The organism is Antarctobacter heliothermus (assembly GCF_900188425.1).
Classification (GTDB): domain Bacteria; phylum Pseudomonadota; class Alphaproteobacteria; order Rhodobacterales; family Rhodobacteraceae; genus Antarctobacter; species Antarctobacter heliothermus.
The window spans coordinates 1-56,043 of the sequence record NZ_FZON01000008.1 but is presented as its reverse complement, the minus strand read 5'-3'; the positions used below and the strand labels follow the sequence as shown (position 1 = coordinate 56,043).

Here is a 56,043-nt window from a genome sequence, read left to right as displayed (position 1 = left end):
CGGGCGCTTTAGCCGTGAAGGCGGTCGATGATGCGCCGGATCAGCGCCATGTCGTCGAACACGCCATGCAGTTCCTCGGCGATGGCGTCGACCGGCTCATTGATCTTGGCCATTTCCAGAAACGGCTTGGTCCGCGACAGCGCCAGCCAGAAATCCGTGCCCTCGAACGCGGCGACCATGCCGGATGTGCCGCCTTCGGACTCTGCCTTGCCGATGGCGGTCAGGTTGTCCAGAAACGCGGGCGGCAGGTAGTTCAACACGCCTTCGGGGGATTGGGCGTGCAGCTCAAAGTCCTTTTCGAACTCGGTGTGTCCGGTCTCGACACGGGGCATGCCACGGGTCTTGTCGGACGAAAAGAAGCCCGCCAGCTTGTTCAGGGTGCGGCCGAAATTGCGCGCGATCAGGATGCGGGTCGGTGCCGGGTGCGGCAGGGTGATCCGGAACAGCAGGCCCTGAAAAACCGTGTTTTCATTGGAAGAGCTGTTGCTGTTGCTCTTGCTCCGGGTGGTCAGCTTGGCCTCGACCATCTCAAAGCCGGTGCCGCGCCATGTGCCGGTCATGTGATCCTCCAGCTTGGCGTGGTCAAAGCCGCGAACCAGCCCCATCTCCTTGGCCTGCGTGGCAGAAAAGCTGTTGGCGGCCTTGCGATCGTACTGCACGTCGCCCAGAAAATCGCAGACGGCAGGCATTACCTTTTCCGCCACTTCGCCGGACCACTTCTTGGACTGGCTGCTGCGGATCGCAAAGGCGGGAATGAGAAAGAACACCACGACGATGATGCCGATGACCAAATCGCTCCAGATGGCCAGCGCGCCGCCGATCACTGCGCCGACGGCCATTGTGATGCCGAAATTGCGCCAGCCCGCCTTGAGCAATTCGGCGCGCTTGGCCTCCAGCGCGTCCAGTTCCGGGGCGACCCGTTGTGCAAAGACCTCGGCAAAACCGGTCTCGATGGGGGATTTTTCTATGAATTGCATGGCGTTCCCAATGGCTGTTGTCTGAAAATCCTGTCAGACTAAGGCTTGAGGACACCATGCTGGCAGGTCCGTAGTGCCCGACACGGGGCGGACCGAAGAACGCGGAGACCCAATGGCAGATAACACACTTTTAGCCGTGCTGATCGATGCGGACAACACTTCTCCGAAATACACCAAGGCGATCTTTGATGAGATCGCGACCCTTGGAGAGGCAAGTGTAAGGCGTTGCTACGGCGATTTTTCCAGCCAACAGATGGCGGGCTGGAACAAGGTACAGGCCGAATTCGGCATCGTGCCGCATCACTCGCCCGCCAATACCGTTGGCAAGAACTCCAGCGACATTGCGTTGGTGATCGACGCGATGGACCTGATGCATACCGGACGGTTTGACGGATTTGTGCTGGTCAGTTCGGACAGCGATTTCACTCGGCTGGCCAGTCGCATCCGCGAACAGGGGCTGCAGGCCTATGGCATGGGGATGCAAAAGACGCCGGATGCCTTCCGCAAAGCCTGCAAGCGCTTCATCTTTCTCGAAAACCTCGACTCCGCACCGGAGAAGACCTCTGGGTCGAAGCCCAGCAAAGTGTATGATCTGACGGCGGCGCGGGATCTGATCTTCAAGGCGATGGAGTCGATTGACCAGGACGATGAATGGTATCGTCTGGGCGATATCGGACAGGTGATCACCGCCGCAAACCCCGATTTCGACACGCGTAGCTATGGAAAGCGCAAGCTGTCGGACCTGGTGACAGAGTTGAAGGTGTTCGAAACCCAGCGCAGCGCAAGCGGCAATCAATTGTTGTTGCGGCGGGTCGACTAGGCGGGGCACGGCAAACCGCCGACGTGTCGCGCGGCGGTGTCAGTCGATCCAGCCGGTGACCGTGGCAATCACTGCGCTGACGGTCAGGATGCTGACGGCGGTGGAAATCAGGATTGCCGCCGACACCCGTTGTGGTGCGATGCCGTAGTGCTGTGCCAGGATGAACACGTTGCCCGCCACGGGCAGCGCAGCGGCGGACACGGCGACGGCGGCGCGGTAGGCGTCGACCGGGAAAAAGACGTAGACCCCCAGCCCGACAAACAGCGGATGCAGGATCAGTTTGGCAAAGCTCAGCCAGACGGCGATCTGGACCCGCTCGGCGGATTTTGAGGCCAATGAGGCACCGATGGCGAACAGCGCGCCGGGTGTGGCAGCATTGCCCAGCGTGGTGAGAAAGCTGTTGGCGGCCTCTGGCACGCCCAACCCGCTGGCCGACACCATGAGGCCCAGACCGATGGAGACAATCATCGGGTTCTTGAGCAGCCCGGCCAGCAGTTTGCGCAGAATGCCAAGGTGCATGCGACCCTCGCGTGCGCCGGTCACCATCAGTGTCAGGAGCGAGGAAAACACGATCAGGTCGATGGACAGGATCAGGATGATCGGGCCGACCGCCTCTTGTCCCAGCAACAAGGCCAGCATCGGAACACCCAGAAAGCCGGTGTTGCCGATAGCGGCGCATTGCGCCTCGATCGAGGCAGTGGACAGGTCCAGCCCGCGCAGAAACGCGACCGCCATGCCCAGCCCCCAGGTAAAGGCGGTGCCCCAGAGATAGGCGGCGGCAAGACGCGGCTCGAATATTTCGTCAAAGCGCAAATTGGCGGAAAAGCGGAACAGCATTGCCGAGAGGGCAAAGTAGAAGACGAATTTGGTCAGACTGGCGCTGGCCTCTTCGGTAAAGAAACGCGACTTTGCCGCACCGTATCCCAGCGCGATCAGGCAGAAAAAGGGAACGGTCTTCAGGAAGATATCCAGCATGGCCTTGTCGTAGCATGGGGGGCGGCGGCGTCAACGGCGCGGGGCGTTGACAGCGGGGGCAAAGGGGCCGGATCATGGGCACATGACACCGGGAACGACCTTTTTGACCCGCGACGAGATTCGCAGCCTGTCGGCCCGCTCTGACCTGTGGGGGGCGGCGCTGGTCGCGCATTGCTGGCTGGTCATTCTGGCAGCGGCGGCGCTGTTTGTGTGGTGGCCGAATGTGGCGACCTTTCTGCTGGCGCTCATGGTGATCGGGTCGCGCCAGCTGGGGCTGGCGATCCTGATGCACGAGGCGGCGCATAATGCGCTGTTCCGCACACCTTGGCTGAATGCGTTTGCGGGCAACTGGCTGTGCGGCGCGCCGATCCTCGCCGACCTGGCGGCGTATCGGCACTACCACCTGATGCACCATCGCCATACGCAGACTGACAGAGATCCGGATTTGCGGCTGTCGAAACCCTTTCCGACCACGCGCGCGTCGTTGCGGCGCAAGCTGTTCCGCGACATCACCGGCCAGACCGGGATCAAGCAGCGCGCGGCGCAGATCCTGTTCGCCTTTCGTCTGGTGGGCGAGACAGAGAGCGTGTCCAGTCAGGATCTGGCGCAGGCCTTTGGCGGGCCGGTCCTGACCCGTGCGCTGATCGCCAACGCGGTGCTGTTCGCGGTGTTCTGGACCTTTGGCGGCTGGTGGCTGTGGCCTGCGCTGTGGCTGTTGCCGCTTCTGACGTGGTTTCAACTGGTGCTGCGGATTCGCAATATTGCCGAACATGGCGCGGTCGCGTTCTGTGATGACCCGTTGCGCAATACCCGCACCACGCTGGCCGGACCTTTGGCGCGCGCATTCCTTGCGCCTTACTGGGTGAATTTTCACCTGGAGCATCACCTAGTGATGCATGTGCCCGCACATAACCTGCCACGGCTGCACGCGCTGCTGCGCCAAAAGGGCGTGGCAGCGCGAATGACGCTGGCGCAGGGGTATGGTCAGGTGCTGCGCGAGGCCTCGGCCCGTCCCGATCGTCCCGCTGCATGACCGGCCCGATATGAACGGCCCGATGCGCTACAGGCGTCACCAGATGATGACGGCCCCTGCCGAGCCGCGCTCCGAACTGTGGCGCCTGGCGCTGGGACTGGTGCTGTGCATCGTGATCTGGTTCGGGCTGGCGCGCGGGGTGATCTCTGTGTTGGGCAGTGTCATGCAGGGTGATGCCTATCTGACCCTGCTGGAGCGATTGCAGACCGGCACGACACCGCAAAGCCTGTTGTTGGTGCTGCTGCTGACCGGCGCGCTGGGCGTGGGGGTGATGATGGTGGCCGAGATGCTACATCATCGGCGCGGTGTGAGCCTGCTGGGCCCCTGGCGGCTGTTCCGGTGGGATTTTCTGCGGGTTACCGGGGCGCTGGTGGTGCTGAACGCTGCTGTTCTGGTGCTGCCGCCCTGGGATTTCCTGACTGCGACGCGGCCGGGGCTGCCGTTGGGTACATGGCTGTTGTGTCTGCCGGCAACGCTGGTGGTGATCTTCATTCAGACCGGCGCTGAAGAAGTGTTCTTTCGTGGATACTTTCAGTCCCAACTGGCGGCGCGGTTGCGGCATCCGGTGATTTGGCTGGGGCTGCCCTCACTGGCCTTTGGTCTGGGGCATTATATGCCCGACGTTTACGGCGACAACGCATTGATGGTGGCTGGATGGAGCGCGTTGTTCGGACTGGCCGCCGCCGATCTGACAGCGCGGTCCGGCAGTCTGGGTCCGGCGGTGGCGCTGCATTTCGTGAACAACGTCATGGTGTTTGCCGGGATTTCCATGGGCGGAGAGATGTCGGGACTGGCACTGCGGCAATGGCCGTTCGGGCCGGAAGACACCGCAGCCGTCGCCGCCCTGTTGCCGCTGGATCTGGTGATGATCGGGGTGAGTTGGTTGACCGCACGGGTGGCACTCCGGTTGTGAGCGGGGAGGGACGTCCTGCCAGAGGCATGCTTGCCGCATGTCCCCCGGCTCCCTTTGGTCGCCTCCCCCGGGATATTTTCGGACAGAAGAAGCCGGGGGGATCGCGTGCCCATGGTTGATTGCATTTCTGCTGCGGCTTGCCTATTTCTCGGCCATCTTGGAACTTGCGCAGGTCGCCCATGAACTGGATCACCAATTACGTCCGTCCGCGGATCAACTCGATCTTCTCACGCCGCGAGGTGCCGGAGAACCTGTGGTCCAAGTGCGACGATTGCGGCACCATGCTGTTTCATCGTGAGATCAGCGACAATCTGAATGTCTGTACCAATTGCGGGCATCACATGCACATCACGCCGCGCGACAGGTTTCTGGCACTTTTCGATGGTGGCGTGTTCAATGAGTTGGCAGTGCCCGAGCCGCTGGCCGACCCGCTGCATTTTCGCGATCAAAAGCGGTATCCGGATCGGATGAAGGCAGCGCAAAAAGCCTCGCACGAGAAAGAGGCGATGCTGGTCGCCGCCGGTGAAATCGGCCGCACGCCGATTGTGGCGGCGGCGCAAGACTTCAGCTTTATGGGCGGGTCGATGGGGATGTATGTCGGCAATGCGATCATTGCCGCTGCGCAAGAGGCCGTGAAACTGGGCCGCCCATTGGTGCTGTTTTCGGCCGCCGGGGGCGCGCGGATGCAGGAGGGCATTCTAAGCCTGATGCAGATGCCGCGCACGACCGTGGCAGTTCAGATGCTGAAAGAGGCCGGGCTGCCCTATATCGTGGTGCTGACCCATCCGACAACCGGTGGTGTGACGGCGTCTTATGCGATGCTGGGCGACGTGCAGATTGCCGAGCCGAATGCGCTGATCTGTTTCGCCGGACCGCGCGTGATCGAGCAGACCATCCGCGAAAAGCTGCCCGAGGGGTTTCAGCGCGCAGAATACCTGCTGGAGCACGGGATGCTGGACCGGGTCACCGACCGGCGCAAGATGCGCGAAGAGTTAATTGTGATCACCCGCATGCTGATGGGGATGTCGCCCGCGACATGGGGTGATTTGCCGCCGCCGGGGCCGGAGGATCTGAAACCGGAGCCCAACGCGGCGCTGGACGACACTGCAAAGTGATCTTCGTCATGACAGAGGGTTTCGGAGCATGAGCGCAGCGGCGCGTGGGTCTGACCTGTTGTTGCAACGCATGATGGCGTTGCATCCCAAGATCATAGATCTCACGCTGGATCGGATCTGGCGTCTGTTGGAGGCACTGGATCATCCAGAACGCAAGCTGCCGCCGGTGATCCATCTGGCCGGGACCAATGGCAAGGGCTCGACCCAAGCCATGATCCGGGCGGGGATCGAGGCGGCGGGGCTGACCTGCCACGCCTATACCTCGCCGCATTTGGCGCGGTTTCATGAACGGATTCGGTTGGCGGGCGCGCTGATTTCGGAACCGGCGCTGGAGGCGGTTCTGGACGAGTGCGTTGTCGCCAATGGTGCCGAGTCCATAACCTATTTCGAGATCACGACCTGTGCCGCATTGCTGGCGATGAGCAGGGTGCCCGCAGATTATGTGCTGCTGGAAACGGGGCTGGGCGGGCGGCTGGATGCGACCAATGTCATCGAACGACCTGCGGCCACGGTGATTACCCCGATTTCGATGGATCACGAGCTGTATCTTGGCGACACGCTGGCGCTGATTGCGGGGGAAAAGGCGGGTATCCTGAAGCGGGGCGTTCCCTGTGTGGTCGGCCCGCAACCGGAGGCCGCGCTGGAGGTGATCGAGGCGCGGGCGGCGGCGCTGTGCGCGCCGTTGCTGGCGCATGGTCAGCAGTGGCACGTCTGGCAAGAGAATGGGCGGCTGGTGTTTCAGGATGAGACCGGGTTGTTGGATCTGCCCTTGCCGGTATTGCCCGGGGCGCATCAGGTCCAGAACGCCGGTGCTGCGTTGGCAGTGTTGCGGCATTTGGATATGCCAGAGGCGGCGTTTGAGGGGGCGATGACCGGGGCAGCATGGCCTGCGCGTCTGCAACGGCTGCGGTCTGGTCCTCTGGTTGCAGTGGCCCCTGCGATCGAGTTGTGGCTGGACGGCGGTCACAACCCGGCCGCGGGAGAGGCTTTGGCAGTGCATCTGGCGGGGCTGCCGAAGCGGCCTACGCACCTGATCTGCGGAATGCTGAACACCAAGGATGCGCGCGGCTTTTTGCGGCCTCTGGCTGCGGTTTGCGACAGTCTGACGGCCCTGTCCATTCCCGATGAGGTCAACACGCTGCCGGCGTCAGAGACGGCGCGGCTGGCGCGTGAGGTCGGGCATTCTGTCCATGAGGCCGAGGATCTGCACGCAGCGTTGGCCGGGATTGCGGCACAGCAGCCAGAGGCGCGGGTGTTGATCTGCGGGTCACTTTATCTGGCCGGGCATGTGCTGCGCGGGATGGCGTGACCGCCTGCGCGCCTTGGGCGCATCCCTTTGCACGTTGTTTGCGCTTGACCTTATTGACTGATTCGCCGCGTCTGCCCTATATTTCGTGGCAACTATAAGAGGCGAACGCCAGATCGACGCCCGGAGGACGAGCAGATGTGGAAAGGTCTTGTTTGGGCCCTATGCTTTACCATGGCGACTCTTGCCGTGCGGCCTGCCTTTGCGCAAACCAGCCAGATTACCGAAGATCGACCCGGTTTCTCTCTCACCCTCAACGGGCAAACGCTCAGGATTGACCGATCCGGCCCAGCCTGTCCGCCGCGGTGTGTGCAGCCGATGATGGCGGCCCCCGGAGTGGGGACGGTCGGAGAGCTCGAAGTGCTGGAGTTTCTGGAGATCTTTGTCGGAGGCGGCCAGGGATTGCTTGTCGATGCGCGCCTGCCCGCTGCCTATGCGGCGGCCACCTTGCCCGGGGCGGTCAACCTTCCGGCCCAGACGCTGCGGGCCGACAATCCGTATCGCGACGATCTGTTGACCGCGCTGGGGGTTCGGAACGGCGATCATGCCGGGGCGTTCGATCTGGTGTTTTTCGGAACTGGTGCAGATGACCAGGACGCGCCAAATGCGCTGCGTCGGCTGCTGGAGACCGGGTATCCGGCGACGAAGTTGAAGTACTATCGCGGCGGGCTGGACAGCTGGCGCGCGCTTGGGCTGACCGTTGCCGGCAAGTCGTAACGATAGGGTGGTGTGATGATCAGGATGGTCCTTCTGGCTTTGGGCTTTGCGGTGGTGACCGTAGCGCTGCTGGTCGCGCAACCGGGGGCCTTTGGCCGGTCGGCAGAGCGATCCGCGCCAGAGCCTGTTACCCGCGCCGAACCAGCGGCGATTGTCGTGCCAGTCCAGCCTGTGAAGACCTCGGTGGTGGCGGATCGGGGGCTGGGGTATCCGGCAGGTTTCGCAGTCGCGACCGAGGATGCGCGGCCGGTGCCGGGACGAACCGTCGCTGACCCCGCTGGTCTGGCGGATGCCGATATGCGCCGGATGACTTGGGATGCGCTGTCCAACCTCAATATCGCCACCGGGCGCGACAATGCGCCGGGTCAGCCGGGCAGTCTGCTGCATACGATTGTTCAGCGGTCTCTGGGCGGTGCGCCCGCCGCACCTGTTGTCAGATCGCCGGTCCCTGAGATCTATGTTGTTCAGCAGGGCGACAGTCTGGTGTCCATTGCAGAGCGGGTTTATGGCGACGTCAATATGACCGGACCGTTGTTTGCCGCAAACCAGTCAGTGCTGCGGCGTCCGGACGATCTGCGCCCCGGTCAAAACCTGATCTTGCCACAAAACTGAACCTGCAATTGTTGTGGGTGTTGCAGTCCGTGTTTCATACAGCTTGACGTTGCCACCACATGTTGACGCACTAGCGGTGATTCGCCTATAGTCAAGGAAGGAGCGCGCATCTGCCGACTTGTGACGCGACTCCTTGGGGGACAGACAGCGTGACATTCTTGTGCGACGCCAATCGACGGGCGTGCATCCCTGCGACGTGCAGGGGGTTTGCATGATCCGGCTAACGCTCTTGATCGTTGGTTTTGCCGTGTCCACCGGCGCGCTGCTCTGGTCCGTCGGAGAGCCACTGGAAACAGAGCGCAGGGATCAGGTCAGCCGCGCGGGGCCTGACACGTTTAGCCTGCAACCGGCCATGACGCGTCCTGCTGCGCTCCCTGTCGCCACTCCGCCAATATCGCCCGTTTCGGGGCAGCCGGTTGTGGCGGCTCTGGTGCCTGTCACGCGGTCGTTGCGGCCTCAGGCGCGCCCCGGGCATTTGACCGCTGGTGTGCCGACAGAGCCACCGCTTGCGGATGATGACGACGTGATGACGATTTTGCGGGCCATGAGCTACGGGATTGTCGAAGAAATGAAGAAACCGGCCCCCATTGCGGCGTCGCCGGTTGTGGTCTCCAAGGCGACACCGGTCCCGGCGCCGCTGATCGCCGCTGCCGGACGCAGCTATACGGTGCAACCAGGCGACAGCCTGCCCGGCGTCGCCTTTCGGTTTTACGGCACCACGGTCGCCTACCTTGACATACTGAAGGCCAACCAAGGTCTTTTGAACGATCCATCGGACCTGCGCGCGGGCATGACGTTGCGCATTCCGGACCTGAATTAACACGGGCAGCAAAGCCTTAACGAGCAGCAGCATCTGAGGGTCCTTCGGGACCCTCCTTTTTTTGTCTGGTGCCCCGGTGTCAGCCCGCCTCGACCGCCCAGTCGGCGGCCTGCATTTCGCGCAGCCGAGAGGCGGTACGTTCAAATTCGAAACTGCCCTCACCCTCGACATACAGCATTTCCGGTTGGGCGGCGGCAGAGGCGATCAGTTTGACCCGCGCCTCATACAGCGTGTCGATCAAGGTGACAAAGCGGCGGGCTTCGTTGAAATTCCGGCGTGACAACTGCGGGATGTTTTCAAGGATCAGAACCCGGACACTTTCTGCCAGCTTCAGGTAGTCGGCCGGGCCCAGCATCCGTCCGCAGAGGTCAAAGAAATCCGCGCGCGCCACACCGTTATGATAGCGCGGCAGTTCCACCTTGCGGCCTTTGACGTGCAGGGTCAGCGGTTCTTCCAATCCGTGGGTCAATTCCTCCCACAGCGCGTCAATCTGCGCGCGGGCCTCTGCATTGGCGGGGGAAAAGAACACCTGCGCCCCGGCAAGTCGGTCTTGCCGGTGATCCCGTTCCGAGGCCAGTTCACGCACCACCATGCGGTCCTTCAACAGGCCGATGAAGGGTAGGAACAATTGTCGGTTCAACCCGTCCTTGTACAGGTCGTCCGGCACCCGATTTGACGTGGTGACAACCGTGGTGCCGCCCTCAAACAGCGCCTCGAACAGGCGGCCGACAATCATGGCGTCGGCGATGTCGGTGATCTGCATCTCGTCAAAGGCCAGCAGGCGCACTGCATCGCTGATGTCTTTGGCGACGGGTTTGATCGGATCCTCTGCGCCCTCGCCGCGCAGGGTGTGAATGCGGCCCTGCACCTCTTGCATGAAGGAGTGGAAATGCACCCGGCGGGCGGGCACATCCAGCGTTTCGACAAACAGATCCATCAGCATGGATTTGCCGCGCCCGACACCCCCCCAAAGGTACAGACCTTTGGGGGCTTCCACGCTGCGCCGGAAAAAGCCGCGTTTGACCGGCTGGGCAAGATCGGCGCGCAGGCGCTCGAATTCGGGCAGGACGGTGGTTTGCGCCTCATCCGGCTTGATCTTGCCAGAGGCAACGCGCGAGTCGTACAGGTCAATGACACTTGGCATGCCTTCGCATACTCAATGCGCGCGGCATTGTGTAGAGGCGGCGTGACAGGCGTGCTTGTGCCGTCCGGGTCGCCGTGTCACCTTGCGGATCGGACAACAGGAGCGGGCGCATGGCGCAGGGCGACAACGAGGCGGCGCTGGACTCAGAGGTCCGCGAAATGATCCTGTCGGTCAAGATGAACCGGCGCGACGGCATGTCCTTTCTCTATTTGGAAAGCAGTGCGCCGATGCGCCAACTGCCTGCACAGATCGGGCGTCTGGACTGGATGGTCTGGCTGGATCTGGAGGGCACGCAGGTGTCCGATCTGAGCCCGCTGAGCCCGCTGACGCGGCTGGAAAAGCTGGACTTGCGCAGCACACCGGTCAGCGATCTGTCGCCTCTTGTGGGGATGACGGCGCTGCGGCATCTGTTTCTGGAAGGGTCAGGCGTAGCGGATTTGTCCGCCTTGTCCGGCATGACGCGGCTGCGGGAACTCTGGCTGGATCATACCGGCGTCACGGATCTGTCGCCGCTCAAGGATTGCATCGGCCTGCGTCAGCTGTCCTTGCGCGGCACAGAGGTCGGTGATCTGTCGCCGCTGGCTGGATTGCCGGACCTTGCAGTGTTGGATATCACCGGGACGCAGGTGGGTGATCTGACGCCGCTCTTGCGCCTGCCCGCCTTTTGCGAGGGCGACGGCGAGGTGGGGATTTCCTTTGAAAACACACCCGCGGCGGCCCGCAGCAAGGCGCTGGCCCGGATCGCCACGGATGAAGAAGATCCCGGCCTGCGGGCCGAGGATCTGGTCGATCACCTGACCGGCGGCGCGCGCGAGGCGGGGTGGCGCGGCGATGCATAAGCAAAACTGAACTGACCCATCAACCATTCCCGTTTGACGCTTCGGGCAGGGCGCGGCAAAGCTGCGCGACCCAGTTCCGGAGTCTTTGCCATGTCGACCCGCGCCCCGCTGTTTACACCTGTCCTGATCGTCGGGTGCTTTATCATCATGGTGAGCTTTGCCGTCCGGGCCAGCTTTGGCGTGTTTCAGATCCCGATTGCAGAGGAATTTGGCTGGGCGCGGGCCGAGTTCAGCCTTGCCATCGCGATCCAGAACTTGGCCTGGGGCATTGGACAACCCCTGTTCGGGGCCTTTGCCGAGAAACTTGGTGACCGGATGGCGATTGTTCTGGGCGCGGTCCTATACGCCGTTGGCCTGGTGATGTCGGGTCTGTCGGCGGATCCGTTTTCCATGCAGGCTTGGGAAGTTCTGGTGGGGTTCGGTATCGCAGGGACAGGATTCGGCGTGATCCTGGCGGTGGTCGGGCGCGCCTCCAGCGCCGAAAACCGCTCCATGTCGCTGGCCATCGCCACGGCGGCGGGCAGCGCGGGGCAGGTGATCGGTGCTCCGATCGCCGAAGCGCTGCTATCGGTGATGAACTGGCAATCTGTCTTTTTCATTTTTGCGGGCGCTGTCCTTGCCATGCTGATCACCTTGCCGTTGATGCGCGCGCCGGTTGCAACAAAGATAGAGATCGAGGAAAGCATGGGGGTGATCCTTGGCCGCGCCTTTCGCGACCCTTCGTTTTCGCTCATCTTTATCGGATTCTTTTCCTGCGGCTATCAGCTGGCCTTCATCACCGCGCATTTTCCGGCCTTCGTGACAGAGATGTGCGGTCCCATCGCGGCGGGTGGAGTCCTGCATTCGATGGGCGTGACGACCACCTCGGCCCTGGGGGCGGTGTCCATTGCGTTGATCGGGCTGTTCAACATTGCGGGCACGCTGACGGCGGGCTGGCTGGGCGCGCGGTTCACCCGAAAATACCTGCTGGCGCTGATCTATACGGCGCGGACGCTGACGGCGGCGGCGTTCATCCTGCTGCCGATCACGCCGACCAGCGTGCTGGTGTTTTCGGCGGTCATGGGGTCACTCTGGCTGGCGACGGTGCCGTTGACCTCGGGGCTGGTCGCGCATTTGTATGGCTTGCGGTACATGGGAACGCTGTATGGCGTGGTGTTCCTGAGCCACCAGATCGGCGGATTTCTCGGCGTGTGGCTGGGCGGACGGCTGTATGACGTAACCGGGGATTACGCGATGGTCTGGTGGATTGGTGTGGGCGTTGGCGCGCTGAGTGCGGTGGTGCATCTGCCGATCCGTGAGACCCGACCTGTACCGATGCCAGCGGCGGCGTAAGAGGGGGCGCTGCCCCCGTCGCCTTTGGCGCCTCCCCCGGGATATTTCTGGACAGAAGAAACCTGGGGTGCGGTCAGGACGTCAGGGATTGCGCGCCGATTGTTGTATGAGAGCGGCGACTTCGGTGGCCTCATACCGGGATGGTCTTGTGGTGCCGGCCCCGGCGCGGTCGGGCGATCTTTCGGCCGCAAAGCGGCGGTGTTTCCGACAGGCGGGCGGCGATCCCTAGAGCAGCTGGATCAAAGGGGTGACCTGCTGGCGGCGTGCCAGGCGTCGAGGATGTAGCGCGCGCACATCAGGTCCAGGTGCGCACCCCCGCCGTTCTTGAACAGGGTGATCTGGTCGTCGCTGGTGCGGCGCATGGCATCGGGCGTGTAGTAGTCGGCCTGTATGTCGGCCTTCGTGATGGTGCCATTGGCGAGCGGGATCTTTAGCTCACCGATGTGATCCAGCGTTGTGTCATGGCTGTCAACAAAAACGGTTGCGCGTTTGAGTGCGGTATCGTCGGCCTCGCGCATGTCGGGGCGATAGGCGCCGATCAGGTCGATATGTTGTCCCGGCTGGAACCATGCGCCTTGCAGGATCGGATCGGTCGACATGGTGGCCGAGGTGATGATATCCGCAGCGGGCACGGCGGTTTCGAGATCCTCGGCCCAGTCGATGCCATGGGTCTCGGCAAAGGCGCGGGCCTTTTCGGGAGTGCGGTTCCAGACGGTGAATTTTGCATCGGGGAAGCCTGCCGAATAGGCCGCGTGCAGCGCGGTGCCGACGGTGCCCGCGCCGACGATCAGGATATGCTTGCTGTCTGGGCGGGCAAGTTTCAGCGCGGCGCACAGGCTGTCTCCGGCGGTTTTCCATTTGGTCACAAGGTGGAAATCCACCACCGCCGTCAGGCTGCCGTCCGTATCGTCAAACAGGTTCACTGCGCCGCCGACCATCGGCTTGCCCTTGCCTGGGTTGCCGGGAAAGACCGTGGCCGCCTTGACCGCCAGCCCCAGTCCGTCGATCCACGCAGAACGGTTCAGCAGCGTGTCCTTGCCGCGGTAGAGAAAGACATCGGCAATCTCGGCCTTGGGCCGTTGGTGGCCTGCGTCAATGGCGCGGCACAACGCCAGCCAGTCGAGGTTTTTCTCACCTTCGTCGAATGGAATGATGGTGGTCATTGCGCCTGCTCCTGTGTCAGTAGCCCCTCATCCACCAAGCGCTGTGCCCAGCGGTCCGGTCCGGTGAAGTGATGGGTGTGCCAGCCGCGCGCCTTGGCCGCGTCGATGTTGTCGGCGCGGTCGTCGGTGAAGATCAGCGCCTCACCCGGCAAGTTCAGCTTATCTTCGACCATCTCGTAGATGCGCTGTTCAGGCTTGATGACGCCCATGTGGCCGCTGACAAAGACGTGGTCGAATTCGTTGAGGAAATCATAGGCCGGGGTGGCGATGGCCCATGTGCCGATGCCAAAGTTGGTCAACGCATGGACCGGAATGCCCTGCGCCCGCAGCGCGCGCAGCAGGCGGACAGATCGGGGGATGGCGGGTTTTGCCATCTCCAGCCAGTCGTCGTGCCAGAGGCGGATTTCATCGGCCCATTCGGGCGTCTTGTCGGCCCAGTCATAGATCGTTTGCCGGAAGTCGCCGCCCCGGTCGACGATGTCGTTCATGCCGTGCAGGTCAAGCTGGGCAAACATGGCGCGGCGACGATCCTCACCCACCTTGGCGTCATAGTAGCGTTCCGGTTGCCATTCGATCAGCACATTGCCGATGTCGAAGATCACCGCCTTGATGGTCATACTGTCTTTCCTGCCTGTCTGAGGGTCCGCTCCAGCGCGTCGAGGAAACGGCTGCGGTCGGCCTTTGTAAACCCCTTGCCAGAGCCTTGGCGAAAGGGATCGGCGGCGCGCAGATCGGTCATGAGATCGCGCATGGCCAGTTGCTGGCCGATGTTGGCCTCTGTCAGGGCGCTGCCGTCGTGTCGCAGTACCAGCGCCCCCGCCGCCACGCATTTTGCGGCCAGCGGAATGTCAGCGGTGATGACCACGTCGCCCTTGCCCGCGCGTTCTGCAATCCACATGTCGGCCACATCGGGGCCGTCCGGCACGATTTGCAATGACACAAGAGGGTTGCGCGGTGGCCGCAGGCCGCCGTTGGCCACAAGGATCATCGGCACCTTGTGACGAGTGGCGACGGTTTCGGCCTCTGCCTTGACCGGGCAGGCGTCCGCATCGACATAGAGGGTCATTGCGGCACGCGTCCCGGGCCTGACCGGCCTCTTGTCATGAGATCCCGGGTCGGGCCCGGGGCGGGATTACGCATGGAGCGCTTCGGCATGAAAACCAACATGGTCCTCCATGAAGGTTGAGACAAAGAAATAGCTGTGGTCATAGCCCTTTTGCATCCGAAAGCTGCCGTCCTGACGGCGGGCGGCCATGGCCTCTGCCAGCGCCTCGGGCTTCAGCAGGTCAAGGAACTGATCGTTGGCGCCCTGGTCGATCAGGACCGGTCCGTCAAAGCCTTTGTCGCGCATCAACAGTGTGGAATCATGTGGCTGCCATGTGGAGACGTCATCCCCCAGATAGGCCCCAAGCTGCTTGCGTCCCCAATCGCTGTCGGTCGGATGGGCGATGGGCGCAAAAGCGGAGGCGGACACAAAACGTCCCGACAGGCCCATCGCCAGAGTCAGCGCACCGTGCCCCCCCATGGAGTGCCCTGTGATCGCCTGCCGGTCCATGTCGAGCGCGAAATGCTCGGCCACCAGCGCGGGCAGTTCGTCGGCGATATAGTCCCACATGCGGAAATGCGGTTTCCAAGGGTCTTGAGTGGCGTTGACGTAAAACCCTGCGCCCTTGCCCAGATCATAGGCCTCATCATCGGCCACATCTTCGCCACGGGGCGAGGTATCGGGGAAAATCAGCGCGATGCCCTGTTCGGCCGCCCAGCCCTGTGCGCCGGCCTTGACCACGGCATTCTCATGCGTGCAGGTCAGGCCTGACAGATACCACAACACCGGGACCGGGCCATATGTCGCCTCTTCGGGCAGGAACAGGCCAAAGGTCATGTCGCAGACGCAGGTTTCGGACGTGTGCGTGTACACGCCTTGCACACCGCCAAAACAGGTATTCTCGGAAACGGTCTTCATCAGTTCTCCCCGGCGCGCCCGCCGGGGCGCATGTCACACCCCGTAACGTGCCATGAAGGTGTCGACAGCACCATCCACTACCCGCGCGATTTCTGCCTCGGTCACGGTCGTCTGGATGCCAAACAGCAATTTTGGCCACAGATCAGCCTTGCACAGTTCGGCGAACTGGTCGGCAGCAAGGTCGATGTCGTCGACCTGCAATTCGTTCCGGTCGCGGGCGGCGGACAGGTAGTCCCCCATCACCCGGCGCATGATCATCGGACCGCTTTGATAGAACTGGCGTCCGAGATCGGGAAAGCGTTCGGATTCCGACAGGCAGATCTTGAAGATACGCTGCCCCATCTCGGAGTAGAGAAAGCTCAGGAACTTGCGCCCGGCCTGTGACAGGACTTCGCGCGGGGGGCGCGACATGTTGATCGACAGCACGGCCTCATCCGCCTGCCGCCCGCATTGCGCGCTGGCCACCTCGATGAACAGCAGGCGCTTGTCGGGAAAATAGCTGTAGAGGGTCGCCTTGGAGACGCCTGCCTCGCGGGCAATCTCATCGACGCTGGCGCCCTCGAAACCGTCGCGTAGAAAGATCTCGCGCGCGCCGTCGATGACCTGGTCGAATTTGCGCCCTTTGCGGACGGTTGCCTGTGTGGACATTCCGGCCCTCCCCTTGCCAGGCAGTTATAAACCGCCCGGTTCAGTTTGGGCAAGAAATGCGCCACGTCATTTGCAAGGATGCGTTGTCGTGCAGCCCTGAGTGGATACGTCCGGCTGCGGAGACGGGGCCGGAAAGGTGAAATCCGGCAAAAAGACCGGACCGACATCGGCATAGCTCGGCCCGGCAAGCAGGGCGCAGGCGGTGACGAGAGGCAGGAGAAAGCGGGTCATGATGTGCTCCAGACTACAAGTAAACTGAACTGTTCAGTTTTAATTTGGAACGCTTCGGATCGAAAATCAAGACCGATTGTGCACCTGCGGCAGAATGGACAGGATCGCGCTTACGGACTTGAGCTTTTTGTCGGACTCCTTAGTCTAGAACCATTCTAAAAGAGGTGAAGCCATGCTGTACATGGGAAGTCGTCGCCGGTTTCGGGATCTGACAGAGCAGGAAGTCCTGGCCTTGGCCATTTCGTCCGAAGAAGACGACGCACGGATCTATCGCGGCTACGCCGAACGCTTGCGGGCAGATTATCCTGACACCGCGAAGGTCTTTGAGGGGATGGCCCTTGAAGAAGACGGCCACCGCCGCGCCCTGATCGACCTGCACCAGACCCGGTTCGGAGAGGTCATCCCGTTGATCCGTCGAGAACATGTGGCGGGCTTCTATGCTCGTCGCCCGGTCTGGCTGGCAGAGGCACTGTCATTGGAACGGATCCGCGAAGAAGCCGAAAACATGGAGCGGGAAGCAGAGCGCTTTTACCACATGGCGGCTCAGAACGCGCAGGACGCGGACACCCGCAAGCTGTTGGGCGACCTGGCGGCGATGGAGGCGAAACATCAGGATGAAGCGCGCCGACTGGAACAGGAACACTTGGGCGATGAGGCACGGGTCGGCGAGGACGACCGTGCCAAGCGGCAATTCCTTCTGACCTGGGTGCAACCGGGTCTGGCAGGGTTGATGGATGGCTCGGTGTCGACCCTTGCGCCGATCTTTGCAACTGCCTTTGCCACCCATGACCCGTGGACCACGTTTCTTGTCGGGCTCGCGGCCTCTGTCGGCGCGGGCATTTCAATGGGCTTTACCGAGGCGGCGTCCGACGACGGCGAGTTGTCGGGGCGTGGTTCTCCGACCAAACGCGGTATCGCGGCGGGGGTGATGACGACGGTGGGCGGGCTGGGGCACGCGCTGCCCTATCTGATCCCGCATTTCTGGACCGCGACAACCATCGCGTTGGTCGTTGTCTTTATCGAACTCTGGGCGATTGCCTGGATCCAAAACAAATTCATGGAAACGCCGTTCCTGCGGGCCGCCTTTCAGGTGGTGCTTGGTGGCGCGCTGGTCTTTGCCGCGGGGGCCTTGATCGGAAGCGGATAGAACTCATGTCGTTTATTGTGATGTCATTGTTCCAAAGCTAGGGAACCGCATGAGTGGAAACGGTTTAAACCTAAGCGAGCATATGAGATTCCAATAACCTATCAGGCTACAAGCAATGGCTCTCCAGGTGCCACCCGATGAACTGGTATCCTTTGAATTAGGTGTTGTGTTGCTTCAACGTATGCCGAGGCGCGATTCGGTCGTGCTGCATCTTCGCCATAGTAATAGTAAACAGATCGAGCAATGTGAGACTTGTCTTGATGATAGCTTTCAAACCAAATGGCTTTAATAACGCTGTTTGGATCCATTGCAAAGGTAGGATGCGTGTGCTTCATTGATCTCAGTCCATCCCATTCTATTGGCTCCAGGGGGCCAGCTTCACAAACGAAACGCAGACTTAAACGGTCAAATTCGTTGGATAAAGCAACTAGACTAGGGCAGTCGTTTGGTGTTACTGAAATAATCAAATAATCAATTATCACACCCGTTGTAAGCTAGGATCGAACGTTGTCGATCCAATAATTGCCCGCGACAGTATTTGGATAGCCAGCGTCATTTCCGACGATGACAAGGCGATCTCCCTCCTTCAATATTCCTGATAGTCTTGGGCAAAGTTGTCGAGATACAGTCGCCTCAAATAGGTAGCTGCTTCTTTCTGGATCGACTTTGTCAGTTCGGCTGCTCATGTTAAATAGTTTATTCATTAAAATCGCGCCCAAAGCACACGCAACGGCCAAGTAACCTGATATTGCGGGGTCCACCTCTTCCTCCTACGGTAAATGCAATATAATCTCATTTATTCCCCTCGAGCGCAAGAGTTAGATCGGAGAAATTTGCCCTTTTAAGAGTTGGTCAGCTAATGAGGTGAGCAATAGTGTTACAATTGGGCGGCTAGGGGGTTGAAAGGGGCTTGCAACCTTTGTTGGATTAAAATAGTAACTGGGTGGAAGCTTGGAGATTGCGATGCTGACTTCGTCGCCGACTGTCAGAATCTTTATTTATACTATCGTCTGGTTGCTTCGTTATGGCGTACTGCTCTTGGGCGTTCACTGGTTGAATGGGCAACGCGGCGCCGGAATTTCTTTGACGGGAATTGTGGATTTATGTAAGGGGCTATCTCTATGGGCGCTTGTCATGTCAGGTGGCGATATCTGGCACCACCAATTATCTCTAGCAGAAAGAACGAATAGCCGCTTTTTAATGCTGGTAGGTGTCGTGAACCGAGGAGTAGTTTGGGTGAGTGGCGCGCTCGCTATTTTGGTTTTTTGTAAAGTGTTTGCTTTTAAGACAGACATGTTCAATTTTGAAAAATTGACCGCCCCTTCATTGGGGTTTTGGGTGGAGAGCTTCCTGAAGGGGGGGTTTGTCTATTGCACTATGATTCCAATTTTCGCTTACGCAATATTGAACTCAATCTTGGCATTTTATCCCCTTCCTAAATCTGGTGTCGCGACTGAGGTAATTTCCGATTTTGAATATGGCCGCAGAAAATCCCTACTTTTGCTTGTGTACTCAAATTTGACAGTCGTAATACCGCTAATTTTCGTAATTGCCGCGGTAAATATGAGTAGTATTGATGGTATTAGCATGATAACGAAAGATGTTTTTCTCAGTGGGGCGATGGCGGTTATTATTATGGCGAGTGCCATATCAGCAAAGGCTGTTGAGTTGTACAATTCTTGAATATTCCGGACGAGATCGTGCGTGGCTTTTATCTTGACTGCTTCATGATTCTTTGAGCGTCTTTTTGATCCCACCCGGCTTCTTCGCTGAAATCGCTCGACTTACCGTCCGCCCCACCGCGCCCGAAACCTTGGTATACCATGTGACGCTAGACGCTTGTGCGTCCCCCGGCGCTTCGCTATTCCAAGGCAAAGCCATTCTGCGGGAGGAGCCAGTCCGATGCTCAAGCGTCCATTCGACAAGACCAAAATGCCCAGCCGTCATGTGACCGAGGGACCGGAGCGGGCGCCGCATCGCTCTTTCTTGTACGCCATGGGCCTGTCCGAGGATGAGATCCATCAGCCGTTGGTCGGCGTGGCGACCTGCTGGAATGAGGCCGCGCCCTGCAACATCTCGCTGAACCGGCAGGCGCAGGCGGTCAAGCTGGGCGTCAAGGAAGCCAGCGGCACGCCGCGTGAATTCACCACCATCACCGTGACGGACGGCATCGCGATGGGCCATGAGGGCATGCGCTCTTCGTTGGCATCGCGTGAGGCTATTGCCGACACGGTCGAGCTGACCATGCGCGGCCATTGCTATGACGCCATCGTCGGTCTGGCGGGCTGCGACAAGTCGCTGCCAGGGATGATGATGTCCATGGTGCGTCTGAACGTGCCGTCGGTCTTTATTTACGGTGGCTCCATCGTCCCCGGCAAGTACAAGGGCAAGGATATCACCGTTCAGGACGTGTTTGAGGCGGTTGGCCGTCATCAGGCAGGCGCCAACAGCGACGAAGAGCTGCGCGCCATCGAAAAGGCGGCCTGCCCCAGCGCGGGGGCCTGTGGTGGCCAGTTCACTGCCAACACGATGGCCTGCGTCTCTGAGGCGATCGGTCTTGCGCTGATGAATTCGTCCGGTGCGCCTGCCCCGTATGAAAGCCGGGATGCCTATGGCACCGCGTCAGGCATTGCCGTGATGCACCTGCTGGAGCAGAACATCCGCGCGCGTGACATCGTCACCCGCAAGAGCCTGGAAAACGCCGCGCGGGTTGTCGCCTGCACCGGCGGGTCGACCAATGCGGGCCTGCACCTGCCTGCCATCGCCCATGAGGCGGGGCTGGAGTTCTTCCTCGACGATGTTTGCGACATCTTCCGCGACACGCCCTATTTCGTCGATCTCAAGCCGGGCGGCAATTATGTCGCCAAGGATCTGTATGAGGTCGGCGGCGTGCCCGTCGTGATGAAGGAACTGCGTCGCGCCGGTCTGATCCACGAGGACTGCATGACCGCCAGCGGCCGTGCGATTGGTGAAGAGCTGGACATGATCGAACGTGAGGCAGACGGCAAGGTCATCTACCCTGTCGACAAGCCGATCACGAAGACCGGCGGTGTTGTGGGCCTGAAGGGCAACCTTGCACCGCAGGGCGCCATCGTAAAGGTTGCGGGGATCGCGGCCGAGGATCAGGTGTTCACCGGCCCGGCGCGGGTGTTCGAATGCGAAGAGGACGCCTTTGAGGCGGTCAAGATGCGCGCCTACCGCGAAGGCGATGTCATCGTGATCCGCAACGAAGGCCCCGCCGGTGGCCCCGGCATGCGTGAAATGCTGTCCACCACGTCGGCCCTGTCCGGACAGGGCATGGGCAAGAAGGTGGCGCTGATCACCGATGGCCGGTTCTCTGGCGCGACACGCGGCTTCTGTGTCGGCCACGTCGGTCCGGAGGCGGCGCATGGCGGGCCGATTGCATTGATCGCGGATGGCGACATGATCACCATCGACGCGATCACCGGCGAGATTTCGGTCAACCTCAGCGATGAGGATCTGGCCAAGCGCAAAGAGGCCTGGGCCGGTCCGAGGGACACCATCTATGCCTCCGGTGCGCTGTGGAAATATGCGCAACTGGTGGGCGAGACCTACAAGGGTGCCGTCACGCATCCGGGCGGGGCCGAGGAAAAGCACGTCTACGCGGATCTCTGACCCATGGTGGCGGTGCGCAAGCTGTTGTGCGCCGCCGGCGTGCTTCTGGTCTCGGGATGTCTGGGCGGTGTGCCCCAATCCAACCCGGATCGGGCCGAGACCGAGGCACGCGACGGGTTGGCGGCGTTTTTCGCGCGCAGCGGCCCTGCTGCAGGACGACGAAAGGCCCCGCTGGCGCGAGCCAGTCTGGCGGGCGGCGATGTGACCGTTGCCGGGCCTGATGGCTATTGTGTTGACCCCTCGACCCGACGGAGCGCACCGGAACGCGGTTTCGCGCTGATTGCCTCCTGTTATATCCTGAGCGGCGGCAAGGCGGGACGCCCTGTGGTGCCGATGCTGGTGACGGTTACGGTCGGCCCGCGCGGCGACAGCACTGATTTGCCGACGCCAAAGGCGCTTGCGCAGGCGGCAAATGCGGTTCTGCTGGATGGCAATGCGTCGTCAGGGCGGGTGACCGCGCATCTTGCGGACGGCGGCGATGGCATGTTTGAGGGCAGCGATCCGCGCTATTGGCGGGCAGCCTTTCTGCAAGGCGACAGGATGGTCGGCTTGGCATTGTATGCGCCGCGCGGCAGTGCCTTGGCAGGTGATCAGGGCGAGGCCATGATCACGCGGGTCAAGGACCGGATTGCGACCCTGAGCAAGGCAACTGCGCCGCGCAAAACGACACCGACGCAAAAACCGGCCGGCGGAATGCTTGGTCGTTTATTCAATCGTCAGGACTTGCCACAATAGCTTCCATATCGGAAATTATCCTGCGGGGCCGGAGCGCCAGACGCGCGACGCGAACAACGGGCAGAACGGGCATGGGAGCAAGTGTGCAAGACTGGTTGGGCAAGGCAGCTTTTGTTGCGGGGTTGCGGCGTTGGACGCGCGCTGCGCGCGAGGCGCCGACGGCGGATCTGGTGGAGCTGCGCCAACAGCGCACACATGCTCGGCGGCTCAAGACGCGGTTGGATGAGTTGATCCATCATGCGGACGCGCGGCTTGCGCTGCCGATGGTCGGAAACCAGTCCTTTCCCCGCCCGGAAGATTCCGACTGGGCCTGGCGGCCGGAGTTGTGGTGTGGTCCGCTGCCGGTTCAGGGCATTGTCGGCGTGCGGAGCAAGGCCGGATTGGGGCATGAGGCAACGCTATATCACGATTGCCAGCGCACCGAACTGACGCTGCGCCAGATCCGCAACACCCGCGCCGCCGACCTTGCGGCCTATGGGCTGAAACTGGATGTCTTCGGGTTCACCGGGTCCTATCTTTCGCTAGCGGTGGATCTGCCGAAAAACGCGGTGGCGGGACTGACACGGCAGCATCTCATCCGGCTGGAGACGATCGTCGAGTCCGAGGAACCGCTGGAGATCTTTGCCCGGTTGAACGTCAAGCACGGACCCAACACGGAACAGGTGGTACGGGAATTGCCGCTGCACGAAGAGACGGTACAGGTGGAGTTTGACCTTGCCTATACGCGGCTCAATGAAAAGCGGGTCGAAAAGATGTGGCTGGACCTGATCTTTGAGGGGCCGCGCATGAACCAGGTCAACTTGCGTGATCTGACGTTCAGCCGCCGCAGACGGGCCGCGCTGTGATGGGCCGGAAAGGATCTGAATGAGCGGATTTACATTGACCAAAACCCGCTTTCGCGATGGCGTCTGGGAAGGGCTGCTGGTTGCCGGGCTGGGCAACGACCGTCCGCCAGAGGTGGTGGCGAGCCTGGAGGAACGCCCGGTGCATGGGGTTGTCGTCGCCGACACGGCCGAGCAGGGCCGGTGGGTGGTCGAAGTGCCGGTCCCGGTCGAGGCTTTGGGCGACGGGGTGCGCACGGTCCTGATCCGCGACGGCCGCGACGATGATCTGCTGGACAGCTTTACAGTGATCGCCGGAGAGGCGCTGGATGAGGACATTCGCGCCGAAATGGCGCTGCTGCGGGCCGAACTGGATCTGCTCAAACGTGCGTTCCGCAAGCATTGCCGCGAGACAACCTAGCAGAGCGGCATTCCCGGCAGCGCCCCAAGGGGGCAGATTGACCTTTGCCGCTTGCGGGGCCACAGTCGCGGCATCCCCGAAGGAGCCCCCATGTCCCCGCTGCGTGGCATCGCGCTGAAGCTGACCTCTGTCGTCCTGTTCACCATCATGGCCTCGCTCATCAAGGCGAGTTCCGAGCATGTGCCAACGGGAGAGGCGGTTTTCTTTCGGTCGTTCTTTGCGATGCCGGTGATCGTCGCCTGGCTGGCGATGCGCGGCGACCTCAAGACCGGACTGAAGGCAAAAAACCCGATGCTACACATCTGGCGCGGTCTGATCGGGGTGACGGCGATGGGCTGCGGCTTTGCCGCGCTTGGACTGTTGCCGCTGCCAGAGGTGACGGCCATCGGCTTTGCCGCCCCGATGATGACGGTCCTGTTGGCGGCCTTGCTTTTGGGGGAACGCCTGCGGCTCTTTCGTCTGTCGGCGGTGGGTCTGGGTCTGATGGGTGTTCTGATCGTGCTCTGGCCGCGCCTCAGCCTGGACGAGATGGGCGGATCGGCGACACTGGGCGTGGTCCTGGTGCTGACCTCTGCCGTGATGCGTGCAATGGCGCAGATCCAGATCCGCAAGATGGTTGCGGTCGAGGAGACATCAGCCATCGTCTTCTATTTCTCGCTGACCGCAACGGTGTTTTCGCTGGCGACAATCCCGTTCGGCTGGGCCTGGCCCGCGCCGGAGGTTGTGATGATGCTGGTGGCGGCGGGGCTGATCGGCGGCATTGCGCAGATTTTCCTGACCTCGGCCTATCGTTTTGCCGGGGCAGCGGTTGTGGCTCCGTTTGACTATGCCTCCATCCTGCTGGCGATCCTGTTTGGTTATTGGTTCTTCGATGAGGTGCCGACCGCCATGGTGCTGATTGGATCGGTGGTTGTGGTGGCCGCAGGTGGAATCATTATCTGGCGCGAACGGCAGCTTGGCCTGCAACGCGGTAAGGCACGTCCCAACATGACCCCGCAAGGGTGAGCCGTCTTTGTCAGAGATCCATCGCCGCGGCCCCCAGATAGGCGGGGGCGAGCAGAAGGCGGCGGTATCGGCCCAGGGGAAAGCGCGGTGGCGTGTTGCCTAGCCAATCTGGCGCTTGCACCGGGTGTCCCAACAGTTTGTCCGCCACCAGTCGACCCGCGTAAGATCCCATGGCAACCCCGTTGCCATGATAGCCCAATGCCGCGAACAGCCCGGTCTGATCCGGTATCGCCCCCACAAACGGCACAAGATTGCGCATCAGGCAGACAAGACCGGACCATTCATGCGTGATTTCAACCTGTCCCCAAGCCGGGAAGAGCCGCGCGAAGCTGCGTCGGATGCGCCGGGACAGGCGCGCCTGCGCCGCCGGGGTCGCGCGCAACCCGCCGCGCATTCCGAACAGGAACCGCCCGTCAGGCAGCAGGCGAAAGTAGTGCAGCAGGAACCGCGTGTCATAGGCCATCTGCGCCGACCACCAGCCTGCGCCCTGCTGCTCTGCCGGGGTCAGCGGGCGGGTGACGATGACACTGGATTGAACGGGCAGGGTTCGGCCGCGCAGCCAGGGCGGCATGTCCTCGTGACTGTATCCGTTGGTCGCCAGGATTACGGTGTCCGCCGTGACGCGTCCGCGCGGGGTTTCGACATGCCAACGCCCGCCGCTGCGGCGTAGGCCGGTCGCAGGGCTGTGCGCATACAGCGCCGCGCCCGCCTCTTGCGCGGACCCGGTGAGACTGGCGTGGTATTTGCGCGGGTTCAGGGCAAATCCGATGGGCAGGGTCATGCCCCCGTGCCACGGCCCGCCTAGGCCCTTGTCCAGCAGATCTTGCGCCGAGTGAATGTCTGGCGTGACACCATAGGCGGAGATGATGTCTTTTGTCCCCGCCTTGAGCGCCTCAAAGGCACGGGGTTTGTGGGCAAGCAGGGTTTCCCCCTGCGAATGTTTGTCCACATCCCAACGATGGCGGTCGATCAGCGCGCCCACATGGTCCACCGCCGCAATTTCGGCCTTTGCCCATTGATGTGGCGCGTCCGGCCCGAAACGGTTGCGCAGCAAGGCATTGGGAGCCTTGGATCCGCCCAAACAGCAGAACCCACCATTGCGCCCGGATGCGCCCCAGCCGGCATGGTCCGCCTCCAAGACCGTGACGGATGTCCCCGCTTGCGCCAGACGCAATGCGGCGTTGAGGCCGGTGAAGCCGCCGCCAATTACCGCCACGTCGCTGCGTTGGGTGGTTTCCAGTTGTGGCCAGTCTTGGGGCGGAACCGTGTCGGCCCAGTAACAGGGCCCCTGCGGCCCGTAGGCCGCAGGTTCAAACAAACGGGTCACGCCGTACGCTGAGCGGCCTGTTCCTCGCGCAAGCGCTGGACAGAGGCGCGTTTGGTGATCAACGAGGCAGAGATCACACCCACCGTTACAATACCGATCAGGATGGTCGAAAGCGCGTTGATTTCCGGGCTGACGCCAAGGCGGACGGCTGAGAACACCTTGATCGGCAGGGTTGTCGCGCCGGGTCCGGTGGTAAAGCTGGCGATCACCAGATCGTCCAACGACAGGGTAAAGGCCAGCAACCAGCCAGAGACCACAGCAGGTGCAATGATCGGCAGGGTGATCAGCGTAAAGCTCTCAAACGGAGAGGCACCCAGATCCAGCGCCGCCTCTTCCAGCGCCTGATCAAAGGTGCTGAGACGCGAGGAGACGACAACCGACACATAGCACATCGAAAAGGTGGTGTGCGCCAGCACAACTGTCAGCACGCCCCGGTCCATACCCAACCCGATGAACAGCAGCAGCAGCGACAGACCGGTGATGACCTCTGGCATGACAAGCGGCGCGTAGATCATGCCGGAAAACAGCGTGCGACCGGGAAAGCGCCCGGCGCGGACCATGACATAGGCGGCCATGGTCCCCAGAACGGTGGCAATCGAGGACGAAAAGAATGCGACCTTCAGCGTGACCCAAGCTTGGCATGACAAGCGGCGCGTAGATCATGCCGGAAAACAGCGTGCGACCGGGAAAGCGCCCGGCGCGGACCATGACATAGGCGGCCATGGTCCCCAGAACGGTGGCAATCGAGGACGAAAAGAATGCGACCTTCAGCGTGACCCAAGCTGCATCAAGGAACTCCTCGTTCTGCAACAGCTCGCCGTACCACTTGGTCGAAAACCCGGCCCAGACGGTGACCAGACGGCTTTCGTTGAAGGAATAGACCACCAGCAGGACCATCGGCAGGTAGAGAAAGGCAAAGCCAAGGGTCAGGGAGGTGGCATTGAACCACGAAAACCGTCTCATTTCGCGGCCTCCCGTGCTTTTTCTTCGGACCGTTGGAACAGCACAATGGGGATGATCAGGATCAGCAGCAATACAACCGCCACCGCTGAGGCCACAGGCCAGTCGCGGTTCGAAAAGAACTCTTCCCACAGCACTTTGCCGATCATCAGTGTATCGGACCCGCCCAGCAGCGAGGGGATCACAAATTCGCCGATGGTCGGGATGAACACCAGAAAGCAACCCGCGATGATGCCGTTGCGTGACAGCGGGATAGTGACCAGCCAGAACGCCGCAAAGCGGGTTGAGCCCAGATCCTCTGCCGCCTCCAGCAGGCTTTCGTCCAGCTTTTCCAGCGCCGCGTAGATCGGCAGGATCATGAACGGCAGATAGGTGTAGACGATGCCGATATAGACCGCCCAGTTGGTGTTGAGGATGGTCAGCGGTTCTGAAATCACGCCAATCCCCATGAGAAACTGGTTCAGCACGCCCTCGGTCGAGAGGATGCCGATCCACGAATAGACCCGGATCAGGAAGCTGGTCCAGAACGGCAGGATCACCAGCATCAGCAGGGTCGGACGCCATTCGTGCGGTGCGCGGGCCATGGCATAGGCCACCGGATAGCCAACAAACAGCGTGACGACGGTCGAGATCAGAGCGATGCGCAAAGAGCTGAGATAGGCTTTCCAATACAGGTCGTCGGTGGTCAGAAAGATGAAATTCTCGATGTCGAGGCCGGAAAAGAAGGCGCGCACCCCGGCCCAGCCTTCGTTCCAGTCCAGTTGCGGGGCGTAGGGCGGTCGCGCCAGCGCGTAGTCCGACAGCGAGATCTTCAGCACGATGAGGAACGGTACCAGAAACAGCGCCAGTAGCCACAGGTAGGGAACGGTGATCAGGACGGCGCGGCGCATCACGCGTCCATCAGCACGACGCCGGCAGTCGCTGTAAAGCTCAACCAGACCTCGTCTTCCCAAGTGATGTCCCGACGCGCGATGCGGCGGGTGTTGGCGGCCTGCGCCTTGATCATCGTGCCGCCCTCAATCTCGACATGATAGGTCGAGATGTTGCCAAGGTAGGCGATGTCGATGACCTTGCCGCGCAGCGTGTTGGCGGCGTCGGGGCGTTCCTTGGCGATGCTGACCTTTTCGGGCCGCAGCGACAGGACGACCGATTGTCCCGCCATTGCCGGATCGCCATTGGCGGCAATCACCGGCGGTTGGCCGTCTGCCCAATGGATCGCAAGCCCACCGGCGGGAATGTCTGGCGCGGATTTAACCTCGGCGGGCTGCACGGATGCGGGCGGAGGGGACGGAGCGGGCGCAGGCGTGCTGTCCTCTGCCTTGGACGGGGGCGGCAGGCGCCGCTGTTCGTCGTCGATCCACTTTCCAAAGATCGGGCTTAGCACGCGGTCATGCAGGACACGGCCGATGTCGTTGGGCTGCGGGGCGGTCTGCTGTGCCGCTGTCGGTGCGGCGGCGGGCGTTGGCTGTGGCGTGGGGATCGGCTCTGGCGACTGTTCCACGGCTGTTTCCACGGCCTGTTCCGGGGCCTCGGGGCGGGCTTTGGCGGTGCCGCGGATCAGGTTCACGTCGCCGATGAAATCGGCAACGTAGACAGAGTTCGGCGCCTCGTAGATCACGTCCGGCGTCGAGACCTGTGCAATCTTGCCTTCGTTCATCACCGCCACGCGGGTGGCGACGGTCATCGCCTCTTCCTGATCGTGGGTCACGATGATGAAGGTGGTGCCGGTCTTTTCCTGAATGTCCATCAGTTCGAATTGCGTTTCTTCGCGCAGCTTGCGGTCCAGCGCGCCCAGCGGTTCATCCAGCAGCAGCAGTTTCGGGGCCTTGGCCAGTGACCGGGCCAGCGCCACGCGCTGTCGCTGTCCACCAGAGATCTGATGCGGCTTGCGGGCGGCAAAGCGTTCCAGCCGGGTCAGCCGCAGCATTTCCTGCACACGGGCGTGTACCTCATCTTTGGACTTTTTCTCGCGCCGCAGGCCAAAGGCGATGTTGTCGTAGACGGACAGATGCGGGAACAGCGCGTAGCTTTGGAACATCATGTTCACCGCGCGCTTGTTTGGCGGCACATGGGCAATGTCGCGCCCGTCCAGCAGGATCTGGCCCTCTGTCGGTTCCTCGAACCCGGCCAGCATCCGCATCAGGGTGGTCTTGCCACAGCCCGATGGTCCGAGCAGGGCAAAAAACTCACATTCGAAAATATCCTGGGTCAGGTCGTCGATGGCGGTGAAATCGCCAAAACGCTTGGTCACGCCCTTGAACTGAATGAGCGGTTTCGCCGCCGGGTCATTCCACGGGGCAAAAACGGGTTCGGCCATAGTATCTCACCACGCAATGAGTGGGACCGCGCCGGGGTGGCGCGGTCCGGAAAGGGCTCAGGTGCCCGACTTGATCTTGGTCCACAGGCGCGTGACGACGCGCTGCACCTTCGGCGGATACGGCGTGGTGGTGAACGTGTTGTCCATCGCCGCAGCATCCGGGTAGATCGCCGGATCGCCGATCACATCCTCTGCAAGAAGCTCCTGCGAGGCCTTGTTGCCGTTGGCGTAGTAGACGTAGTTCGACGCCGCCGCCATGTTCTGCGCATCCATGATGAAGTTCAAAAAGGTATGGGCAGCATCGGGGTTGGGCGCGTCGACCGGAATCGCCATTTGGTCGAACCACATTTGCGCGCCTTCATCAGGCGCGTAATAGCCGATCACGACCCCATTGTCCGCTTCTGCTGCGCGATCACGCGCCTGAAGCACATCACCGGACCAGCCGACGGCCACGCAGATGTCGCCATTCGCCAGAGCGTTGATGTATTCCGAGCTGTGGAACTTCTGGATGTGGGGACGGAGCGGGCCAAGCACCTCTTCGGCGCGGGCGATTACCTCTGGGTCATGACTGTCGGGGTCCAGACCAAGATAATTCAGGGCCGCCGGGATCATCTCTGCCGGGGCGTCCAGCATGTGGATGCCGCAGGCGGCCAGCTTTTCCGCATTCTCCGGCTTGAAAATCAGATCCCAGGAGGTGATCGGCGCATCGTCCCCAAGGATTTCCTTGACCTTGGGTTCGTTCACGCCAAGCCCGGTGGTGCCCCACATGTAGTTGATGGCGTATTCGTTTCCGGGGTCGTATTTGGCGGTGCGGTCCGCGATCACGTCCCACATGTTTTCGATGTTCGGCAGCTTGGACTTATCCAGTGGCTGGAACGCCCCGGCCGAGATCTGCCGTTGCAGGAAGGTGCCGGTAGGCACCACGACGTCATAGCCCGAGCCACCGGCCAGCATCTTGGTTTCCAGCACTTCGTTGCTGTCAAAGACGTCATAGATCAGGTCGATGCCGGTTTCAGTCTCGAATTTCTCAAGCAGGGCTTCGTCGATGTAATCAGACCAGTTGTAGACGCGCACTTCCTCGGCGGCAGCCAAACCGGCGGCCAGCGCAAGGGACGCTGTCAGGGTCACTAGGGTTTTGGTCATGTCGTTCTCCCGTTGGTGTCGGGGGGTCTTTTTGCGCCCCGTCCCCAATTTTTGATCATAAGTTGCGCCGTCGTGCAACATGCGCGATGGTTCCACGGCCCGATGTCCTGCGCAAGGGATGGTCGAGGTGGGACAGCCAAGGGGGAGTGGCGATGGCGGAAAATGTGGCAGAGGTGACGTCCCAGGCCGGGTTGCCCGCGCATGAACAGGTCTACAGATCGCTACGCGAGGTGGTGTTGTTCGGGGCGCTGACCCCCGGAGAACCCGTGACAATTCAGGGTCTTGTCGAGAGATTGGGCGCCGGAATGACGCCGGTCCGCGAGGCGATCCGCCGACTGACCGCCGAGGGCGCGTTGCAGGCGATGGGCAACCGGCGCATTCAGGTGCCGGTGCTGACGGCTGCGCTTGTCGAAGAGTTGACCGAGGTGCGGTTGGCATTGGAGCCACGGTTGGCGATGCGGGCGGCAGACCGGGCCAATGCAGAGGATGTGGCACGATTGGCCGCAATAGATGCACAACTGGATCAAGCGATCCAGCGCGGGGACATTGAGGGCTATCTGCGTGAAAACCATAGGTTTCACGCCTGTCTCAATGAGATGGCCGAGGCCCCGATCATGACCGCGCTGGCGGATTCTTTGTGGCTGCGGTTCGGGCCGTCGCTGCGAGTGGTCTGCGGGCAGGTTGGCACGCGGCACCTGCCGGATTGTCACAAGGATCTGGTCCGGGCATTGGCGGCGGGCGACGGTGCGATGGCGGCGCGCGCCATCGAAGAAGATCTTGCGCAGGGGATGGACGTGGTACTGAGCAGTCTTTGAGGTGACCGGGTTCCAGGCGCAGATCCCAAGATGCCAATAAGACGGTGAATGACGTAGCGAGTCCTTGGCTTTCAACCTTGCAGGGCGGGTCGTGTGTTGCGTCCAGAGCAGATGGGTGTGGCCGGTCGCCGTTCCTTTGGGGCGACACCTTGGCCACCGGCCTTGGAAGGCGGGGCTTGCGCGGTGAGGGGGCGTCCGGAATGGAGGGGGGTGGCCGGTTGCCGTTCCTGCGGAACGACACCTAGGCCACCGGCTCGGCAAGGCGGGGCCTGCAGAGCCTGATTCGATTGACTTCCCATAATTTGATCATATTCTGCGCCTCACCATTTCCGGAGGCCCCGCATGACGATCCTGACCCCCAATTCGCCTACCGCCGAACTTCAGGCGCTGGATGCCGCGCACCATATGCATCCCTTCACTCATGGTGCCGAACTGGCCGAGAAAGGCGCGCGGATCATCACGCGCGCGGATGGCTGCTGGCTGACCGACAGTGACGGCAACCGCATTCTGGACGGAATGGCCGGCCTTTGGTGCGTGAACGTCGGATATGGCCGCACCGAACTGGCCGATGCCGCGTATCGTCAGATGCTGGATCTGCCGTTCTACAACACGTTTTTCCAGACCAGCCATGTGCCCGCACTGAACCTTGCCGCGAAACTGGCGGAACTGGCGCCCGGTGACCTGAACCACGTCTTCTTTGCCGGATCGGGGTCAGAGGCGAACGATACCAACCTGCGCATGGTTCGTACCTACTGGCAAGAAAAGGGCCAGCCAGAGCGGCAGGTCATCATCTCGCGCTGGAACGGCTACCACGGGTCATCCGTCGGGTCGGGGTCGCTTGGCGGAATGAAGGGGATGCACGCGCAGGGCGGCATGCCGATCCCCGGCATTCACCATATCGACCAACCGCATTGGTGGGCTGAGGGGGGGTATAGCACACCCGAGGCATTTGGGTTGGAACGTGCGCAGGCGTTGGAAACTGCCATCCTTGAGATTGGTCCGGACAAGGTCGCCGCCTTTATCGCGGAACCCGTGCAGGGCGCCGGTGGCGTGATCATTCCGCCGGACACCTACTGGCCCGAGATCCAGCGCATCGTCGACAAATACGACATCCTGCTGATCGCGGATGAGGTGATCTGTGGCTTTGGCCGCACCGGCAACTGGTTCGGCAGTGAGACATTCGGCATCACACCCGACATCATGACCGTCGCCAAGGGTCTGTCGTCTGGCTATCAGCCCATCGGCGCGTCGATTGTGTCGGACAAGGTCGCCGGCGTGATCGGCAACACAGAGTTCAATCACGGCTACACCTATTCCGGCCACCCGGTCGCCTGCGCAGTTGCGTTGGAAAACCTTCGCATTCTGGAGGAAGAGGGGATTGTTGACCGCGTGCGGGACGAAACCGCGCCCTACCTGAAAGAGCGGTTCGAGAGCCTGGCCGACCATCCGCTGGTGGGCGAGATCAAGATCGTCGGCATGATGGGCAGCCTTGCGCTGACCCCGGACAAGGCGACGCGGGCGGCGTTTTCCGCAGATGCTGGCACCGCCGGGTTCATCTGCCGCGAACGCAGTTTCGCCAACAACCTGATCATGCGGCACGTCGGCGACCGTATGGTGATTTCGCCGCCGCTGGTGATTTCCAAGGACGAGATCGACACGCTGGTGACGCGCGCGCGCCTCAGCCTGGACGAGGCATTGGAGCGGTTGCAGAAGGACGGCCTGATGCAGGCCGCCCCGGTCTGATCGTCAGGACTTGATCCAGTCCTTCGCCTGTTCGATGGCGTCTGCCTTGAAAAACCTGGTCTTGGCCCCACTCAGGCGGCCAAGCACCTTTTCACCCAGCCTTTGCCAGCCAGAATTGCCCACAATGGCGGCACGGTCGATCAGGCGATAGTGCTCACGCACCACCTTGAGGTGTTCGAACAGCGCGGCCATGCCCTGCCAGCCATCGAAATCCCGCGCGTCGATCAGCAGGCGAAAGCGGTCGTTGGCGCGGATGAACGCATTCAGATCCTCGGTTTCCTCGGCATAGATTGAACTGTCGAGCTGTCCGCGCAATTGCAGGTGCAGCACACCGTCGCCCAGATCGGTCTGGTGGATTGCGCCAAGCGATTCCGTCAGCCAGCGCCGCGCATCGTCTGTCTCTTCCAGAGGAAAGACGCGCACAGGGCAGGGCAGCATGACCCCCAGACCGCTGGCGGCCCGCCGAATCCAGGGCCGTTGCGAAACAATGGCGAGCCGGTCAAACCCGCGCCAGTGGCGCAGGCCCATACGGGCATCGTCCAACATGGCGCCCAGCGTGAAATCCTCAAAATCCGCGTCAAAGATCACCAGAACGCGGATGCGGTCGTGATCCTCAATCGCCTGATCAAGCGCGGGCATCAGCATCTGTTCATAGTCTATGTCGGTCACGACGCCGGACACGCGGACCTCATACAGACCTCTATCGCCAATTGGCTGCACGGAAATCATGGCATACTCCTGACTGGATTTGAGACGGGCTCGCGCGCATCGTGCGCGTTGGGGCATTCAGCGTTTTAACACACGCTACAACAGGGCGGGTGATGCCTGGTTGATCAGCCGTCCACGCGTTGCGGCGCGCCGGTGGCCATGTTGGTGCCGACGTAGGGCTTCTTCGCCGCTTTCCACGCGCCGAACCCGCCCTCCATATGGGCGATTTGTTTGATGCCCGCGTCGATGGCCGCGCGCGAGACTTTTTCCGACCGCACGCCAGAGCCGCAGTGAAAGACAATTCGCTTGTCGGACTGGCCGGGCAGGGCGTCGGCCTTGAAAAAGGCGAGCGGCATGAGGAACGCACCTTCGATGTGTTCGAACATGTATTCCTGCGGCGTGCGCACATCTATCACGACGATGGCGTGGTCGGCGATGCCCTTGGCGACTTCATCCACGGTCCATGTCTCGAATGTGGCGTCGCCTGTGGTTTCGGTTTTCATGTGTTCATGTCCTCAAAAAATGACGTCTGGAAACTTGGGGCGGCTGATCCGCCGCGCTGCTGTCTTTCTCTCCTGTCGCCTGAGATATTCAGTTAGGAGAATGCAAAACGCAGTACAAGCTACCCTTGTTCCTTGAGGTCGGAAAAGGCCGGGAGATCGCAAAAGATTGTTTTGCGCCGCGAGGGGACGGAATGCGGCGCTGATTCATGCACTGATTTGAAGGATGGCGAAACGTGGGCGACAGGATGGTCTGCCCCGAAAAGGCGTCAGCCTGTCAGCGGTTTCAGCGGAGAGGCGCACGGAGTGTTGCGCAGCGTGATCCGAGGTGTGCGGAGCAAAAAGCGGCAGGCCTGATGCCCCGGCGGTCCGCCGGGGCAGGAGCGTATCAAAAAGTCTTCTTGATCGCCGAGACGGGGCGGAACCATGTCTTGGCGAACGCATCGCCATAGATGGCCGAGATTGTCTCAAACGTAATCAGGGGCACTAGCATGTTCGCTTCCTTGTATTTGTCGCATCTAAAGGTTAACGCAACAATCTTTCACCGAATAGGGGGCATACGTTCAATTATTACGATACTTTCGTCGTATATCGTGAACGTCGCGCCACATCGTGCCGGTTGCTTGCGACTGGGCTTTTCAGAATCGCGCAAAGCCTGCTAAGTCTTGTGGCATGAATGCTGTAGACCGCAATATCCGCCCGCTTATCCAACAGCTTGACGAGGCTGCCATCAACCGCATTGCCGCTGGCGAGGTGGTGGAGCGGCCTGCCTCTGCTGTCAAAGAGCTGGTCGAGAACGCCATTGACGCCGGGGCGCGACGGGTAAAGATCGACATTGCCGATGGCGGCAAGACGCTGATCCGCGTGGCCGACGACGGCTGTGGCATGTCGCCCGAGGATCTGCCGCTGGCGCTGTCGCGCCATGCGACGTCCAAGATTGACGGAAGTGATCTGCTCAACATTCATTCTTTCGGCTTTCGCGGAGAAGCGCTGCCCTCGCTGGGGGCGGTGGGGCGCCTGACGGTGCAGAGCCGCGCAAGCGGAGAGGCCGGTGCCGAGATCGCCGTGAACGGAGGGGTGTCCGGGGGCGTCAAGCCCTGTGCTGTGAACGCCGGAACGGTCGTGACGCTGCGCGACCTGTTTTATGCCACTCCCGCGCGGCTGAAATTCCTGCGCTCGGATCGGGCCGAGACGATGGCAATTTCCGACACGATCAAGCGGCTGGCGATGGCGGAGCCGTCCGTTGGCTTTACCCTGCGCGATGTGACCGGCGGGCAAGAGCGGGTGACCTTTCGCGTCGAACCTGAAACCGGCGATTTGTTCGACGCGCTGCGCGGACGGCTGGGGCGTGTCATGGGCGCGGAGTTTGTCGACAATGCGCTGCCCATAGATGCGGAGCGCGAAGAGGTGCGGCTGACTGGCTATGCTGCTCTGCCGACCTACTCACGCGGCTCTGCCGTGGCGCAGTTCCTGTTTGTGAATGGGCGTCCCGTGCGGGACAAGATGTTGATTGGCGCGCTGCGCGGGGCCTATCAGGATTTCCTGTCGCGGGACCGTCACCCGGCGGTGGCGCTATTTGTCGACTGTGATCCGCACCGTGTGGACGTGAACGTCCATCCGGCCAAGTCCGAGGTGCGCTTTCGCGAGCCGGGAGTGGTGCGCGGGTTGATCGTGTCCGGCCTGCGGCACGCGCTGGCAGAGGCCGGGCATCGCGCCTCGACCACGGTGGCGGGGGCGACGCTGGGCGCGTTCCGGACAGAGCACCCCGGCGCGGCGCGGGTCTATCAGATGGACCGACCGTCCGGGGGGGGGCGTCAGGCGTCCTATGCGGCGCAGGCTCCGGGCTTTGCCGATTTCGGCGGCGACTATTCGGGACGGGTGGTCGAGACACCCGCAGACATCGCCGAGTCCCCGGACCAGGTCCGTGGCGCGGTCTCACTGCCATTGGGCGCGGCGCGTGGCCAGGTGCATGAGAACTACATTTTCGCCCAGACCGAGGATGGCATTGTCATCGTCGACCAGCACGCCGCGCACGAACGGCTTGTCTATGAAAAACTGAAACACCAGATGGCGGAAAAGGGCGTGCCCGCGCAGGGCCTGCTGATCCCTGAGGTGGTGGACCTGTCGCCGGACGACGCCGCGCACCTGCTGTCGCGGGCGGATGATCTGGACCGCATGGGCCTACGGATCGAGCCCTTTGGCGCGGGGGCCATCGCGGTGCGCGAAACGCCCGCCATCCTGGGTGAGATCGATGCCGCCGCACTGATCCACGACATCCTTGATGAGCTGTCGGACCTTGGCAATAGTGGTCTGTTGCAGGAACGGATAGAGGCGATCCTGTCGCGCATGGCCTGTCACGGCTCAATCCGGTCGGGCCGCGTCATGCGCGCCGAAGAGATGAACGCGCTGTTGCGCGAGATGGAGGCGACGCCGCATTCCGGTCAGTGCAACCACGGGCGGCCCACCTATGTGGAGCTGAAACTGTCGGACATCGAAAGGCTGTTCGGGCGCACATGATCCAGATCGGCGATGCGTCCTACAGGTTGGATGACCCTCTGACTCTGGCTGCGCTGGGCTTTGCCGTGCTGGTCTTGTTGCTGCTCTGGCAGGCGGCGCGCGGGGCGCGGCGGGCGGCACGTCTGTCGGAACCCGTCCTGCAACACGTCAGCCATCTGTCCGCCCGCGTGCAAAATCTGTCCGACGGGCAAGAGCGGCTGGCGGGCGGTCTGCACCATGTATCAGAGGCGCAGACAACCAGCCAGACCGCCATGCTGGAGATGATGGAGCGGCGCCTGGCCGAGGTGCAGGACCGCATGGGCGAGACGCTGCACGGCTCTGCCCGTCGCACGGCGCATAGTCTGGGACAATTGCGCGAGCGCCTTCAATCCATCGACAAGGCACAGGCCAATATCACCAAACTGTCGAGCGACGTGCTGTCCTTGCAGGACATCCTGTCGAACAAACAGACGCGCGGCGCCTTTGGTGAGATCCAACTGCGCGAGATCGTGACCAAGGCGTTGCCGCCGGACGGGTTTACCTTGCAGGCGACCCTGACGAACGGGCGTCGTGCGGACTGTTTGATTCATCTTCCCAACCCGCCGGGACCAATCGTGGTGGACGCCAAGTTCCCGCTGGAAGGCTATGAGGCCTTGATGCAGGCCGAGGGGAAAGAGATGCGTGCCCGGGCAGCACAGGCGTTCCGCATGTCGGTGCGCAAACACATCCGCGATATCAGTGCGCGCTATATTCTTGAGGGCGAAACCGCGGACGGTGCGCTGATGTTCCTGCCGTCCGAGGCGGTCTATGCCGAACTGCACGGGAACTTTCCCGACGTGGTGCGCGAGGGGTTCGATGCGCGAGTCTGGATCGTGTCCCCCACGACCTGCATGGCGACGCTGAACACCATGCGCGCGGTTCTGAAAGATGCCCGGATGAAGGAACAGGCAGGCGCGATCCGCAAGGAATTGGCCGCGCTGTACGGGGATGTGGAACGGCTGACGTCGCGGGTGGCAAATCTGGACAGGCACTTTGGCCAGGCGGCGCGGGACATTGAGGACATCAAGATCAGCGCCGACAAGGCCGGCAAACGTGCGCGGCGTCTGGATCAGTTCGATTTCGAAGACCTGGAAACCCCCGTTGCAACGCCGGGGCGGGTGTTGCGCCTGGGCGATCCAGCGGAGTAGCCATTCCTCCCCTTTGGCCGGGTGCGATCCGGCGTTGGGGTGTGATTGGGCGGGATGGGATGTTAGCGCTATAGGTTTTCCTGCCGATGGCCAAGTAACCGGTTGAACTGATGCCGGTTTAGCACGCTATACTGAAACAAGAATCGCCGGAACGCGCGGCAACGGGGATGTGGACACCAGAGACCGCACCGCGCCTGCGTGCCCGGCGCTGCCCCAATCCGGGGCGGGAGGACACGTCACAATGCGAACGCCTGATGGTTTAAGGCTAAACATTTGCCATGCGCCGCATGCATGGAGGCTATGCATGCATGCGCCTGCCGCAAGGCACACAGGGCTGTTACACGCAGGGTCAACTTTGGGAGGAGTCGACGGAGATGGTGAATACACCATTCATTTCAGCCTTCCCAAAAGTAGTTCAACGCTAAACCAAATTGCGCCGCGCTGGCTGCAAGAAAGGGAAGAGGGCATATGAAAGACACTCCGCAGGACGTCGATCCCGTCGAGAGCCAGGAATGGCAAGACGCGATCGAGGATGTGATCGAGCGTTATGGGGCGGACCGCGCTCACTATCTGCTCGACAAGGCGGTACAACGGGCACGGGCGGCAGGCGCGAAACTGCCCTTCTCGGCCACCACCCCCTATCAGAACACCATCTCGCCCGATGATGAGGTCGAGATCCCCGGCGACACAGAGATGGAATGGCGCATCCGCACCATCAACCGCTGGAACGCCATGGCGACCGTGGTCAAGCGCAACAAGGAATCGAGCGAATACGGCGGTCACATCGCGTCGTTTGCCTCTTCTGCCGCGCTGTATGACATTGGTCTGAACCACTTCTGGCGCGCCAAGTCCGCCATCCACGGCGGCGATCTGGTGTTCTTTCAGGGCCACGTGATCCCCGGCATCTACGCCCGCTCCTTTATGGAAGGCCGGATCAGCGTCGAAGAGCTGAAGAATTTCCGCTCAGAGGTCGCGGGCGGCGGTTTGTCGTCCTACCCGCACCCCTGGCTGATGCCCGACTACTGGCAGTTCCCGACCGTCAGCATGGGCCTTGGTCCGCTGATGGCGATCTACCAGGCGCGGTTCATGAAATACCTCGAAAACCGGGGCCTGATCGAAAAGCAGGACCGCAAGGTCTGGGCGTTCCTGGGCGACGGCGAGATGGACGAACCGGAATCGCTGGGCGCGATCCATCTGGCGGCGCGTGAGGGTTTGGATAACCTAATCTTTGTCGTGAACTGCAACCTGCAACGCCTTGACGGTCCAGTGCGCGGCAACTCCAAGATCGTGCAAGAGCTGGAGGGCAATTTCCGTGGCTCCGGCTGGGACGTGATCAAGCTGCTCTGGGGCAAAGGCTGGGACGATCTGCTGGAACAGGACACCAGCGGCAAATTGCGTCAGTTGATGGATGAGACCATCGACGGCGACTATCAGACGTTCAAATCCAAGGACGGTGCCTATATCCGCAAGAACTTCTTCGGCAAATACCCGGAGACTGCCGAACTGGTGAAGGACTGGACCGACGACCAGATCTGGGCGCTGCGGCGTGGCGGGCATGACCCGAAAAAGGTCTACAACGCCTTCAAACGCGCGACAGAGGCTGAGGGCCAGCCGACCTTGCTGTTGGTCAAGACGGTCAAGGGCTATGGCATGGGCACCGCTGGCGAAGGCCAGAACACCACCCACCAGCAAAAGAAGATGCAGCTGGACCAGCTCAAGGCGATGCGCGACCGGTTCAAGATCCCGGTCACAGACGAAGAACTGGACAAGGACATCCCCTTTGTGTCCCTGAACAACGCGCAAAAGGCCTATATGGCCGAACGGCGCAAGGAACTGGGTGGATCCTTCCCCAAGCGTGAGACGGAATCGCCCAAGCTGGAAATCCCCGGACTGGACAAGTTCAAGGGCCAGCTGGAGTCGACCGGCGACCGCGAAATCTCCACCACCATGGCCTTTGTCCGGATTCTGACCACGCTGCTGCGGGACAAGAAGATCGGCAAACAGGTTGTCCCGATCGTTCCGGATGAAAGCCGCACATTTGGTATGGAGGGGCTGTTCCGCTCTGTCGGGATCTACAACCCCAAGGGCCAGCAATACACGCCCGAAGATCGCGAACAGATGTCCTACTACAAGGAGTCTGAATCCGGTCAGGTGCTTCAGGAAGGCATCAACGAAGCGGGTGCCATGGCCGACTGGATCGCGGCGGCGACCGCCTATTCCAACCACGGCATCCCAATGATCCCGTTCTACATTTACTACTCGATGTTCGGGTTCCAGCGGATCGGCGATCTGGCTTGGGCGGCGGGCGACAGCCGGGCGCGTGGCTTTATGCTGGGCGGCACCGCCGGACGCACCACGCTGAATGGCGAGGGCTTGCAGCACGAAGACGGCCACAGCCATATCCTGGCTGGCACAATCCCGAACTGCATCAGCTATGACCCGACCTTCAGCTATGAGGTCGCGGTGATCGTGCAGCACGGGTTGCAGCGGATGTTCGTCGATCAGGAAGATGTCTATTTCTACCTGACCCTGATGAACGAAAACTATCAGCATCCCGACATGCCGATGGGGTCCGAAGAGGGCATCATCAAAGGTCTGTACCGTTTCAAGAAAACGGCCAAACCGGCGAAAAAGCACGTCAACCTGATGGGCTCTGGCACGATCCTTGTGCAGGCGCTGAAGGCGGCGCAGATGCTGGAGGACGACTTTGGCGTCACCTCCGATATCTGGTCGGCGACCTCGTTCAACGAACTGGCCCGCGACTTTCAGGACTGTGAGCGCCACAACCGCCTGAACCCCTTCGCCGAAGAGCGGGTGCCCTACGCAACGCAAACGCTGACCAATGCGCAGGGGCCGATCATCGTCGCCACCGACTATATGAAAAACTACGCCGAACAGATCCGGGGCGCGGTCACGAACCGCTTTACGGTTCTGGGCACCGACGGCTTTGGCCGCTCGGACAGCCGGGTGAACCTGCGGCGATTCTTTGAGGTGGACGCAAACCATATCGCGGCAGCCGCGATGGTGGATCTGTTCCGTGAGGGTGCCGTGTCCGAAAAGGATCTGCAGGCGGCTCTGAAGAAATACGACATTGACGGCGGCAAGCCGAACCCGCGTCTGGTTTGACCGGCGGCACGAGGAGAATTGACGAATGACTGTAGAAGTTAAGGTGCCGGATATCGGCGATTTCGACGAAGTGCCGGTGGTGACCATTCTGGTGAGCGTCGGTGACACGATTGCGCTGGAAGACCCGATTGTCGAACTGGAATCCGACAAGGCAACGATGGAGGTGCCGTCGTCGGCAGCGGGTGTGGTGAAAGAGATCAAGGTTGCCGAGGGTGACAAGGTCTCTGAGGGCGCAGTGCTATTGATCGTCGAGGCGTCAGACGCGCCCGCGGCCAAGGATGAAACCAAGGAAGAGGCCCCAAAGGCTGACGCGCCCAAGGCCGACGCCCCGGCAGCGGCCCCAGCCCCCGCGCCGGTGACGGATGCCGGGTTCTCCAAGGTTCACGCCTCGCCGTCGGTGCGCGCCTATGCGCGCCGCGTAGAGGTGGACCTGAACAAGGTGAACGGATCGGGCCGCAAGGGCCGTATCCTGCGCGAAGACGTGGAAAAGGCGCTGAAGGCGCAGACCGTTCCAGCGGCGGCTGCTGGCGGCGGCGCTGTGTCGGGCGGCACGGGTATCCCGCCGATCCCGGCGGTGGACTTCTCCAAGTTCGGCCCCATCGAAGAGATCGAGATGCCCCGCATCAAAAAGATCTCTGGCCCGGCGCTGCACCGGTCGTGGCTGAACATCCCGCATGTCACCCACAATGATGAGGCGGACATCACCGATCTGGACAAGTACCGGAAAGAGATGGACACCCACGCCAAGGAAAACGGCTATCGCGTCACGCTGTTGTCCTTTGTGATCAAGGCGTCTGTATCGGCATTGAAAACCCATTGGGAATTCAACTCGTCGATCCATCCCGACGGCGACAAGCTGATCAAAAAGGACTTCTACAACATCGGCTTTGCGGCGGACACGCCTAACGGCCTGATGGTTCCGGTGATCAAGGACGCGGATCGCAAGGGCCTGGTCGACATCTCGAAAGAGTTGATGGACCTGTCCAAGGCCGCGCGTGAGGGCAACCTCAAATCCAAGGACATGCAGGGCGCCACCTTTACCATCTCGTCGCTCGGCGGGATCGGCGGCACCTCGTTCACGCCCATCGTGAACGCGCCAGAGGTGGCAATCCTAGGCCTGACCCGGTCCAAGATGGCGCCGGTCTGGAACGGTGAGGAATTTGTGCCGCGCCTGATGCAGCCGCTGTCGTTGTCCTATGATCACCGTGCCGTCGATGGCGCCTTGGCCGCGCGGTTTACCGTGACGCTCAAGACGCTGCTGGGCGACATGCGCAAGTTGATGTGGTGAGGTGAACACGATGGATGTCAAAGTACCCGATATCGGTGATTTCGCCGATGTGCCCGTCGTTGCCGTACTGGTCAGCGTGGGCGATGTGGTCAGCGAAGAAGACCCGCTGATCGAACTGGAATCCGACAAGGCCACGATGGAGGTGCCTTCGCCCGCAGCGGGCAAGGTCACCGAGATCAAGGTCAAGGAAGGCGACCGCGTTGGCGAAGGATCGGTGATCCTTGTGCTGGAAGGCGCGGACGCCAAGGATGCGGCCCCCAAGGACGACGCGCCCGCCGCCGAAGCCCCCAAGCAGGTTGCCGCCACCGGCACCGCCTCTGGCCCCGGTGACGTACATGCCGAGGTGGTTGTTCTGGGTTCCGGTCCCGGCGGCTATACGGCGGCGTTCCGCGCCGCCGACCTGGGCAAGAAAACCGTGCTGATCGAGAAATATGATCGGCTTGGCGGTGTCTGTCTGAATGTGGGCTGCATCCCGTCCAAGGCGCTGTTGCACGTTGCCAAGGTCATCACCGAGGCCGAGGAAATGGGATCGCATGGCATCAGCTTTGCCAAGCCCGAAATCAACCTTGATGAACTGCGCGCCTTCAAGGACAGCGTTGTCGGCAAGCTGACCGGCGGTCTGGACGGGCTTTCCAAGGGACGCAAGGTGCAGGTTGTGCGTGGGTTCGGCAAGTTCTCTGGCCCCAACATGATCGAGGTGCAGGGCGACGACGGTGTGACCACCGTATCCTTTGACCAGTGCATCATCGCGGCGGGGTCCGAACCCGTGGCGCTGCCGTTCATCCCGCATGACGACCCGCGGGTGATCGACAGCACTGGCGCGCTGGAACTGGCAGACATTCCGGGCCGGATGCTGGTGCTGGGCGGCGGGATCATCGGGCTGGAAATGGCTTGTGTCTATGACGCGCTGGGGTCCAAGATCACGGTTGTCGAACTGATGGACCAGATCATTCCCGGTGCCGACAAGGACATCGTCAAACCGCTGATGACCCGCATCAAGGGCCGGTATGAGAACATCTTCCTCAAGACCAAAGTCACGGCGGTCGAGGCGTTGGATGAGGGGCTGAAAGTCACTTTTGAAGATGACAAGGGTGAGAGCTTTTCGGATACCTTCGACAAGGTGCTGGTCGCAGTGGGCCGCAAGCCCAACGGCAAGCTGATCGACGCCGACAAGGCAGGGGTTGCCGTGGACGACCGTGGTTTCATCGCGGTGGACAAGCAGCAGCGCACCGGCGTGAACCATATCTTTGCCATCGGCGACGTGGTGGGCCAGCCGATGCTGGCGCACAAGGCGGTGCACGAGGGCAAGGTGGCGGCAGAGGTCTGCGCCGGACACAAGCGGTTCTTTGATGCCAACCTGATCCCAAGCGTTGCCTACACCGATCCAGAGGTCGCGTGGTGCGGTGTGACCGAGAACGACGCCAAGGCGAAGGGCATCAAGTACGAAAAGGGTGTGTTCCCTTGGGCGGCTTCGGGCAAATCGCTGTCGAATGGCCGCAGCGAGGGCATCACCAAGCTGCTGTTCGATCCCGAAGACGACCGCATCATCGGCGCCTGCATCGTGGGCACCAACGCGGGCGACCTGATTTCGGAGGCCGCTTTGGCCATCGAGATGGGGGCCGACGCGGTGGACCTTGGCCACACGATCCACCCGCACCCGACGCTGTCGGAAACGGTGAACTTTGCCGCCGAGATGTTCGAGGGCACAATCACCGACCTGATGCCGCCGAAAAAGCGCAAGCACTAAGGGGCAGTCAATCCAAAAAGGAAGGGCGGGGAATTTCCCCGCCCTTTCGTGTTTGGTGTGCTGCCCGCAGCGGGATCAGATCCGCAGGAACGGTTGCGCCAGCCGCGCCAGCCCCTTGAGCCGTAGCGGCGCGTCCGTCACGGCAAGACAGATACAGTCCTCGGATATGTCGGCGACGGGCGTATGGTGCAGATCCTCATCGGCAATCTCGATGTCACCACGCCGGAAACAGCCTTCGTCGTCCTGAAACGCGCCTTGCAGAACCAGTGTCAATTCCAGTCCGCGATGGCCATGATCCGGCATCGCCGTGCCCGCAGGGATGAACAATAGCCGTGCCGTGGCCTCACGAGAGGTGGGCAGGATTGCCTGCTTTACGCCCATACCGATGGGGCGCCATTTGACATCGTCCAGCGTGCCGCCGATGTAATCGCGCAGCGGCGCTGGGGCGACCGCATCCTGAGCGATCTTGATCGGGCGCGGCGAGGGGGCGAAATCGCCGCCCCGGATCATCGACAGTGCGCCGTCAAGAAAGGCATCCGACACGGGCATTTCCCCGATGGTGTCCAACACGGCGCCGCCTACAGCATCTTGCGCCTCTATCGCGGCGCGGCATTCGTCACAAAGTGAGATATGCGTCGCGATGATGAGATTGACCGCCTCAGGCAGCGTGCCTGCGGAATACCCCAGGATCAGGTCATCGGTCAGGTGATGGGTGATGGTGGTCATCGCGTCGTTACTTTCTGTCCATTGCGTGGCGCAGGCGCTGCAGCGCCAGACGTATACGGGATTTGATTGTGCCTAAAGGCAGGCCGGTCAGATCGGCGATTTCGTTGTGCGTCAGATCGCCGAAATAAGCCTTTTCGATCAAATCCCGCTGTTTTGAGGGGAGCGCGGCCATAGCCTCTGTCAAGGTTTCCGTGTCTTGCTGGAGGCCCAGCTGGTCCTCCTGATCCGGCTCGGCCTCTGGTCCCCAAGGCAAATCCTCAGGTTCCGGCCGTTTTTGTTTGCGCAGGGCGTCAATTCGGCGGTTTCGTGCGATGGTAAAGATCCAGGTCGCGACAGAGGCGCGCGCTGGATCAAACTGCGCCGACTTTTGCCAGACTGTCGCCATCACCTCTTGCGCGCATTCCTCTGCCAAGGCCGGATCACCGCCAGATCGCATCAGGAAAGCCTTTAGACGTGGGGCAAAATGGCGGAACAACTCGACAAACGCAGTCTCATCCCGGTCATCGCGAATGCGGACCAGGACCGCTGTCCAATCATGTGTGTCGGCTTTTGTCTGTTCCACCGCCGCGCGTTCCCTCCCTTTATGGTGCTTTGTCCTGACATGCCGCTTTGGCGGCAAGGTCGCAACAAACGAAGCGTCGCAGGGATCGAGAGTTTCTATTGCGCCAATCATAAGCTGTTTACGCCGGACCCGCGTGCCCGGATCACTTTCGGGCGCAAAGTTTTTTTCTTTTTTTACATCCGCCTGCGGTGCCGGTTCGTAAACTGATCAACGCAAACGACCATGGGACGCAAAACATCATGCCATTCGAAGCCACCCCGGCCATCCCCCGAACTATCGCCGTGATCGGTGGCGGCATCTCTGGCATGGGGGCGGCGCATATGTTGGGCGACCAGCATCGCGTGACCCTGTTTGAGGCAGAGCCGCGCCTTGGCGGTCATGCCCGCACCCGGATGGCGGGGCGCAACGGGGATCAGCCGGTCGATACCGGGTTTATCGTGTTCAACTACGCCAACTATCCGCTGCTGACCGATCTGTTTGCGCGGCTGGATGTGCCGGTTGCCAAGTCAGACATGAGCTTTTCGGCCAGCCTGCGGGGCGGGGCGATGGAATACGGCCTGCGTGATCTGCGGGCGGTGTTTGCGCAAAAGCGCAATGCGCTGAACCCGCGCTTTCTGGGCATGATCCGCGACATCATGAAGTTCAACGCGCGGGCGTTGGATCAGGCGCGCGACCCGTCAGTCTCGCTTCGGGATTTCCTTGATCGGATGGGCACAGGCGATTGGTTCCGTGACCACTACCTATTGCCGCTGTCGGGGGCGATCTGGTCGACGCCGACGGAAAAGATCCTTGATTTTCCGGCCTATGCGCTGATCCGTTTCTTTGAGAACCACGCGTTGCTGAGCCACACGGGTCAACACCAGTGGTACACGGTGCAGGGCGGATCTGAGCAGTATGTGTCCCGCTTGGGGCGGGCGATGGTGGCGCAGGGCGTGCAAATGCGGCTGGGTGCGCCAATCGCGGGGGTGCGTCGCGTGGCGGCCGGGGTCGAGGTGCGCGCAGAAGGCGGCGGATGGGAGCTGTTCGATGAAGTGGTCTTTGCCACCCATTCCGATGACACCCTACGCTTGTTGTCCGACGCCCGACCAGAGGAACGCGCCGCGCTGGGCAAGATTGCCTATCAGCCGAACCGCGTGGTGCTGCATGGTGATGCCTCGGTGATGCCAAAGCGGCGGGCCTGTTGGTCGTCGTGGAATTATACAGAAACAGCGCGCAAGGAAATGAACGCCATAGATCTGACCTATTGGATGAACTGTCTGCAACCGATCCCGCTGGACGATCCGATGTTTGTCACGCTCAACTCCACCCGCGCGATCCGTGAGGAGCTCATCTATGATGAGGTCACTCTTCGCCATCCGGTGTTCGACCTTGGCGCCTTGGAGGCGCAGCGCGCAGTGGCGGCGATGAACGGCACCTCGGGGACATGGTTTTGCGGGGCCTGGATGAAGAACGGCTTTCACGAGGACGGGCTGGCGAGTGCGGCGGATGTGGCGGGCGCGATCCTTGCGCGCGGCACAGTACAGGAGGCGGCATGAGCGACATCGATCTGATCCGGGGGCACACCTATCACGGGCGCAAGGGGGCGGTGGCCAATGGCTTTCGCTACTCGGTCGATTGCGTGATGCTGGACGCCGAGGCAGAGGTGAGCGGGCCGCTGTTGTTTTCCCGCAATCGGGGCAATGTCACCGCGTTGCGCGACCGCGATCACGGCGGTGCGCCGGGGCAGGGGCGCGGCGCGGTCTGGGCGCGCGAAGTGCTGGCCGCGCATGACATTGACTGTGACGGGCCACTGATGCTGTTGGCGCAGCCGCGCCTTCTGGGCCATGTGTTCAACCCGGCGTCTTTTTGGCTGGCCTATGACGGGGATGATTTGCGGGCCGTAATTGCCGAAGTGTCGAATACCTTTGGCGACCGGCACTCTTACCTATGCGTGCATGCTGACGGATCGCCAATAACGGCGCAGGATCACATATCGGCGCGCAAGGTCTTTCATGTCTCGCCGTTTCAGCCGGTCGAAGGACACTATGTCTTTCGGTTCGATATCCAGGCCGATCGCGTTGGAATCTGGATCGACTACACCCATGAAAACGGCGGGCTGATCGCCACGCTTTGCGGGCCGCGCCAGCCGTTGACCAACGGGCGTATCCTACGCTCTGCCCTGCGCCGCCCGTTTGGCGCGCGCCGCGTTCTGGCCCTGATTCACTGGCAGGCGCTGAAACTGTGGTGGAAGGGGGCGGCGTATCGTAGGCGCCCGGCCCCCCCGGCACATGAGGTCAGCGGCCATACACCCAGCACCCGCATCAAGGAGGCATCATGATGAACACATTCACCTTGGTTGCGCTGGGGGCGGCGGCTGTTGTTGTCCTCGTCTATCTGCGCGTTCGGTACTTCGGGTTCATGGCGCAGCGGCCTGCCGACTATGCCAATGCCACAGGAGAGGTGTTTGACCTGCGCACACATCTGAACGGGCCGATGATCTGCGAAGGCGTGATCTACGGCCCGACGGGCCGTGTGACTTCGCGGTTTGTGGCGGATATGGAGGCGCGTTGGGACGGCAACCGGGGCGTGATGGACGAACATTTCCGCTACGAGTCCGGTAGCGAACAGCACCGGCAGTGGACGCTTGTCCTTGGTAATGACGGTCACATTCGCGCCACCGCGCCGGATCTGGTGGGAGAGGGGCAAGGCCAGCAAAGCGGGCCAACGGTGCAGCTACGCTATCGCATCCGACTGGACGAAGACGCGGGCGGGCATGTTCTGGACACCACCGACTGGATGTATCTTGCCCCGAACGGGACCATCGTGAACCGCTCTCAGTTTCGCAAATTCGGCATCAAGGTGGCTGAACTGGTTGCCACCATGCGCCGCAAGGAGTCCTCGGCGTGAGGGATTGGAAAGGCAAGCGATATTGGCTGGTCGGTGCCAGTGAGGGATTGGGACAGGCGCTGGCGCATCGGCTGAGCCGTGAGGGTGTTGACCTGATCCTGAGCGCGCGGTCCGAAGACAAGCTGCGCGCCCTGGCAGATGATCTGCCCGGTCCCGCACATGTGGCGCCGGTGGACGTGACCAACGCCGAGGCGCTGGAACGGGTGGCGGCAACAAACGGCGAAATTGACGGCATGATCCAGGTGGCCGGTGTCTATTGGCCGTTTGGCGCACAGGACTGGGACGCCGAGCAGGCCAACACCATGGCGGATGTGAACTTTACCGGGGCTATGCGGTTGGCCGGGGTCGTGGTGCCGCGTTTTGTGGCGCGCGACCGGGGGCACATCGTGTTGACCGGGTCGCTGTCAGGCTATCGCGGCTTGCCGGGTGCGGCGGCCTATGTGTCGTCCAAGGCCGGGGTCATGGCGCTGGCGGAATCGCTGTATGCCGATCTGCGCAAGACAGGCGTTGACGTGCAACTGCTGGTGCCGGGTTACATCAAGACGCGGCTGACCGAAAAGAACGACTTTACCATGCCATTCATCATGGACCCCGAGCAGGCGGCGGACATTTGTTTCCGTCACATGTCGGGCAGCCGGTTCCAACGCGCCTTTCCGCGTGCCTTTTCGCTTTTGTTTCGGGGCAGTCAACTGTTGCCGGACTGGCTTTACTTCCGTCTGTTTGCGTAGGATCAAAGAGAGGCGCCTATTTGTGGTGTCTAGCCTGTCCAGCGAACAGTGAGGAGACGCGAGATGCAGAACATCAGCCCGAGCAAAGTGGCAGCCGTCATCGTTATGGCCCGCGAGTTGGGCCGCGCCGAAGGCGAACTGCGGGGCCTCATCGACCGGATGGACGTCGAAGAACAGGCGGCTTTGGTCGCAGTGATGTGGGTTGGCCGCGGCGCGTTTGAGGCCGAGGACTGGGATGAGGCCTATCAGACAGCCGTAACCGAGGCGACAACGCCCACGGCGGATTACCTGATCGGCACGCCGCACCTGGCAGACAACCTTGAAGCCGGTCTTGAGGCTTATGGCTATGACGCCACGGGCGAAGAGGATGAGGTGCTGGGCAGCCACGACTAGGCGTCAGCGCAATGTGCGGCCCTTGAGGATCGCGTTTGCACCGAACTTTGCCCGGATCGCATCGGTGGCCCGCTCGGCCTTGGCGCGGGCCTCGGCCTGCGGGTCCAGCAGATCGCCGGACATGTCGGCCTGCGCCTCTGGCACCAGATCCGAAATGCCCGCCCCGATCAGGCGATAGGATTGCCCGGCGGGCATCTGGTCAAACAGGCCGCGCGCCACCCGGTAGATGCGGTCGGCGATCTGGGTGGCGTCCGGCAGGGACTGTCTGCGGCTGACGACGCGGAAATCCGACCGGCGCAGTTTCAGCGTGACAACCCGGCCCGCCAGGCCCTTGGCCTTGGCGCGATCGGATGCCTTTTCCGCCATGCGCCAGAGATGCCCGTCAAGGATGTCCGGATCGGCGGTGTCCTCGTTGAATGTGGTTTCATTCGAGATCGACTTCATCGGGGCGTTGCGCGTCACCCGGCGCTGATCCTGCCCGCGCGCCAGATGCCAGAGCCGTTCGCCCATGGACCCAAAGCGCACCATCAGATCGCGTTTTTCCCAGCGCAACAGGTCTTCGAACGTGCGGATGCCGCTACGCTCCAGCGAATCCTGCGAAACCTGTCCAACGCCCCAGATCAGGCGGATCGGTTTGGGCCGCAAAAACTCCTGCGTTTCCGCCTGACCGATCACCGCAAAGCCGCGGGGTTTATCAAGGTCAGAGGCGATCTTGGCGAGAAACTTGTTGTGCGACAGTCCGATAGAGCCAGTCACGCCCAGTTCCTCCTTCATGCGTTTGACCAGGCGCGCCAGCATGACGGCGGGCGGCGCACCGTGCAGCCGCGCGGTGCCGGTGAGGTCCAGAAACGCCTCATCCAGCGACAGCGGTTCAATCGCGGGGGTCAATTCCTCCATCAAGGCGCGGATCTGGCGGCTGACTTCGACGTAGACGGACATGCGCGGTTTGACGACCACCGCATCGGGGCACAGGTCCAGCGCCTTGAACATCGGCATGGCGGACCGGACGCCGCGAATGCGTGCCACATAGCAGGCGGTCGACACAACGCCACGCCGCCCGCCGCCGATGATCACAGGTTTGTCGGCCAGTTCCGGGTTGTCGCGCTTTTCCACGCTTGCGTAAAATGCGTCGCAGTCCATATGGGCAATGGACAGGTTCCACAATTCGTCATGGCGCAGGACACGGGGCCGCCCGCAGGCCGGGCAGCGCGGGCCTGCATCGAACTGGGTCAGACAATCGCGGCATAGGGCGGGCATGGTCCGAATATACGCCGATGCAGAAGGGGACGCCATGAGCGATCCAGAACCAATCGACCCAAGGCAGGTCTTTTCCGGTGCCAAACTGATACTGTTCGCAGGCGCGGATCTGATCGTGTTGAGGCGGGACCGCAAGCCGTCCATCCCCTGGCCGGGCTATCTGGATTTTCCGGGGGGTGAGCGAGACGGCGACGAGACACCCGAGGCCTGCGCCATCCGCGAAACCCAGGAGGAACTGGGACTGACCCTGAGCAAGGCCCAATTGCTGCCGGTGCATCTGCGCGATGACGCGGGCAAGGTCAGCTGGTTTTTTGCCGCGCATCTGCCCGCAGGCGTGATTGATGACGTGGTCTTTGGGGATGAGGGCGAAGGTTGGGATGTGATGCTGCCCGAACGCTTTGTCGACGCAAGCGATGCGATCCCGCATTTTCGGGATATCTTGCGTGATTATCTGGCAAAAGGGCCGGGACCCGCAGGATAGGGCGCGGATCCCGGCAGTCTACCGCGGCACCCGAGGGACAAGGGGGCGGCGGTGCGGCTCATACAGGCGTGTAACTGAGCCGGAACGTCAGGCAGCGCTGGGCATCTCTACCGCAGCTTCGCGCAGTTGCAGGTGCTCGGGCGTGCCCAGCGACAGGCGGGCGCGCATCCAGAGCCCGCGTGCGGCCTCTTCGAATTCGGTTGTGATCGGGGCCACATACTGGCTTGCAACCCGCAAGAGCCCCTGCGGGGTGACGACCGTGACAAGGGCCTCGAAACACTGTTCGGTGGCGTTGTAACGCACCTGATCGATGCGGGGGGTCCATGTGCTCATGATGGTCTCCTAACCTCATGCCCTTTTTTGATCGGGCTTATGCAGTAGACGTAGGAACACTGTGGCAGTGTTTCATCAGGGGCACAGGTCAGGAATTCCCCGCTTTTGATGCTTTTTGGGCGGAGTTTCGCCTATGGGCGTTGGAATCGGCGGCTCGATGCCGGGCAGTCCGTCAGTCGGAACAATCCTCAGGCTCAGGCGTTTCGCGAATGTGGGACGCTGCGCAGCGCTGTCAGCGCGGGCCGTTGGGCCGTTGCGCCTGAGGAGAGATCATCTCGGTCAGGATGGCCTGTGCGGCGGCGTGCGCATCAGGCGCGCGGTGGATGGGGCGGCCAACGACGATGTGGTCGACTCCATCACGAATGGCCTGCGCCGGGGTCGCGATACGCTTTTGATCACCCACATCTGCACCGGCGGGGCGCACGCCGGGCGTGACGATCAACCGGCCTTCGGCCTCTGGCAAGGCGCGCACAAGTGCTGCCTCGTTCGGCGAACAGATCACCCCGTCGGCCCCGGCCTCCAGCGCGCGGCCCGCACGCTCTGTCACCAGATCGGGGATTGCGCCGTCCTTGATCAGCGCGCCGTCCAGATCGGCGCGGTCGAGTGAGGTCAGAATGGTGACAGCAAGGATCTTGGTCTGCGATCCGGCGGCCCCCTCCTTGGCGGCGCGCACCACATAAGGGTCGCCGTGAACGGTCAGGAAATCGAGATCGAATTGCGCGACGCCGCGCACTGCGGCCTCGATCGTGGCGCCGATGTCGAAAAGTTTCAGGTCAATGAAGATGCGCTTGCCGTGCTCGTGCTTCAACTCATTTGCCAGCGCCAGACCGCCGCCGGTCAGCATCCCCAACCCTATCTTGTAAAAGGACACGGCGTCCCCCAATCGGCTGACAAGGTCGAGCCCGGCGATCACGTTCGGCACGTCAAGGGCTACGATCAAACGGTCATCGGACATGTGCATTTCCTTCTGGGCGGCTGGTTGAAATCTCATGAAAGCCCGCGCCACCAAGGTCAAGACCGCTGGCGTTGCTATTTTGCAACGCTGCTCCCTTGAACCGACTGCGTCGCAGGGCCATCTTGGGTGTGAGGCCCCGACGGGACCGCGCGCTGCACGGCAGGCGCGGCGCATTCACAGGGGCGCTTGTTGGAAGGAGACAGACCATGAACTTGGAGAAGTTCACAGAGCGCGCGCGCGGTTTCATTCAGGCCGCCCAGACAATCGCGATGCGGGAAAGCCATCAGAAACTGGCACCCGAACATCTGCTCAAGGCATTGATGGATGACGAAGAAGGCTTGGCCACGAACCTGATCAAGGCATCGGGCGGTGCGCCGGAACGCGTGGTTCAGGTGCTGGACACCAAACTCGCCAAGATTCCCAAGGTTTCCGGCGATGCGGGTCAAGTCTATCTGGATTCAGCCACCGGCAAAGTGCTGGATGAGGCCGAAAAATTGGCAAGCAAGGCGGGCGATAGCTTTGTCCCGGTCGAACGGATGCTGACCGCGCTGGCCATGGTGCGCAGCCCGGCCAAAGAGGCGCTGGAGGCGGGCAATGTCACGCCGCAAAAGCTGAACGAGGCGATCAACGATGTGCGCAAGGGGCGCACGGCGGACACCGCCACAGCCGAAGATACCTACGAGTCGCTGAAGAAATTCACGATGGACCTGACCGAGCGCGCCCGCGAGGGCAAGATCGACCCGATCATCGGTCGGGACGAGGAAATCCGTCGCACCATGCAGGTGCTCAGTCGCCGGACCAAGAACAACCCGGTGCTGATCGGGGAGCCGGGCGTGGGTAAAACCGCGATTGCCGAGGGCCTTGCCCTGCGGATCATCAACGGCGACGTGCCTGAAAGCCTCAAGAACAAAAAGCTGCTGTCGCTGGACATGGGCGCGCTGATTGCGGGGGCCAAGTACCGTGGTGAGTTCGAGGAACGGCTGAAGTCGATCCTCTCCGAAGTGACCTCTGCCGCCGGTGAAATCATCCTGTTCATCGACGAGATGCACACGCTGGTTGGCGCGGGTAAGGCGGACGGCGCGATGGATGCGTCGAACCTGCTGAAACCGGCGCTTGCGCGCGGTGAGCTGCACTGCGTCGGGGCGACCACGCTGGACGAATACCGCAAACACGTCGAAAAGGACGCGGCCCTTGCGCGGCGTTTCCAGCCTGTGATGGTCGAGGAACCGACGGTCGAGGACACGATCTCGATTCTGCGCGGCATCAAGGAAAAGTACGAGCTGCACCACGGTGTGCGGATCTCGGACGCGGCCCTTGTGACTTCGGCGACGCTGTCGCACCGCTATATCACCGACCGTTTCCTGCCGGACAAGGCGATCGACCTGATGGATGAGGCCGCCAGCCGTCTGCGGATGGAGGTGGATTCCAAACCCGAGGAACTGGACGCTTTGGACCGCGACATCCTGCAAAAGCAGATCGAGGTCGAGGCGCTGCGTACGGAGGACGATCAGGCGTCCAAGGACCGGCTGTCCAAGCTGGAAAAGGATCTGTCCGAACTGCAACAGCAATCGTCCGAGATGACGGCTCGTTGGCAGGCAGAGCGGGACAAGCTGGCCTCAGCCCGTGACATCAAGGAAGAGCTGGACCACCTGCGCGCCGAACTGGAATCGGCCAAGCGGGACGGTAACTTTGCCAAGGCGGGTGAGCTGCAATACGGGCGCATCCCAGAGCTGGAGCGCAAGCTGGTGGAGGCTGAAGGCGCCGAAGAAGACGTCATGGTTGAAGAGGCGGTTCTGCCGGAACATATCGCCAGCGTTGTCGAGCGCTGGACCGGCATCCCGACCTCCAAGATGCTGGAAGGCGACCGGGAAAAGCTGCTCAGGATGGAGGATGCCCTGCACAAGCGGGTGATCGGCCAAAGCCAGGCGGTGGCGGCGCTGTCCAGCGCGGTGCGTCGCGCGCGGGCGGGTCTGAACGACGAGAACCGGCCCCTGGGCTCGTTCCTGTTCCTCGGGCCCACGGGCGTCGGCAAGACCGAGCTGACCAAGGCCGTGGCGGAGTTCCTGTTTGACGATGACAACGCGATGGTTCGGATTGATATGTCCGAGTACATGGAGAAACACGCGGTTGCCCGTCTGATCGGGGCGCCTCCGGGGTACGTGGGCTATGATGAGGGCGGTGTGCTGACCGAGGCTGTGCGGCGCAGGCCTTATCAGGTCGTGCTGTTCGATGAGGTCGAAAAGGCGCACCCGGACGTGTTCAACGTGCTGCTTCAGGTGCTGGACGATGGGGTGTTGACCGATGGTCAGGGGCGGACTGTGGACTTCAAGCAGACGCTGATCATCCTGACGTCGAACCTTGGGTCTCAGGCGCTCAGCCAAATGCCTGAGGGGGCCGACCCGGCACCGGCGCGGCGGGACGTGATGGACGCGGTGCGGGCGCATTTCCGGCCGGAGTTCCTGAACCGACTGGATGAGACGATCATCTTTGACCGGCTCAAGCGGGAGGATATGGCGGGCATCGTCGATATTCAGCTGGCGCGGCTGCTCAAGCGGTTGGCGGCGCGGAAGATCCGGCTGGAGCTGGACGATGCGGCCAAGGCCTGGCTGGCGGATGAGGGGTATGACCCTGTGTTTGGCGCGCGGCCTTTGAAAAGGGTGATCCAGCGGGCGCTGCAAAATCCCTTGGCTGAGATGCTTTTGGCTGGCGACGTGGCGGATGGCGATCTGGTCGTGGTGTCGGCGGGCTCGGACGGGCTGTTGATTGGCGACCGGGTGGGGGCCTCGAACAGGCCCAAGCCGGACGATGCCGTGGTCCACTGATTTTGGGGACTCGAAAGCTTTACCAGAAAGGCGGGGGAAACCCCGCCTTTTTTCGTGTCCACATGTGGACAGCTTTGGGGGTGTTAGAAATCAATGGGTTACAGAGACGTTTTTAGGATTTGTTAGGGGTTCGGGCCGGTCCGCGTAGCGGCGAAGGCTCCAGTGGAGCCTTCGAGGCTCGAACGGGCGGAGCCCCGGGGGACCGGTGAGGCGCAGGTGTACTGCGTTGTTTTGGGCGTGAAGCAGTCTTTCGCCTCAGGAATGGTTTCGGTCTTGGAATGCACTGAAATGCGAATATCTATTTGACCGCGAAACATGGATGTGCTGGCTTTCATAGATCTAATGAAAGCAAGGCGGGTTTGATGGGTAAGAAAGGCTTTGTTGCGCAAAGGCCGGGTGAGGGATTCATCTCGTGAACCCAGCGTGGTAGCTGGCCTGCATGAGCAGACCCATTCCGCCGAGCTACAAGACCAAAAACTGGCCGGCCTACAACGAAGCGCTGAAACAGCGCGGCTCCCTGACGATCTGGTTCGACCGGGACATGACCTGGGTGCCGCCGCCGACCGGCAAGCGAGGCCGACAGCCACAGTATAGCGATGCCGCGATTCAAACGTGCCTGACGATGAAAGTCCTCTTCGGCATGGCGCTCCGGCAGACGACCGGGTTCGTCGAGAGCCTGCTACGGCTGGTCGGCCTCGACTGGGCGGTACCAGATTTCAGCACGCTGAGCAGGCGGCAGAAGACCCTGGCCGTGACCATCCCCTACCGGGGCTCCCAGGGGCCGCTGAACCTTCTGATCGACAGCACCGGTATCAAGGCGGAGGGCGAGGGCGAGTGGCATGCGCGCAAGCATGGTGGCGCGAAACGCCTCGTTCCGAGCGATAGCCCCTGCAGTCGATGGCTTCCACGGCTTGGCATTCTTGCGCGGCGGTATGACGGCATGGGCGCCGCGGTTGGCGACGGCGTCATGGCACTTGCGCGTATCGTAGGCTCCGTCGGCGGTGATCGATCCTATCTCGACGTCGGCGGGGATCTGGTTGAGCAACTCGGGCAGCATGGGCGAGTCCCCGACGTTGCTTCCGGTGACCTCGATGGCTCGGATCTCCAGCGTCTTTTCGTCGACGCCGATGTGGATCTTGCGCCATAGACGGCGTTTCGTGCCGCCGTGCT

General features: G+C 61.8%; 52 protein-coding genes and 4 pseudogenes (1 of these 56 only partly in view). 33 read left to right on the top strand and 23 right to left on the bottom strand.

From position 1 onward, the window contains the following. Positions 1-12, top strand: partial view of a GNAT family N-acetyltransferase gene (locus tag CHB90_RS06260; protein ID WP_089277004.1) — the end only. Its footprint begins 471 nt before the window's first position; 12 of the gene's 483 nt are visible here — the last part of the coding sequence; its start codon lies off the left edge, out of view; the stop codon is at positions 10-12. Here the strand turns inward: CHB90_RS06260 and CHB90_RS06255 are convergent. Next, positions 9-977 carry a DUF3137 domain-containing protein gene (locus tag CHB90_RS06255; protein ID WP_089277003.1) on the bottom strand — a complete coding sequence of 323 codons (969 nt, stop codon included), beginning with the start codon at positions 975-977 and terminating at the stop codon, positions 9-11. The genes CHB90_RS06260 and CHB90_RS06255 overlap by 4 nt on opposite strands. A gap of 112 nt (positions 978-1,089) precedes the next feature. Between CHB90_RS06255 and CHB90_RS06250 the strand changes: the two genes are divergently transcribed. Then, positions 1,090-1,797 (top strand): NYN domain-containing protein, encoded by a 708-nt coding sequence (locus CHB90_RS06250; RefSeq protein ID WP_089277002.1) that lies wholly within the window; start codon positions 1,090-1,092, stop codon positions 1,795-1,797. 39 nt (positions 1,798-1,836) lie between these two features. On the opposite strand, the gene CHB90_RS06245 is transcribed toward CHB90_RS06250, so the two are convergent. Further along, positions 1,837-2,772: an AEC family transporter gene (locus CHB90_RS06245; RefSeq protein ID WP_089277001.1), complete on the bottom strand. Its 936-nt coding sequence runs from the start codon at positions 2,770-2,772 to the stop codon at positions 1,837-1,839. Positions 2,773-2,854: 82 nt separating this feature from the next. On the opposite strand from CHB90_RS06245, the gene CHB90_RS06240 reads away from it, so the two are divergent. The 7 genes from CHB90_RS06240 (at position 2,855) to CHB90_RS06210 (ending at position 9,288) form a co-directional block, all read left to right on the top strand. Beyond that, complete coding sequence (locus CHB90_RS06240; protein WP_089277000.1) at positions 2,855-3,805, top strand: fatty acid desaturase family protein; 951 nt, start codon at positions 2,855-2,857, stop codon at positions 3,803-3,805. Positions 3,806-3,827: 22 nt separating this feature from the next. Continuing rightward, entirely contained in the window at positions 3,828-4,718 is an 891-nt protein-coding gene (locus CHB90_RS06235; protein WP_089277057.1) for a CPBP family intramembrane glutamic endopeptidase, read from the top strand. Positions 4,719-4,897: 179 nt separating this feature from the next. After that, entirely contained in the window at positions 4,898-5,833 is a 936-nt protein-coding gene (gene accD / locus CHB90_RS06230; RefSeq protein WP_089276999.1) for an acetyl-CoA carboxylase, carboxyltransferase subunit beta, read from the top strand. 28 nt (positions 5,834-5,861) lie between these two features. Next, a complete protein-coding gene (locus CHB90_RS06225; protein ID WP_089276998.1) occupies positions 5,862-7,142 on the top strand; it encodes a bifunctional folylpolyglutamate synthase/dihydrofolate synthase in 1,281 nt (426 codons plus the stop codon). A 318-nt stretch (positions 7,143-7,460) separates the two neighbouring features. Beyond that, positions 7,461-7,856, top strand: a complete 396-nt coding sequence (locus tag CHB90_RS06220; protein WP_212591570.1) for a rhodanese-like domain-containing protein — start codon at positions 7,461-7,463, stop codon at positions 7,854-7,856. 15 nt (positions 7,857-7,871) lie between these two features. Continuing rightward, the gene (locus CHB90_RS06215; RefSeq protein ID WP_089276996.1) at positions 7,872-8,468 is read left to right on the top strand and encodes a LysM peptidoglycan-binding domain-containing protein; all 597 of its coding nucleotides are present in this window, start codon (positions 7,872-7,874) and stop codon (positions 8,466-8,468) included. A gap of 211 nt (positions 8,469-8,679) precedes the next feature. After that, positions 8,680-9,288: a LysM peptidoglycan-binding domain-containing protein gene (locus CHB90_RS06210; RefSeq protein ID WP_089276995.1), complete on the top strand. Its 609-nt coding sequence runs from the start codon at positions 8,680-8,682 to the stop codon at positions 9,286-9,288. Positions 9,289-9,367: 79 nt separating this feature from the next. Here the strand turns inward: CHB90_RS06210 and zapE are convergent, their stop codons facing one another. Further along, positions 9,368-10,432, bottom strand: coding sequence for a cell division protein ZapE (zapE, locus tag CHB90_RS06205; RefSeq protein ID WP_089276994.1), 1,065 nt, complete (start codon positions 10,430-10,432; stop codon positions 9,368-9,370). Positions 10,433-10,542: 110 nt separating this feature from the next. Between zapE and CHB90_RS06200 the strand changes: the two genes are divergently transcribed. After that, positions 10,543-11,271, top strand: a complete 729-nt coding sequence (locus tag CHB90_RS06200) for a leucine-rich repeat domain-containing protein (protein WP_089276993.1) — start codon at positions 10,543-10,545, stop codon at positions 11,269-11,271. Positions 11,272-11,361: 90 nt separating this feature from the next. Next, a complete protein-coding gene (locus tag CHB90_RS06195) occupies positions 11,362-12,603 on the top strand; it encodes an MFS transporter (RefSeq protein ID WP_089276992.1) in 1,242 nt (413 codons plus the stop codon). Between the two features lie 239 nt (positions 12,604-12,842). Here the strand turns inward: CHB90_RS06195 and CHB90_RS06190 are convergent, their stop codons facing one another. From CHB90_RS06190 to CHB90_RS26495, 6 genes are all read right to left on the bottom strand, one after another. After that, positions 12,843-13,766 carry an ornithine cyclodeaminase family protein gene (locus CHB90_RS06190; protein WP_089276991.1) on the bottom strand — a complete coding sequence of 308 codons (924 nt, stop codon included), beginning with the start codon at positions 13,764-13,766 and terminating at the stop codon, positions 12,843-12,845. Next, entirely contained in the window at positions 13,763-14,383 is a 621-nt protein-coding gene (locus tag CHB90_RS06185; protein ID WP_089276990.1) for an HAD family hydrolase, read from the bottom strand. Before CHB90_RS06185 ends, CHB90_RS06190 begins: the two co-directional genes overlap by 4 nt. After that, positions 14,380-14,832, bottom strand: coding sequence for a YaiI/YqxD family protein (locus tag CHB90_RS06180; RefSeq protein ID WP_089276989.1), 453 nt, complete (start codon positions 14,830-14,832; stop codon positions 14,380-14,382). Before CHB90_RS06180 ends, CHB90_RS06185 begins: the two co-directional genes overlap by 4 nt. Before the next feature lie 66 nt (positions 14,833-14,898). After that, positions 14,899-15,729: an S-formylglutathione hydrolase gene (gene fghA / locus CHB90_RS06175; protein ID WP_089276988.1), complete on the bottom strand. Its 831-nt coding sequence runs from the start codon at positions 15,727-15,729 to the stop codon at positions 14,899-14,901. Between the two features lie 33 nt (positions 15,730-15,762). Beyond that, positions 15,763-16,377: a TetR/AcrR family transcriptional regulator gene (locus tag CHB90_RS06170; RefSeq protein ID WP_089276987.1), complete on the bottom strand. Its 615-nt coding sequence runs from the start codon at positions 16,375-16,377 to the stop codon at positions 15,763-15,765. Positions 16,378-16,443: 66 nt separating this feature from the next. Further along, positions 16,444-16,608 carry a hypothetical protein gene (locus CHB90_RS26495; protein WP_170940994.1) on the bottom strand — a complete coding sequence of 55 codons (165 nt, stop codon included), beginning with the start codon at positions 16,606-16,608 and terminating at the stop codon, positions 16,444-16,446. A gap of 172 nt (positions 16,609-16,780) precedes the next feature. Between CHB90_RS26495 and mbfA the strand changes: the two genes are divergently transcribed. The 7 genes from mbfA (at position 16,781) to CHB90_RS06135 (ending at position 24,373) form a co-directional block, all read left to right on the top strand. Continuing rightward, a complete protein-coding gene (gene mbfA / locus CHB90_RS06165; RefSeq protein ID WP_089276986.1) occupies positions 16,781-17,755 on the top strand; it encodes an iron exporter MbfA in 975 nt (324 codons plus the stop codon). Between the two features lie 963 nt (positions 17,756-18,718). Further along, the gene (locus tag CHB90_RS06160; protein ID WP_141135811.1) at positions 18,719-19,438 is read left to right on the top strand and encodes a hypothetical protein; all 720 of its coding nucleotides are present in this window, start codon (positions 18,719-18,721) and stop codon (positions 19,436-19,438) included. Between the two features lie 219 nt (positions 19,439-19,657). Next, positions 19,658-21,391 carry a dihydroxy-acid dehydratase gene (ilvD, locus tag CHB90_RS06155; protein WP_089276984.1) on the top strand — a complete coding sequence of 578 codons (1,734 nt, stop codon included), beginning with the start codon at positions 19,658-19,660 and terminating at the stop codon, positions 21,389-21,391. A 3-nt stretch (positions 21,392-21,394) separates the two neighbouring features. After that, positions 21,395-22,126 (top strand): dihydroxy-acid dehydratase, encoded by a 732-nt coding sequence (locus CHB90_RS06150; protein WP_212591569.1) that lies wholly within the window; start codon positions 21,395-21,397, stop codon positions 22,124-22,126. A 71-nt stretch (positions 22,127-22,197) separates the two neighbouring features. Further along, the gene (locus tag CHB90_RS06145; RefSeq protein WP_089276983.1) at positions 22,198-22,971 is read left to right on the top strand and encodes a DUF6478 family protein; all 774 of its coding nucleotides are present in this window, start codon (positions 22,198-22,200) and stop codon (positions 22,969-22,971) included. A 19-nt stretch (positions 22,972-22,990) separates the two neighbouring features. Then, positions 22,991-23,368 carry a hypothetical protein gene (locus CHB90_RS06140; protein ID WP_089276982.1) on the top strand — a complete coding sequence of 126 codons (378 nt, stop codon included), beginning with the start codon at positions 22,991-22,993 and terminating at the stop codon, positions 23,366-23,368. A gap of 90 nt (positions 23,369-23,458) precedes the next feature. Then, on the top strand, positions 23,459-24,373 hold the full coding sequence (locus CHB90_RS06135) for a DMT family transporter (RefSeq protein ID WP_089276981.1): 915 nt from the start codon (positions 23,459-23,461) through the stop codon (positions 24,371-24,373). Positions 24,374-24,383: 10 nt separating this feature from the next. Here the strand turns inward: CHB90_RS06135 and CHB90_RS06130 are convergent, their stop codons facing one another. The 6 genes and pseudogenes from CHB90_RS06130 to CHB90_RS06110 all read right to left on the bottom strand — a co-directional run bounded on the left by CHB90_RS06130 (position 24,384) and on the right by CHB90_RS06110 (position 30,120). Continuing rightward, positions 24,384-25,700 (bottom strand): NAD(P)/FAD-dependent oxidoreductase, encoded by a 1,317-nt coding sequence (locus tag CHB90_RS06130; RefSeq protein WP_089276980.1) that lies wholly within the window; start codon positions 25,698-25,700, stop codon positions 24,384-24,386. After that, positions 25,697-26,308 (bottom strand): annotated as a pseudogene (locus CHB90_RS06125) (ABC transporter permease); the annotation flags it as partial. The pseudogene CHB90_RS06125 and the gene CHB90_RS06130, both read right to left, overlap by 4 nt. A gap of 151 nt (positions 26,309-26,459) precedes the next feature. Further along, positions 26,460-26,663: pseudogene (locus CHB90_RS27530) on the bottom strand (ABC transporter permease); the annotation flags it as partial. Further along, on the bottom strand, positions 26,660-27,550 hold the full coding sequence (locus CHB90_RS06120) for an ABC transporter permease subunit (RefSeq protein ID WP_089276978.1): 891 nt from the start codon (positions 27,548-27,550) through the stop codon (positions 26,660-26,662). The pseudogene CHB90_RS27530 and the gene CHB90_RS06120, both read right to left, overlap by 4 nt. Next, a complete protein-coding gene (locus CHB90_RS06115; protein ID WP_089276977.1) occupies positions 27,550-28,977 on the bottom strand; it encodes an ABC transporter ATP-binding protein in 1,428 nt (475 codons plus the stop codon). The genes CHB90_RS06120 and CHB90_RS06115 overlap by 1 nt, the downstream gene beginning before the upstream one ends. Positions 28,978-29,034: 57 nt before the next feature. Next, complete coding sequence (locus CHB90_RS06110; protein ID WP_089277056.1) at positions 29,035-30,120, bottom strand: polyamine ABC transporter substrate-binding protein; 1,086 nt, start codon at positions 30,118-30,120, stop codon at positions 29,035-29,037. Positions 30,121-30,272: 152 nt separating this feature from the next. Here CHB90_RS06110 and CHB90_RS06105 point away from each other — a divergent pair, with 152 nt between their 5' ends. Together CHB90_RS06105 and CHB90_RS06100 are read left to right on the top strand one after the other, a co-directional pair. After that, positions 30,273-30,935 carry a GntR family transcriptional regulator gene (locus CHB90_RS06105; RefSeq protein ID WP_089276976.1) on the top strand — a complete coding sequence of 221 codons (663 nt, stop codon included), beginning with the start codon at positions 30,273-30,275 and terminating at the stop codon, positions 30,933-30,935. 342 nt (positions 30,936-31,277) lie between these two features. Then, entirely contained in the window at positions 31,278-32,678 is a 1,401-nt protein-coding gene (locus CHB90_RS06100) for an aspartate aminotransferase family protein (RefSeq protein ID WP_089276975.1), read from the top strand. A gap of 3 nt (positions 32,679-32,681) precedes the next feature. Here CHB90_RS06100 and CHB90_RS06095 read toward each other — a convergent pair whose 3' ends face one another. Together CHB90_RS06095 and CHB90_RS06090 are read right to left on the bottom strand one after the other, a co-directional pair. Then, positions 32,682-33,407, bottom strand: a complete 726-nt coding sequence (locus CHB90_RS06095) for a SpoIIAA family protein (protein ID WP_170940993.1) — start codon at positions 33,405-33,407, stop codon at positions 32,682-32,684. Positions 33,408-33,511: 104 nt separating this feature from the next. Then, on the bottom strand, positions 33,512-33,889 hold the full coding sequence (locus CHB90_RS06090) for a rhodanese-like domain-containing protein (protein WP_089276973.1): 378 nt from the start codon (positions 33,887-33,889) through the stop codon (positions 33,512-33,514). A gap of 669 nt (positions 33,890-34,558) precedes the next feature. On the opposite strand from CHB90_RS06090, the gene mutL reads away from it, so the two are divergent. From mutL to lpdA, 5 genes are all read left to right on the top strand, one after another. Further along, a complete protein-coding gene (gene mutL, locus CHB90_RS06085) occupies positions 34,559-36,403 on the top strand; it encodes a DNA mismatch repair endonuclease MutL (protein ID WP_089276972.1) in 1,845 nt (614 codons plus the stop codon). Further along, entirely contained in the window at positions 36,400-37,569 is a 1,170-nt protein-coding gene (locus tag CHB90_RS06080; RefSeq protein WP_089276971.1) for a DNA recombination protein RmuC, read from the top strand. The genes mutL and CHB90_RS06080 overlap by 4 nt, the downstream gene beginning before the upstream one ends. 468 nt (positions 37,570-38,037) lie before the next feature. Next, complete coding sequence (aceE, locus tag CHB90_RS06075; protein WP_089276970.1) at positions 38,038-40,695, top strand: pyruvate dehydrogenase (acetyl-transferring), homodimeric type; 2,658 nt, start codon at positions 38,038-38,040, stop codon at positions 40,693-40,695. A 25-nt stretch (positions 40,696-40,720) separates the two neighbouring features. Continuing rightward, positions 40,721-41,983 carry a dihydrolipoyllysine-residue acetyltransferase gene (gene aceF, locus CHB90_RS06070; protein ID WP_089276969.1) on the top strand — a complete coding sequence of 421 codons (1,263 nt, stop codon included), beginning with the start codon at positions 40,721-40,723 and terminating at the stop codon, positions 41,981-41,983. 10 nt (positions 41,984-41,993) lie between these two features. After that, complete coding sequence (gene lpdA, locus CHB90_RS06065; RefSeq protein WP_170940992.1) at positions 41,994-43,730, top strand: dihydrolipoyl dehydrogenase; 1,737 nt, start codon at positions 41,994-41,996, stop codon at positions 43,728-43,730. 75 nt (positions 43,731-43,805) lie between these two features. On the opposite strand, the gene CHB90_RS06060 is transcribed toward lpdA, so the two are convergent. Together CHB90_RS06060 and CHB90_RS06055 are read right to left on the bottom strand one after the other, a co-directional pair. Then, complete coding sequence (locus tag CHB90_RS06060) at positions 43,806-44,456, bottom strand: ChrR family anti-sigma-E factor (RefSeq protein ID WP_089276967.1); 651 nt, start codon at positions 44,454-44,456, stop codon at positions 43,806-43,808. A gap of 7 nt (positions 44,457-44,463) precedes the next feature. Then, on the bottom strand, positions 44,464-45,018 hold the full coding sequence (locus CHB90_RS06055) for a sigma-70 family RNA polymerase sigma factor (protein ID WP_245823178.1): 555 nt from the start codon (positions 45,016-45,018) through the stop codon (positions 44,464-44,466). A 239-nt stretch (positions 45,019-45,257) separates the two neighbouring features. Here CHB90_RS06055 and CHB90_RS06050 point away from each other — a divergent pair, with 239 nt between their 5' ends. From CHB90_RS06050 to CHB90_RS06030, 5 genes are all read left to right on the top strand, one after another. Next, positions 45,258-46,553, top strand: coding sequence for an NAD(P)/FAD-dependent oxidoreductase (locus CHB90_RS06050; protein ID WP_089276965.1), 1,296 nt, complete (start codon positions 45,258-45,260; stop codon positions 46,551-46,553). Further along, the gene (locus CHB90_RS06045; RefSeq protein WP_089276964.1) at positions 46,550-47,335 is read left to right on the top strand and encodes a DUF1365 domain-containing protein; all 786 of its coding nucleotides are present in this window, start codon (positions 46,550-46,552) and stop codon (positions 47,333-47,335) included. The genes CHB90_RS06050 and CHB90_RS06045 overlap by 4 nt, the downstream gene beginning before the upstream one ends. After that, positions 47,335-47,904 (top strand): DUF3833 domain-containing protein, encoded by a 570-nt coding sequence (locus tag CHB90_RS06040; protein WP_089276963.1) that lies wholly within the window; start codon positions 47,335-47,337, stop codon positions 47,902-47,904. Before CHB90_RS06045 ends, CHB90_RS06040 begins: the two co-directional genes overlap by 1 nt. Continuing rightward, entirely contained in the window at positions 47,901-48,632 is a 732-nt protein-coding gene (locus CHB90_RS06035) for an SDR family NAD(P)-dependent oxidoreductase (protein ID WP_089276962.1), read from the top strand. Before CHB90_RS06040 ends, CHB90_RS06035 begins: the two co-directional genes overlap by 4 nt. A 63-nt stretch (positions 48,633-48,695) precedes the next feature. Then, positions 48,696-49,025: a DUF3775 domain-containing protein gene (locus CHB90_RS06030; RefSeq protein WP_089276961.1), complete on the top strand. Its 330-nt coding sequence runs from the start codon at positions 48,696-48,698 to the stop codon at positions 49,023-49,025. Positions 49,026-49,028: 3 nt separating this feature from the next. Here CHB90_RS06030 and CHB90_RS06025 read toward each other — a convergent pair whose 3' ends face one another. Continuing rightward, complete coding sequence (locus CHB90_RS06025) at positions 49,029-50,282, bottom strand: DNA polymerase IV (protein ID WP_089277055.1); 1,254 nt, start codon at positions 50,280-50,282, stop codon at positions 49,029-49,031. Between the two features lie 34 nt (positions 50,283-50,316). Between CHB90_RS06025 and CHB90_RS06020 the strand changes: the two genes are divergently transcribed. Beyond that, positions 50,317-50,763 carry an NUDIX hydrolase gene (locus tag CHB90_RS06020; protein ID WP_089276960.1) on the top strand — a complete coding sequence of 149 codons (447 nt, stop codon included), beginning with the start codon at positions 50,317-50,319 and terminating at the stop codon, positions 50,761-50,763. A gap of 87 nt (positions 50,764-50,850) precedes the next feature. Here the strand turns inward: CHB90_RS06020 and CHB90_RS06015 are convergent, their stop codons facing one another. Further along, a complete protein-coding gene (locus tag CHB90_RS06015; RefSeq protein ID WP_089276959.1) occupies positions 50,851-51,096 on the bottom strand; it encodes a hypothetical protein in 246 nt (81 codons plus the stop codon). A gap of 232 nt (positions 51,097-51,328) precedes the next feature. After that, a complete protein-coding gene (gene pyrF, locus CHB90_RS06010) occupies positions 51,329-52,057 on the bottom strand; it encodes an orotidine-5'-phosphate decarboxylase (protein WP_089276958.1) in 729 nt (242 codons plus the stop codon). Positions 52,058-52,257: 200 nt separating this feature from the next. Between pyrF and clpB the strand changes: the two genes are divergently transcribed. Both clpB and CHB90_RS06000 read left to right on the top strand, forming a co-directional pair. Next, positions 52,258-54,873 carry an ATP-dependent chaperone ClpB gene (gene clpB / locus CHB90_RS06005; protein WP_089276957.1) on the top strand — a complete coding sequence of 872 codons (2,616 nt, stop codon included), beginning with the start codon at positions 52,258-52,260 and terminating at the stop codon, positions 54,871-54,873. 439 nt (positions 54,874-55,312) lie between these two features. Continuing rightward, positions 55,313-55,747: pseudogene (locus CHB90_RS06000) on the top strand (IS5 family transposase); the annotation flags it as partial. Here CHB90_RS06000 and CHB90_RS05995 read toward each other — a convergent pair. Next, positions 55,730-56,043 (bottom strand): annotated as a pseudogene (locus CHB90_RS05995) (transposase); the annotation flags it as partial. The pseudogenes CHB90_RS06000 and CHB90_RS05995 overlap by 18 nt on opposite strands.

What these genes read in the sequence shown, in the direction of transcription:
- CHB90_RS06255 (WP_089277003.1), bottom strand. Translation starts at nt 977, where the DNA reads ATGCAATTCATAGAAAAATCCCCCATCGAGACCGGTTTTGCCGAGGTC.
- CHB90_RS06250 (WP_089277002.1), top strand. Translation starts at nt 1,090, where the DNA reads ATGGCAGATAACACACTTTTAGCCGTGCTGATCGATGCGGACAACACT.
- CHB90_RS06245 (WP_089277001.1), bottom strand. Translation starts at nt 2,772, where the DNA reads ATGCTGGATATCTTCCTGAAGACCGTTCCCTTTTTCTGCCTGATCGCG.
- CHB90_RS06240 (WP_089277000.1), top strand. Translation starts at nt 2,855, where the DNA reads ATGACACCGGGAACGACCTTTTTGACCCGCGACGAGATTCGCAGCCTG.
- CHB90_RS06235 (WP_089277057.1), top strand. Translation starts at nt 3,828, where the DNA reads ATGCGCTACAGGCGTCACCAGATGATGACGGCCCCTGCCGAGCCGCGC.
- accD (WP_089276999.1), top strand. Translation starts at nt 4,898, where the DNA reads ATGAACTGGATCACCAATTACGTCCGTCCGCGGATCAACTCGATCTTC.
- CHB90_RS06225 (WP_089276998.1), top strand. Translation starts at nt 5,862, where the DNA reads ATGAGCGCAGCGGCGCGTGGGTCTGACCTGTTGTTGCAACGCATGATG.
- CHB90_RS06220 (WP_212591570.1), top strand. Translation starts at nt 7,461, where the DNA reads ATGGCGGCCCCCGGAGTGGGGACGGTCGGAGAGCTCGAAGTGCTGGAG.
- CHB90_RS06215 (WP_089276996.1), top strand. Translation starts at nt 7,872, where the DNA reads ATGATCAGGATGGTCCTTCTGGCTTTGGGCTTTGCGGTGGTGACCGTA.
- CHB90_RS06210 (WP_089276995.1), top strand. Translation starts at nt 8,680, where the DNA reads ATGATCCGGCTAACGCTCTTGATCGTTGGTTTTGCCGTGTCCACCGGC.
- zapE (WP_089276994.1), bottom strand. Translation starts at nt 10,432, where the DNA reads ATGCCAAGTGTCATTGACCTGTACGACTCGCGCGTTGCCTCTGGCAAG.
- CHB90_RS06200 (WP_089276993.1), top strand. Translation starts at nt 10,543, where the DNA reads ATGGCGCAGGGCGACAACGAGGCGGCGCTGGACTCAGAGGTCCGCGAA.
- CHB90_RS06195 (WP_089276992.1), top strand. Translation starts at nt 11,362, where the DNA reads ATGTCGACCCGCGCCCCGCTGTTTACACCTGTCCTGATCGTCGGGTGC.
- CHB90_RS06190 (WP_089276991.1), bottom strand. Translation starts at nt 13,766, where the DNA reads ATGACCACCATCATTCCATTCGACGAAGGTGAGAAAAACCTCGACTGG.
- CHB90_RS06185 (WP_089276990.1), bottom strand. Translation starts at nt 14,383, where the DNA reads ATGACCATCAAGGCGGTGATCTTCGACATCGGCAATGTGCTGATCGAA.
- CHB90_RS06180 (WP_089276989.1), bottom strand. Translation starts at nt 14,832, where the DNA reads ATGACCCTCTATGTCGATGCGGACGCCTGCCCGGTCAAGGCAGAGGCC.
- fghA (WP_089276988.1), bottom strand. Translation starts at nt 15,729, where the DNA reads ATGAAGACCGTTTCCGAGAATACCTGTTTTGGCGGTGTGCAAGGCGTG.
- CHB90_RS06170 (WP_089276987.1), bottom strand. Translation starts at nt 16,377, where the DNA reads ATGTCCACACAGGCAACCGTCCGCAAAGGGCGCAAATTCGACCAGGTC.
- CHB90_RS26495 (WP_170940994.1), bottom strand. Translation starts at nt 16,608, where the DNA reads ATGACCCGCTTTCTCCTGCCTCTCGTCACCGCCTGCGCCCTGCTTGCC.
- mbfA (WP_089276986.1), top strand. Translation starts at nt 16,781, where the DNA reads ATGCTGTACATGGGAAGTCGTCGCCGGTTTCGGGATCTGACAGAGCAG.
- CHB90_RS06160 (WP_141135811.1), top strand. Translation starts at nt 18,719, where the DNA reads ATGCTGACTTCGTCGCCGACTGTCAGAATCTTTATTTATACTATCGTC.
- ilvD (WP_089276984.1), top strand. Translation starts at nt 19,658, where the DNA reads ATGCTCAAGCGTCCATTCGACAAGACCAAAATGCCCAGCCGTCATGTG.
- CHB90_RS06150 (WP_212591569.1), top strand. Translation starts at nt 21,395, where the DNA reads ATGGTGGCGGTGCGCAAGCTGTTGTGCGCCGCCGGCGTGCTTCTGGTC.
- CHB90_RS06145 (WP_089276983.1), top strand. Translation starts at nt 22,198, where the DNA reads ATGGGAGCAAGTGTGCAAGACTGGTTGGGCAAGGCAGCTTTTGTTGCG.
- CHB90_RS06140 (WP_089276982.1), top strand. Translation starts at nt 22,991, where the DNA reads ATGAGCGGATTTACATTGACCAAAACCCGCTTTCGCGATGGCGTCTGG.
- CHB90_RS06135 (WP_089276981.1), top strand. Translation starts at nt 23,459, where the DNA reads ATGTCCCCGCTGCGTGGCATCGCGCTGAAGCTGACCTCTGTCGTCCTG.
- CHB90_RS06120 (WP_089276978.1), bottom strand. Translation starts at nt 27,550, where the DNA reads ATGCGCCGCGCCGTCCTGATCACCGTTCCCTACCTGTGGCTACTGGCG.
- CHB90_RS06115 (WP_089276977.1), bottom strand. Translation starts at nt 28,977, where the DNA reads ATGGCCGAACCCGTTTTTGCCCCGTGGAATGACCCGGCGGCGAAACCG.
- CHB90_RS06110 (WP_089277056.1), bottom strand. Translation starts at nt 30,120, where the DNA reads ATGACCAAAACCCTAGTGACCCTGACAGCGTCCCTTGCGCTGGCCGCC.
- CHB90_RS06105 (WP_089276976.1), top strand. Translation starts at nt 30,273, where the DNA reads ATGGCGGAAAATGTGGCAGAGGTGACGTCCCAGGCCGGGTTGCCCGCG.
- CHB90_RS06100 (WP_089276975.1), top strand. Translation starts at nt 31,278, where the DNA reads ATGACGATCCTGACCCCCAATTCGCCTACCGCCGAACTTCAGGCGCTG.
- CHB90_RS06095 (WP_170940993.1), bottom strand. Translation starts at nt 33,407, where the DNA reads ATGATTTCCGTGCAGCCAATTGGCGATAGAGGTCTGTATGAGGTCCGC.
- CHB90_RS06090 (WP_089276973.1), bottom strand. Translation starts at nt 33,889, where the DNA reads ATGAAAACCGAAACCACAGGCGACGCCACATTCGAGACATGGACCGTG.
- mutL (WP_089276972.1), top strand. Translation starts at nt 34,559, where the DNA reads ATGAATGCTGTAGACCGCAATATCCGCCCGCTTATCCAACAGCTTGAC.
- CHB90_RS06080 (WP_089276971.1), top strand. Translation starts at nt 36,400, where the DNA reads ATGATCCAGATCGGCGATGCGTCCTACAGGTTGGATGACCCTCTGACT.
- aceE (WP_089276970.1), top strand. Translation starts at nt 38,038, where the DNA reads ATGAAAGACACTCCGCAGGACGTCGATCCCGTCGAGAGCCAGGAATGG.
- aceF (WP_089276969.1), top strand. Translation starts at nt 40,721, where the DNA reads ATGACTGTAGAAGTTAAGGTGCCGGATATCGGCGATTTCGACGAAGTG.
- lpdA (WP_170940992.1), top strand. Translation starts at nt 41,994, where the DNA reads ATGGATGTCAAAGTACCCGATATCGGTGATTTCGCCGATGTGCCCGTC.
- CHB90_RS06060 (WP_089276967.1), bottom strand. Translation starts at nt 44,456, where the DNA reads ATGACCACCATCACCCATCACCTGACCGATGACCTGATCCTGGGGTAT.
- CHB90_RS06050 (WP_089276965.1), top strand. Translation starts at nt 45,258, where the DNA reads ATGCCATTCGAAGCCACCCCGGCCATCCCCCGAACTATCGCCGTGATC.
- CHB90_RS06045 (WP_089276964.1), top strand. Translation starts at nt 46,550, where the DNA reads ATGAGCGACATCGATCTGATCCGGGGGCACACCTATCACGGGCGCAAG.
- CHB90_RS06040 (WP_089276963.1), top strand. Translation starts at nt 47,335, where the DNA reads ATGAACACATTCACCTTGGTTGCGCTGGGGGCGGCGGCTGTTGTTGTC.
- CHB90_RS06030 (WP_089276961.1), top strand. Translation starts at nt 48,696, where the DNA reads ATGCAGAACATCAGCCCGAGCAAAGTGGCAGCCGTCATCGTTATGGCC.
- CHB90_RS06025 (WP_089277055.1), bottom strand. Translation starts at nt 50,282, where the DNA reads ATGCCCGCCCTATGCCGCGATTGTCTGACCCAGTTCGATGCAGGCCCG.
- CHB90_RS06020 (WP_089276960.1), top strand. Translation starts at nt 50,317, where the DNA reads ATGAGCGATCCAGAACCAATCGACCCAAGGCAGGTCTTTTCCGGTGCC.
- CHB90_RS06015 (WP_089276959.1), bottom strand. Translation starts at nt 51,096, where the DNA reads ATGAGCACATGGACCCCCCGCATCGATCAGGTGCGTTACAACGCCACC.
- pyrF (WP_089276958.1), bottom strand. Translation starts at nt 52,057, where the DNA reads ATGCACATGTCCGATGACCGTTTGATCGTAGCCCTTGACGTGCCGAAC.
- clpB (WP_089276957.1), top strand. Translation starts at nt 52,258, where the DNA reads ATGAACTTGGAGAAGTTCACAGAGCGCGCGCGCGGTTTCATTCAGGCC.